The organism is Agrobacterium sp. MS2, from assembly GCF_003261015.1.
Classification (GTDB): Bacteria; Pseudomonadota; Alphaproteobacteria; order Rhizobiales; family Rhizobiaceae; genus Agrobacterium; species Agrobacterium pusense.
Genome location: NZ_QLNF01000014.1, coordinates 131,259 through 187,164 on the forward strand (window position 1 = coordinate 131,259; position 55,906 = coordinate 187,164).

At 59.2% G+C, this 55,906-nt stretch carries 57 protein-coding genes and 2 riboswitches (1 of these 59 running past the window's edge); of the genes, 25 read left to right on the top strand and 32 right to left on the bottom strand.

Annotated features, from left to right (window positions below; genetic code table 11):
• Together DOU54_RS08715 and DOU54_RS08720 are read left to right on the top strand one after the other, a co-directional pair.
• A partial coding sequence (locus DOU54_RS08715; protein ID WP_286079876.1) for a MarR family winged helix-turn-helix transcriptional regulator occupies positions 1-333 on the top strand: 333 nt, incomplete at its 5' end.
• A 5-nt stretch (positions 334-338) separates the two neighbouring features.
• Entirely contained in the window at positions 339-1,535 is a 1,197-nt protein-coding gene (locus tag DOU54_RS08720; RefSeq protein WP_022556953.1) for a multidrug effflux MFS transporter, read from the top strand.
• Positions 1,536-1,588: 53 nt separating this feature from the next.
• On the opposite strand, the gene DOU54_RS08725 is transcribed toward DOU54_RS08720, so the two are convergent.
• A complete protein-coding gene (locus DOU54_RS08725; protein WP_004443869.1) occupies positions 1,589-2,812 on the bottom strand; it encodes an argininosuccinate synthase in 1,224 nt (407 codons plus the stop codon).
• Between the two features lie 313 nt (positions 2,813-3,125).
• On the opposite strand from DOU54_RS08725, the gene DOU54_RS08730 reads away from it, so the two are divergent.
• Together DOU54_RS08730 and DOU54_RS08735 are read left to right on the top strand one after the other, a co-directional pair.
• Positions 3,126-3,980 carry an SDR family NAD(P)-dependent oxidoreductase gene (locus tag DOU54_RS08730; RefSeq protein ID WP_004443871.1) on the top strand — a complete coding sequence of 285 codons (855 nt, stop codon included), beginning with the start codon at positions 3,126-3,128 and terminating at the stop codon, positions 3,978-3,980.
• 143 nt (positions 3,981-4,123) lie between these two features.
• A complete protein-coding gene (locus DOU54_RS08735; protein WP_004443874.1) occupies positions 4,124-4,771 on the top strand; it encodes a LysE family translocator in 648 nt (215 codons plus the stop codon).
• Between the two features lie 38 nt (positions 4,772-4,809).
• On the opposite strand, the gene DOU54_RS08740 is transcribed toward DOU54_RS08735, so the two are convergent.
• The 7 genes from DOU54_RS08740 to DOU54_RS08770 form a co-directional block, all read right to left on the bottom strand.
• Positions 4,810-5,604 (bottom strand): ABC transporter ATP-binding protein, encoded by a 795-nt coding sequence (locus tag DOU54_RS08740; RefSeq protein ID WP_022556955.1) that lies wholly within the window; start codon positions 5,602-5,604, stop codon positions 4,810-4,812.
• Positions 5,601-6,482, bottom strand: a complete 882-nt coding sequence (locus DOU54_RS08745) for an ABC transporter permease (protein ID WP_004443879.1) — start codon at positions 6,480-6,482, stop codon at positions 5,601-5,603. The genes DOU54_RS08740 and DOU54_RS08745 overlap by 4 nt, the downstream gene beginning before the upstream one ends.
• A 107-nt stretch (positions 6,483-6,589) precedes the next feature.
• Positions 6,590-7,543, bottom strand: a complete 954-nt coding sequence (locus tag DOU54_RS08750) for an ABC transporter substrate-binding protein (protein WP_113382027.1) — start codon at positions 7,541-7,543, stop codon at positions 6,590-6,592.
• Between the two features lie 108 nt (positions 7,544-7,651).
• Complete coding sequence (gene rlmN, locus DOU54_RS08755) at positions 7,652-8,824, bottom strand: dual-specificity RNA methyltransferase RlmN (protein ID WP_113382089.1); 1,173 nt, start codon at positions 8,822-8,824, stop codon at positions 7,652-7,654.
• Between the two features lie 266 nt (positions 8,825-9,090).
• Complete coding sequence (locus DOU54_RS08760) at positions 9,091-9,594, bottom strand: invasion associated locus B family protein (protein WP_003523183.1); 504 nt, start codon at positions 9,592-9,594, stop codon at positions 9,091-9,093.
• Positions 9,595-9,890: 296 nt separating this feature from the next.
• Positions 9,891-10,271, bottom strand: a complete 381-nt coding sequence (locus DOU54_RS08765) for a YkvA family protein (protein ID WP_004443888.1) — start codon at positions 10,269-10,271, stop codon at positions 9,891-9,893.
• A gap of 51 nt (positions 10,272-10,322) precedes the next feature.
• Positions 10,323-10,628, bottom strand: coding sequence for a 4a-hydroxytetrahydrobiopterin dehydratase (locus DOU54_RS08770; RefSeq protein WP_004443891.1), 306 nt, complete (start codon positions 10,626-10,628; stop codon positions 10,323-10,325).
• A 58-nt stretch (positions 10,629-10,686) separates the two neighbouring features.
• Between DOU54_RS08770 and DOU54_RS08775 the strand changes: the two genes are divergently transcribed.
• Complete coding sequence (locus DOU54_RS08775) at positions 10,687-11,163, top strand: low molecular weight protein-tyrosine-phosphatase (RefSeq protein WP_113382026.1); 477 nt, start codon at positions 10,687-10,689, stop codon at positions 11,161-11,163.
• Here the strand turns inward: DOU54_RS08775 and thpR are convergent.
• Positions 11,097-11,690 (bottom strand): RNA 2',3'-cyclic phosphodiesterase, encoded by a 594-nt coding sequence (gene thpR / locus DOU54_RS08780; RefSeq protein WP_004443895.1) that lies wholly within the window; start codon positions 11,688-11,690, stop codon positions 11,097-11,099. The two genes, DOU54_RS08775 and thpR, sit on opposite strands and share 67 nt — an antisense overlap.
• Before the next feature lie 68 nt (positions 11,691-11,758).
• Positions 11,759-12,409: an arylesterase gene (locus DOU54_RS08785; protein WP_113382025.1), complete on the bottom strand. Its 651-nt coding sequence runs from the start codon at positions 12,407-12,409 to the stop codon at positions 11,759-11,761.
• A gap of 91 nt (positions 12,410-12,500) precedes the next feature.
• On the opposite strand from DOU54_RS08785, the gene DOU54_RS08790 reads away from it, so the two are divergent.
• The 3 genes from DOU54_RS08790 (at position 12,501) to DOU54_RS08800 (ending at position 16,725) form a co-directional block, all read left to right on the top strand.
• A complete protein-coding gene (locus DOU54_RS08790; RefSeq protein ID WP_037090183.1) occupies positions 12,501-13,211 on the top strand; it encodes an ABC transporter ATP-binding protein in 711 nt (236 codons plus the stop codon).
• Positions 13,208-15,769 carry an ABC transporter permease gene (locus DOU54_RS08795; RefSeq protein WP_113382024.1) on the top strand — a complete coding sequence of 854 codons (2,562 nt, stop codon included), beginning with the start codon at positions 13,208-13,210 and terminating at the stop codon, positions 15,767-15,769. Before DOU54_RS08790 ends, DOU54_RS08795 begins: the two co-directional genes overlap by 4 nt.
• A gap of 218 nt (positions 15,770-15,987) precedes the next feature.
• Positions 15,988-16,725, top strand: a complete 738-nt coding sequence (locus DOU54_RS08800) for a Bax inhibitor-1/YccA family protein (RefSeq protein ID WP_006698258.1) — start codon at positions 15,988-15,990, stop codon at positions 16,723-16,725.
• 114 nt (positions 16,726-16,839) lie between these two features.
• Here the strand turns inward: DOU54_RS08800 and DOU54_RS08805 are convergent, their stop codons facing one another.
• The 3 genes from DOU54_RS08805 to acnA all read right to left on the bottom strand — a co-directional run bounded on the left by DOU54_RS08805 (position 16,840) and on the right by acnA (position 21,245).
• Entirely contained in the window at positions 16,840-17,232 is a 393-nt protein-coding gene (locus tag DOU54_RS08805; RefSeq protein WP_004443903.1) for a DUF2794 domain-containing protein, read from the bottom strand.
• A gap of 389 nt (positions 17,233-17,621) precedes the next feature.
• Entirely contained in the window at positions 17,622-18,362 is a 741-nt protein-coding gene (locus DOU54_RS08810; RefSeq protein WP_072495153.1) for a DUF1223 domain-containing protein, read from the bottom strand.
• 189 nt (positions 18,363-18,551) lie between these two features.
• Entirely contained in the window at positions 18,552-21,245 is a 2,694-nt protein-coding gene (gene acnA, locus DOU54_RS08815; protein WP_072495154.1) for an aconitate hydratase AcnA, read from the bottom strand.
• Positions 21,246-21,513: 268 nt separating this feature from the next.
• On the opposite strand from acnA, the gene ccmA reads away from it, so the two are divergent.
• The 5 genes from ccmA to DOU54_RS08845 all read left to right on the top strand — a co-directional run bounded on the left by ccmA (position 21,514) and on the right by DOU54_RS08845 (position 24,632).
• A complete protein-coding gene (ccmA, locus tag DOU54_RS08820) occupies positions 21,514-22,155 on the top strand; it encodes a heme ABC exporter ATP-binding protein CcmA (RefSeq protein ID WP_006698261.1) in 642 nt (213 codons plus the stop codon).
• Between the two features lie 202 nt (positions 22,156-22,357).
• Positions 22,358-23,017 carry a heme exporter protein CcmB gene (ccmB, locus tag DOU54_RS08830; RefSeq protein WP_113382023.1) on the top strand — a complete coding sequence of 220 codons (660 nt, stop codon included), beginning with the start codon at positions 22,358-22,360 and terminating at the stop codon, positions 23,015-23,017.
• 74 nt (positions 23,018-23,091) lie between these two features.
• On the top strand, positions 23,092-23,853 hold the full coding sequence (locus DOU54_RS08835) for a heme ABC transporter permease (protein ID WP_006698262.1): 762 nt from the start codon (positions 23,092-23,094) through the stop codon (positions 23,851-23,853).
• A 3-nt stretch (positions 23,854-23,856) separates the two neighbouring features.
• On the top strand, positions 23,857-24,030 hold the full coding sequence (ccmD, locus tag DOU54_RS08840) for a heme exporter protein CcmD (RefSeq protein ID WP_113382022.1): 174 nt from the start codon (positions 23,857-23,859) through the stop codon (positions 24,028-24,030).
• Entirely contained in the window at positions 24,027-24,632 is a 606-nt protein-coding gene (locus tag DOU54_RS08845) for a DsbE family thiol:disulfide interchange protein (RefSeq protein ID WP_107340296.1), read from the top strand. Before ccmD ends, DOU54_RS08845 begins: the two co-directional genes overlap by 4 nt.
• Positions 24,633-24,646: 14 nt before the next feature.
• Here DOU54_RS08845 and DOU54_RS08850 read toward each other — a convergent pair whose 3' ends face one another.
• The 7 genes from DOU54_RS08850 to DOU54_RS08880 all read right to left on the bottom strand — a co-directional run bounded on the left by DOU54_RS08850 (position 24,647) and on the right by DOU54_RS08880 (position 32,017).
• Complete coding sequence (locus tag DOU54_RS08850; protein WP_034500065.1) at positions 24,647-25,828, bottom strand: GGDEF domain-containing protein; 1,182 nt, start codon at positions 25,826-25,828, stop codon at positions 24,647-24,649.
• Positions 25,829-25,950: 122 nt separating this feature from the next.
• The gene (locus tag DOU54_RS08855; protein ID WP_113382021.1) at positions 25,951-26,547 is read right to left on the bottom strand and encodes a DUF2585 domain-containing protein; all 597 of its coding nucleotides are present in this window, start codon (positions 26,545-26,547) and stop codon (positions 25,951-25,953) included.
• Positions 26,544-27,194, bottom strand: coding sequence for a septation protein A (locus DOU54_RS08860; RefSeq protein WP_045533382.1), 651 nt, complete (start codon positions 27,192-27,194; stop codon positions 26,544-26,546). The genes DOU54_RS08855 and DOU54_RS08860 overlap by 4 nt, the downstream gene beginning before the upstream one ends.
• Positions 27,195-27,196: 2 nt before the next feature.
• On the bottom strand, positions 27,197-28,633 hold the full coding sequence (ftsY, locus tag DOU54_RS08865; protein ID WP_113382020.1) for a signal recognition particle-docking protein FtsY: 1,437 nt from the start codon (positions 28,631-28,633) through the stop codon (positions 27,197-27,199).
• Positions 28,634-28,665: 32 nt separating this feature from the next.
• The gene (mtaB, locus tag DOU54_RS08870) at positions 28,666-29,940 is read right to left on the bottom strand and encodes a tRNA (N(6)-L-threonylcarbamoyladenosine(37)-C(2))-methylthiotransferase MtaB (protein ID WP_113382019.1); all 1,275 of its coding nucleotides are present in this window, start codon (positions 29,938-29,940) and stop codon (positions 28,666-28,668) included.
• Entirely contained in the window at positions 29,937-30,836 is a 900-nt protein-coding gene (dapF, locus tag DOU54_RS08875) for a diaminopimelate epimerase (RefSeq protein ID WP_113382018.1), read from the bottom strand. Before dapF ends, mtaB begins: the two co-directional genes overlap by 4 nt.
• A gap of 110 nt (positions 30,837-30,946) precedes the next feature.
• Positions 30,947-32,017 (bottom strand): MBL fold metallo-hydrolase, encoded by a 1,071-nt coding sequence (locus DOU54_RS08880; protein ID WP_113382017.1) that lies wholly within the window; start codon positions 32,015-32,017, stop codon positions 30,947-30,949.
• Positions 32,018-32,342: 325 nt separating this feature from the next.
• On the opposite strand from DOU54_RS08880, the gene ffh reads away from it, so the two are divergent.
• The 5 genes from ffh (at position 32,343) to trmD (ending at position 36,043) form a co-directional block, all read left to right on the top strand.
• Positions 32,343-33,914 (top strand): signal recognition particle protein, encoded by a 1,572-nt coding sequence (ffh, locus tag DOU54_RS08885; RefSeq protein ID WP_113382016.1) that lies wholly within the window; start codon positions 32,343-32,345, stop codon positions 33,912-33,914.
• 11 nt (positions 33,915-33,925) lie between these two features.
• Positions 33,926-34,243, top strand: coding sequence for a chorismate mutase (locus tag DOU54_RS08890; RefSeq protein ID WP_003505091.1), 318 nt, complete (start codon positions 33,926-33,928; stop codon positions 34,241-34,243).
• A 33-nt stretch (positions 34,244-34,276) separates the two neighbouring features.
• Entirely contained in the window at positions 34,277-34,654 is a 378-nt protein-coding gene (gene rpsP, locus DOU54_RS08895; protein ID WP_004443943.1) for a 30S ribosomal protein S16, read from the top strand.
• Between the two features lie 120 nt (positions 34,655-34,774).
• Entirely contained in the window at positions 34,775-35,341 is a 567-nt protein-coding gene (rimM, locus tag DOU54_RS08900; RefSeq protein WP_006698269.1) for a ribosome maturation factor RimM, read from the top strand.
• 3 nt (positions 35,342-35,344) lie between these two features.
• The gene (gene trmD / locus DOU54_RS08905) at positions 35,345-36,043 is read left to right on the top strand and encodes a tRNA (guanosine(37)-N1)-methyltransferase TrmD (protein WP_113382015.1); all 699 of its coding nucleotides are present in this window, start codon (positions 35,345-35,347) and stop codon (positions 36,041-36,043) included.
• Here trmD and DOU54_RS08910 read toward each other — a convergent pair.
• The gene (locus DOU54_RS08910; RefSeq protein ID WP_004443948.1) at positions 36,025-36,771 is read right to left on the bottom strand and encodes a sulfite exporter TauE/SafE family protein; all 747 of its coding nucleotides are present in this window, start codon (positions 36,769-36,771) and stop codon (positions 36,025-36,027) included. The two genes, trmD and DOU54_RS08910, sit on opposite strands and share 19 nt — an antisense overlap.
• Positions 36,772-37,036: 265 nt before the next feature.
• Between DOU54_RS08910 and rplS the strand changes: the two genes are divergently transcribed.
• From rplS to DOU54_RS08925, 3 genes are all read left to right on the top strand, one after another.
• Positions 37,037-37,576, top strand: a complete 540-nt coding sequence (gene rplS / locus DOU54_RS08915) for a 50S ribosomal protein L19 (RefSeq protein ID WP_003505101.1) — start codon at positions 37,037-37,039, stop codon at positions 37,574-37,576.
• Between the two features lie 123 nt (positions 37,577-37,699).
• Positions 37,700-38,497, top strand: coding sequence for a transporter substrate-binding domain-containing protein (locus tag DOU54_RS08920; protein ID WP_113382014.1), 798 nt, complete (start codon positions 37,700-37,702; stop codon positions 38,495-38,497).
• Positions 38,494-39,327 (top strand): amino acid ABC transporter permease, encoded by an 834-nt coding sequence (locus tag DOU54_RS08925; protein WP_107340290.1) that lies wholly within the window; start codon positions 38,494-38,496, stop codon positions 39,325-39,327. Before DOU54_RS08920 ends, DOU54_RS08925 begins: the two co-directional genes overlap by 4 nt.
• A 47-nt stretch (positions 39,328-39,374) precedes the next feature.
• Here the strand turns inward: DOU54_RS08925 and DOU54_RS08930 are convergent, their stop codons facing one another.
• Positions 39,375-40,652, bottom strand: a complete 1,278-nt coding sequence (locus DOU54_RS08930) for an MFS transporter (RefSeq protein WP_022556971.1) — start codon at positions 40,650-40,652, stop codon at positions 39,375-39,377.
• 413 nt (positions 40,653-41,065) lie between these two features.
• On the opposite strand from DOU54_RS08930, the gene leuC reads away from it, so the two are divergent.
• Positions 41,066-42,475 carry a 3-isopropylmalate dehydratase large subunit gene (gene leuC, locus DOU54_RS08940; RefSeq protein WP_113382013.1) on the top strand — a complete coding sequence of 470 codons (1,410 nt, stop codon included), beginning with the start codon at positions 41,066-41,068 and terminating at the stop codon, positions 42,473-42,475.
• Between the two features lie 52 nt (positions 42,476-42,527).
• On the opposite strand, the gene DOU54_RS08945 is transcribed toward leuC, so the two are convergent.
• From DOU54_RS08945 to DOU54_RS08980, 7 genes are all read right to left on the bottom strand, one after another.
• Complete coding sequence (locus tag DOU54_RS08945; protein WP_048902756.1) at positions 42,528-44,042, bottom strand: M48 family metalloprotease; 1,515 nt, start codon at positions 44,040-44,042, stop codon at positions 42,528-42,530.
• A 254-nt stretch (positions 44,043-44,296) separates the two neighbouring features.
• Entirely contained in the window at positions 44,297-45,013 is a 717-nt protein-coding gene (locus DOU54_RS08955; RefSeq protein WP_037090155.1) for a thiamine ABC transporter ATP-binding protein, read from the bottom strand.
• Positions 45,010-46,650: a thiamine/thiamine pyrophosphate ABC transporter permease ThiP gene (gene thiP / locus DOU54_RS08960; protein WP_113382012.1), complete on the bottom strand. Its 1,641-nt coding sequence runs from the start codon at positions 46,648-46,650 to the stop codon at positions 45,010-45,012. Before thiP ends, DOU54_RS08955 begins: the two co-directional genes overlap by 4 nt.
• 19 nt (positions 46,651-46,669) lie before the next feature.
• Complete coding sequence (thiB, locus tag DOU54_RS08965) at positions 46,670-47,683, bottom strand: thiamine ABC transporter substrate binding subunit (protein ID WP_113382011.1); 1,014 nt, start codon at positions 47,681-47,683, stop codon at positions 46,670-46,672.
• A gap of 37 nt (positions 47,684-47,720) precedes the next feature.
• A riboswitch (TPP riboswitch) is annotated at positions 47,721-47,831 on the bottom strand.
• Positions 47,832-47,876: 45 nt separating this feature from the next.
• A complete protein-coding gene (locus DOU54_RS08970; protein WP_006698278.1) occupies positions 47,877-48,269 on the bottom strand; it encodes a VOC family protein in 393 nt (130 codons plus the stop codon).
• Positions 48,270-48,357: 88 nt separating this feature from the next.
• Complete coding sequence (locus DOU54_RS08975) at positions 48,358-50,184, bottom strand: ABC-F family ATP-binding cassette domain-containing protein (RefSeq protein WP_004443966.1); 1,827 nt, start codon at positions 50,182-50,184, stop codon at positions 48,358-48,360.
• Between the two features lie 4 nt (positions 50,185-50,188).
• Positions 50,189-50,842, bottom strand: a complete 654-nt coding sequence (locus DOU54_RS08980) for a thiamine diphosphokinase (protein ID WP_006698280.1) — start codon at positions 50,840-50,842, stop codon at positions 50,189-50,191.
• A gap of 89 nt (positions 50,843-50,931) precedes the next feature.
• Positions 50,932-51,008: riboswitch (SAM riboswitch) on the top strand.
• Between the two features lie 84 nt (positions 51,009-51,092).
• Here DOU54_RS08980 and metA point away from each other — a divergent pair.
• Both metA and DOU54_RS08990 read left to right on the top strand, forming a co-directional pair.
• Positions 51,093-52,019, top strand: a complete 927-nt coding sequence (metA, locus tag DOU54_RS08985) for a homoserine O-acetyltransferase MetA (RefSeq protein ID WP_004443968.1) — start codon at positions 51,093-51,095, stop codon at positions 52,017-52,019.
• A gap of 76 nt (positions 52,020-52,095) precedes the next feature.
• Positions 52,096-53,115, top strand: coding sequence for an aldose epimerase family protein (locus DOU54_RS08990; protein ID WP_022556979.1), 1,020 nt, complete (start codon positions 52,096-52,098; stop codon positions 53,113-53,115).
• Between the two features lie 15 nt (positions 53,116-53,130).
• Here DOU54_RS08990 and mtgA read toward each other — a convergent pair whose 3' ends face one another.
• The gene (gene mtgA, locus DOU54_RS08995; RefSeq protein WP_034500053.1) at positions 53,131-53,841 is read right to left on the bottom strand and encodes a monofunctional biosynthetic peptidoglycan transglycosylase; all 711 of its coding nucleotides are present in this window, start codon (positions 53,839-53,841) and stop codon (positions 53,131-53,133) included.
• Positions 53,842-54,015: 174 nt separating this feature from the next.
• On the opposite strand from mtgA, the gene DOU54_RS09000 reads away from it, so the two are divergent.
• On the top strand, positions 54,016-54,930 hold the full coding sequence (locus tag DOU54_RS09000) for a polyprenyl synthetase family protein (protein WP_112765647.1): 915 nt from the start codon (positions 54,016-54,018) through the stop codon (positions 54,928-54,930).
• Between the two features lie 31 nt (positions 54,931-54,961).
• Here the strand turns inward: DOU54_RS09000 and DOU54_RS09005 are convergent, their stop codons facing one another.
• Together DOU54_RS09005 and ispG are read right to left on the bottom strand one after the other, a co-directional pair.
• Positions 54,962-55,624, bottom strand: a complete 663-nt coding sequence (locus DOU54_RS09005) for a YiaD family glycine zipper/OmpA-like lipoprotein (RefSeq protein WP_004443979.1) — start codon at positions 55,622-55,624, stop codon at positions 54,962-54,964.
• 66 nt (positions 55,625-55,690) lie between these two features.
• Positions 55,691-55,906 carry the final stretch of a flavodoxin-dependent (E)-4-hydroxy-3-methylbut-2-enyl-diphosphate synthase gene (gene ispG, locus DOU54_RS09010; RefSeq protein ID WP_006698284.1) on the bottom strand. Its footprint extends 1,035 nt past the window's final position, so only the last 216 of its 1,251 coding nucleotides appear in the window; the start codon falls outside the window, past its right edge — the gene reads right to left on this strand; the stop codon is at positions 55,691-55,693.

Sequence of the window (55,906 nt, forward strand, 5' to 3'; positions counted from 1 at the left end):
GCGCTGCTGACGGTCGCTGTCGTTGACGGCAGCAAACAGTCGGACATCGCCGCTCGCCTCGGAATAGAACCCATGACGATCTGCGCCTATCTTGATAAGTTGCAGTCCCTCGATCTCATCGAGCGGCAGCAGGACCCGCAGGACAGACGCTCCAAGCGTATTGTGCTGACCAAATCCTCAGCCGACATGCTGGAAGCCGTCCGGCAGGAAATAGATGAACTCGTCCGCCACGCTACCCAGGGCCTGAATGACGAGGAGGTGGCGCTGTTCCGCCACTTTCTGCAAACCCTTCGTGACAATCTGCAGCCGGAACAACCGGGGCAGAACGGCTGATCACCATGTCGCCAAAACCGATCATGTCCACGAAACGCACGGCGATGCTTGGTGCGTTTTTGACGGCGCTTGCGCCCATATCCATGGCGATTTACACACCCGCCATGCCGGAACTGACGCGGGTTTTTGCCACTGACCAGTCCGCCGTCAAGCTCAGCCTGTCCCTCTATTTTGCCGGGTTCGCGCTGGCGCAACTGCTCGCCGGGCCGGCATCGGATGCCTTCGGTCGGCGAAAGGCAAGCATCGTCTTCCTCCTGATCTTTCTGGGCGGCGGCCTGGTGGCCATTTCCGCGCCGACGATCGAAGTGCTGCTTTTCGCCCGGCTGGTTCAGGGCATCGGCGCTTCCGTCGGTATGACGGTGGCGCGTGCCGTGGTGCGCGACCAGTTTACCGGCGCCGAAGCCTCCAGCATCATGAATCTCATTGGTATCATGCTGGCGGTCGGTCCTGCCCTCGGACCGACGATCGGTGGACTTTCACTCGCGGCTTTCGGCTGGAAATCCGTGTTTTTTCTGATGGTCGGCCTCGGAGCCATCGCCATTTTATCCGTCGTGATTTTTTTGCGGGAAACAACGGTTCCGGACAGGAGCCTGATCCGGCCCAGGCGGCTCCTGTCGGCCTACGGCGCACTGCTCAGCGCGCCACGTTTCCTTCTGGCTGCATTGGTGCTTGGTGGTTCCATCGGCGCGCTTTATGCGCAGGCCACCATGCTGACTTTCATCCTTATCAACGAGGTCGGCATGACACCCACCGCCTTCGGCATCGGCATGCTGATGCAGACAGGCGCCTACTTCTTCGGCTCGATTGCCCTGCGTTACATCGCGCCCCGACTGGGTGACCGGCGCTCGGTCGTGATCGGCCTCTGTTTTTCCGGAACCGGCGGCCTCCTTATTTTATTGTCAGTTTTCCTGATGCCGCCATCGTTCCTTTCGATCATGGGGCCCGTTGCAGTCGCGACTGTCGGCATCGCCCTGCTGACCCCTTCGATGGTGACAGCAGCGCTTGCGCCCTTCCCGCATATCGCCGGTTCGGCATCGGCCATGATGGGATTTATCCAGATGGGATCGGGCTTCGCCGGCGGCGCTGCAGCCTCCCTCATCGGTTCACCTTTGACCGGCTTCGGCGTCATCATTCCCATGATGGAATTCACGGCCGTTGCCAGCTACATCGGCTTCCGCATCGTCTCCAGAAGAGCGACATGAAAAACCCGCCGGTGTCACCACCAGCGGGTTTCGTTATTTTTTCAAGAACAGAATTACTTGCTGAGATTGCGCTTTGCCAACGTGCGAAGACGCAGCGCATTGAGCTTGATGAAGCCTGCCGCATCCTTCTGGTCATAAGCGCCGTGGTCGTCCTCAAAGGTCACCAGCGCGTCGGAGTAGAGCGACTTGGCACTCTCGCGGCCGGTTACCATGACGTTGCCCTTATAGAGCTTCAGCGTGACTTCGCCTTCCACATGCTCCTGGCTCTTGTCGATCAGGGCCTGCAGCATTTCGCGCTCCGGCGAGAACCAGAAGCCGTAATAGATCAACTCGGCGTAGCGCGGCATCAGCTCGTCCTTCAGATGCGCAGCACCCCGGTCGAGCGTGATGGACTCGATGGCGCGATGCGCGGCAAGAAGGATGGTACCGCCGGGCGTTTCGTAAACGCCGCGCGACTTCATGCCGACGAAGCGATTCTCGACCAGATCGAGACGGCCGATGCCGTTTTCGCGGCCATAATTGTTGAGCGTGGCAAGAAGCGTTGCAGGCGACATCTCGACACCATTGATCGAGCAGGCATCACCCTTTCGGAAACCAACCTTGATGACGGTTGCCTTGTCGGGAGCGGCTTCCGGGGAGATCGTGCGCATATGCACATACTCAGGAGCTTCCACCGCCGGGTCTTCCAGAACCTTGCCCTCGGAAGAGGAGTGCAGCAGGTTGGCGTCGACGGAGAACGGCGCTTCGCCCTTCTTGTCCTTGGCAACCGGAATCTGGTGCTGTTCGGCAAAGTTCAGGAGGTCGGTACGGCTCTTGAACGTCCAGTCGCGCCACGGGGCGATGATCTTGATGTCAGGGTTCAGTGCATAGGCCGAAAGCTCGAAACGGACCTGGTCGTTGCCTTTGCCGGTCGCACCATGGGCGATGGCGTCGGCGCCGGTCTTCCTGGCGATTTCGATCAGGTGCTTGGAAATCAGCGGCCGGGCAATGGAGGTGCCGAGCAGATAGACGCCTTCGTAGACGGCGTTGGCGCGGAACATCGGAAACACGAAATCGCGCACGAACTCTTCACGGACGTCCTCGATGAAAATTTCCTTGATGCCCAGCATCTCGGCCTTCTTGCGTGCCGGCTCAAGCTCTTCGCCCTGGCCGAGATCGGCGGTGAAGGTAACGACCTCAGCGCCGAGTTCCGTCTGAAGCCATTTCAGAATGATCGAGGTGTCGAGGCCGCCGGAATAGGCGAGAACGACTTTCTTAACGTCTTTCGGGAGTGCCATAGTGATGTCCATCTGCATGATGACGGCATCGGGACACCGCCATTTCCTTGGGATTTCGGCACTTTTACAGTGCAACCCGAAATGTGTGAAGCGCTTTTCCGTGAGATAAGCGACAAAACAATTGATGGACACGCGTGATGCACGTGACGACAGCTACACCGAGGGGAACGAAGCCGTTGTCACATGCATTTAGAAAATTCGCGCTTTATGATGAAGCGGCGCGATCGACTTGAAAACCGTGAATGAAGCCACTCAGGTTCAGGCAACGTTGCAAACCGCTGGAAACAGCAGAAACGACGCGAAGGAGAAACCTATGACGACCATCCACCCCGCATTCAAGGAAGATAATGTCGCCGTCATAACAGGTGCGGCCTCTGGCATCGGACTCGCCGCCGCCCGCAAATTCGCCGGTTTCGGCATGAGTGTCGTGCTCGTCGATCTCGATGGCGAGAAACTTGCCGCCGCACATGCGGACGTTCTGGCACTTGCCCGGGACGGCGAGGCGCAAATCGTTGCGATCCCGACCGACGTCTCGAAACTCGATGAGCTGGAGGCGCTGGAACGCGCCGTAATTCAGCGTTTCGGGCGCGTTCACGTCCTCATGAACAATGCCGGCATCCAGCCTGGCAGCGCCATTTTCGGTCCCCAGGCCAACTGGGAAAAGATTATCAGCGTCAATCTGATGGGCGTTGTGAATGGCAGCCGTGTCTTCGGTCAGGGCATGATCGCACATGGTGAGCCGGCACTCATCATCAACACCGGCTCGAAACAGGGCATCACCACGCCTCCCGGCGATCCCGCCTACAATGTCTCGAAATCGGGCGTCAAAACCTTCACGGAAGCGCTTCAACACGAGTTGCGCAATGTTCCAAATGGTAGAGTTTCCGCGCATCTCCTCATCCCCGGCTTCGTCTTCACAGGCCTTACAGCCCACGGCAGAACGGAAAAACCGGAAGGCGCCTGGACCGGCGAACAGACCATCGAGTTCATGCTCGAAAGCATCGGCCGGGGCGATTTCTACATTCTCTGCCCGGATGGCGAGGTTGACCGCCCGACGGACGAGAAACGCATTCTCTGGGCGGCTTATGATATCGTCCAGAACCGCCCGCCGCTCTCGCGCTGGCACACGGAATATTCCGCCGCCTTCACCAGCTTCCTCAAGAACTGACGCCTAGGGGCCGCCGCGATCTGAAAATTGCGGTGCCCCGCCCTGCTTAATCCACCACTGCGCTAGGGCCGCCACTCAAAAACATTGGCAGAAATCCGCAATCACGTTAAACAACGGCCGTCTCCAGCTTTACGGGTGCCGCGATGGATTTCGTTCCAAGCCTGCCAACACTGATCGCCTTCACCATCGCCATCCTTCTCCTGGCGGTAACGCCGGGTCCGGACATGACGCTCTGGATCAGCCGCTCCCTGCGCGAAGGCCGGGCGGCGGGCTTCATGACCCTGGTAGGAACCAATATCGGCATCACCGTGCACACGATGCTGGTCGCCTTCGGTGTCGCCGCCCTCATCGTCGCCTCGCCGACGGCTTTCATGATCCTGAAGACCGGCGGAGCCGCTTATCTTGTCTGGCTCGCCATTCAGGCGATCCGCAAGGGCTCGGATTTCGTGATGGTCAAAGGCACCGGCGAAAAAGCGCAGGCATCCCTCAAATCCGCCCTGCTGAACGGCATCTGGGTCAACCTGCTGAACCCGAAGATCATCATCTTCTTCATGACCTTCCTGCCGCAATTCGTCAGCGCATCCGATCCGCATGTGACCGGCAAGCTGATTTTCCTCGGCATCTGGTCAATCATCGTCGCACTGCCGATCGGCATCGGCATCGTGATCGCCGCAGATGTTCTCTCCGCCTGGCTGCAACGCAACCGGAAGATTCTGCGCGGACTGGATTATACGATCGCCGGCGTCTTTTCGCTTTTCGCCGTGAAGATTTTCTTCACGCAGGCCCGCTGACGGCAAACAAAAGGCGCCTTACGGCGCCTTTTTTAGAATCAACCAATCAGCAACTCATCGTCATCGAGCTTCTGGCCGCGTATCTTGCGGAACATGTCGATCAGATCCTCCACCTCAAGATCCTTGCGGCTGTCACCGGAAACGTCGAGCACGATCTCACCGGCATGCAGCATGATCGTGCGCGTGCCATAGTCCAGCGCCTGACGCATGGAATGGGTGACCATCAGCGTCGTCAGCTTGCGCTCCGATACCACCTTGCGGGTCAATTCCATCACGAATTCCGCCATGCCGGGATCGAGCGCTGCCGTATGTTCGTCCAATAGAAGCACGTCCGAGCCTGACAGTGTCGCCATGACGAGAGAGACCGCCTGCCTCTGGCCACCCGACAGAAGGTCCATGCGGTCCTTCAGACGATTTTCCAGACCGAGATTGAGCGAAGCGATACGCTCCTTGAAAAAATCCCGCCGGCCACGTCCGAGCGCAGGCAAAAGACCGCGACGTTCACCACGTGATGCCGCCAGCGCGAGGTTTTCCTCGATGGTAAGCGCGCCGCAACTGCCCGCCAGCGGGTCCTGAAACACGCGTGCCACCCGCCCCGCCCGGCTGGCGGTCGGCTTGCGGGTAACATCGGCGCCACCGATCATCACCCTGCCTGCCGTAGGCAGCACATCGCCGGCCAGAACACCGAGAAGTGTCGATTTGCCCGCACCATTGGAACCGATGACCGTAACGAACGAACCATCCTCAATGGTGAGGTCTATCTTGGACAGCGCCTGCTTCTGCAGTGGCGTGCCGCGCCCGAAGACGACCTGGATGTCGGAAAGCGAAATCACGATGTTGCTCCCCCACGGCGCAGTCGGGGCAGGATCAATGCGATGGCCACCAGTACCGCCGTTACGAAATTGAGATCGGACGCCTTGAGACCCAACACATCACTCGACAGAGCAAGCTGGATGGCGAGACGATAGGCGATGGAGCCGAAGACACAGCCGATCAGCGCGATCAGGATGCCGCGCGCGCCAAACAGGGTTTCACCGATGATGACGGCCGCAAGCCCGACAACAATGGTGCCGACACCGGAAGTCACATCCGCAAAACCATTGGTCTGGGCAAACAGCGCACCACCAAGAGCCACAAGCGCATTTGAAAGCGCCATGCCAAGATAGATCTGGCTACCGGTCTTCACGCCCTGCGCCCGCGCCATCCGCGCATTGGCACCCGTCGCGCGCATGGCAAGACCCGCATCGCTTTCAAGGAAACGCCAGACGAGAATGACAGCAATCAGCACCAAAGCGCCGACGAAGAGCGGCCGCACCAGATATTCAGAAAGGCCGAGGCCGTAAAACGGCGATATCATCGTGTCCTGATTGAGCAGCGCGACATTCGGCTTTCCCATCACGCGCAGGTTGACCGAAAACAGTGCGATCATCGTCAGGATCGAGGCAAGCAGGTTCAGAATCTTGAAACGCACATTGAGTGTGGCGGTCACGATGCCGGCAGCCGCACCGGCCACCATCGCAATCGCCGTCGCGACCCAGGCATTCAGACCGGCGATGATCAGCACGGCTGCCACGGCAGCGCCAAGCGGAAACGAACCGTCCACGGTCAGGTCAGGAAAATCAAGCACCCGGAAAGCGAGGTAAACGCCGATCGCCACGAAAGCGAAGACCAGTCCCAGCTCCACGGCACCCCAGAAGGCGATTTGGCTCACGGTAATGTCCTTGTTATTGCCGCCATCGGGCGGATACGGGCACCGTCTCGTGCCACGTAAAACGGGCGGCGAGTTTGCCGCCGCCCGTTATTCAGTCAGGTTTCAGTTCAGTCGATGACCTTGGTAGCGCGCTTCGTAACGCTTTCGGGGAAGGTGACGCCTGCTTTTTCAGCGGCCTTCTTGTTGATCACGAGATCGGTGCCAACAGCAACGGTTGCCGGAATATCGCCCGGCTTTTCACCCTTGAGGATGCGGACAACGACGGCACCGGTCTGCTTGCCAACGTCGAAATAGTTGAAGCCGAGGGCAGCAACCGCACCGCGAGCAACGGAATCCGTATCGGCGGCATAAAGCGGGATATTGGCTTCAGACGCAACACCGGCAGCAGCCTCGAAAGCCGAAACGATGGTGTTGTCAGTCGGAACGTAGATCACGTCGGCCTTGCCGACCAGCGCACGGGTCGCACCCTGCACCTCAGCCGACTTGGTGGCGACGGATTCAACGACCTTGAGACCCGCCTTCTCGGCCTCGGTCTTCAAGAGGGCGAGTGTCGAAACGGAGTTTGCCTCGGCCGAATTGTAGATGAAGCCGATGGACTTGGCGTTCGGCGAGATTTCCTTGATGAGCGCCAGATGTTCGCCGACCGGCAACATGTCGGAAAGGCCGGTGACGTTACGGCCCGGCTTCTGCATATCCTTGACGAGCTGTGCGCCGACCGGATCGGAAACCGCCGTGAAGACAACCGGAATGTCGCGCGTGGCGGCAACGACGGCCTGGGCGGACGGCGTGGAAATCGGCACGATGACAGCAGGCGCCTCGCCAACGAACTGGCGCGCGATCTGTGCTGCGGTGCCGGGATTGCCCTGCGCGGATTCGTAAAGGAACTTGAGGTTCTCACCTTCCTTGTAGCCCGCTTCGGCAAGGGCAGCCTTCACGCCATCGCGGGCGGCATCGAGTGCCGGATGTTCGACGATGGCGGTCACGGCAACGGTGACGGTTTCAGCCTTCGCCGGCAGAACGATGGCGCTCGCAGCGGCGAGAGCCAGAATCAATGCGCGCATGGATATCCTCCTGTTGGTTCCCTGTTTTCGTCTTCTTAGGAACAAGACAGGCCGAAATCAATCGGAGAACCGCCGGAAACCCAGCTTTATGAGGCAAAACCGGCTTATTCAGTCGTCTGCGCCGTGGTTGGCGATCATCATCGCCTCGAAAGCCAGCCTTTCGGTCTTGCGCATGCGCTCGGATTCCGACTTCAGCTGGCCACAGGCCGCTAGGATATCGCGGCCGCGCGGCGTGCGGATCGGCGAGGCATAACCTGCCTGATTGATGAAATCGGCAAACTTCTCGATCTGCGCCCAGTCCGAGCACTGGTAATTCGTGCCCGGCCACGGGTTGAACGGAATGAGGTTGATCTTGGCCGGAACCCCCTTCAGAAGCTGCACCAGCATCTTGGCGTCTTCCAGGCTGTCATTGACGTCCTTGAGCATCACATATTCGAAGGTGATGCGCCGGGCGTTGGAGAGGCCCGGATATCTGCGGCAGGCTTCGATCAGTTCCTTCAGCGGATATTTCTTGTTGATGGGCACCAGCATGTCGCGCAACTCATCACGCACCGCATGCAGCGAAATCGCCAGCATGACGCCGATCTCATCGCCGGTGCGGAAGATTTCCGGCACCACACCCGAGGTGGAGAGTGTGACGCGGCGCTTGGAAAGCGACAGGCCATCGCCATCGGTGGCGATCAGAAGCGCGGTCTTAACATTCTCGAAATTGTAGAGCGGCTCGCCCATGCCCATCATCACGATGTTGGAAACCTTGCGGCCTTCGCTCGGCACATAAGCGCCAACCGGCGTCGAACCATCGGGAAAATCACCGAGCCGATCACGCGCCAGCAACAGCTGCGAGAGAATTTCCTCGGCCGTCAGGTTGCGCACCAGACGCTGCGTGCCGGTGTGACAGAAAGAACAGGTCAGCGAACAGCCCACCTGGCTCGAAATGCACAGCGTGCCGCGCCCTTCTTCCGGAATATAAACCGTTTCGATCTCGACGGGACGACCAGCGCCCCGCGGCGGAAAACGCATCAGCCATTTGCGGGTGCCGTCATTGGAGATCTGCTCCTCGACGATTTCAGGTCGAGCGATGGTGAAGGCCGCCTTCAGCTTCTCGCGAAGCTCCTTGGCGACATTGGTCATATTGTCGAAATCGGAAACGCCGCGCACATAAAGCCAGTTCCACAACTGGCTGACGCGCATCTTCACCTGCTTTTGCGGCACACCGATTTCCGCGAGCGCCTCACCCATCTCCTCACGGGTCATGCCGATCAGCGACGGCTTGCCGGACATGAGATCGCTATTGGCGATCAGCGGGGTTTTGACTGCCAGACCGGCAGGAGCTTGCATTACGGACATCACGTTATCCCATCGTTCCATGCGTCGCACGACCGGCCTGTCGGGGAGGCGGAAAATCGTCTGCATGTCGAGAAAATCAAAGGCGGAGCACTTTTCGCGCATCCGCCTGTCAATATTGCCGCGCCTTTAGCATCAAACTGGCAAAAACGCAAATGGCCGGTCGAGGACCGGCCATTGTCAAACGCGATGAAGGGTCAGCGTTACTTGCAGCTCTCGATCTGCTTGAGAGCAGCCGAAATACCCGACAGCGAATAGGAATAGGAGGTCGCGGTACCACGGCCAGAAACTGCCTTGACGGTCATGGACTTGCCGCCCTTCATGGCAGCCACGAGAGCCGGTTCTTCCGCAGCGTTTTCAACCCAGGCGGCCTTGTCCTTGGTGAACATGACGAAATTCTTGTTGTCGATCGTCACATTGACCTTCGAACCCTGCTTCAGCGGATAACCTACCATGGCCTGCGGCTCGTAGGAGATGTTCTGGCCCGGGCGCTGGGAGACGATGAAGAATATATCGCCGTGGTCGACGCTCGCCGGTTCCTTGGCGGTGGGAATGGAAAGAACGTAGCAGACGGTGCTGTTGCCCGATTTGTACGAATAGGCACCCCAAGCATTGAACTGCTGGATGCGCGTGGGCGACTGTGCAGATGCTACGCCGACGCTGGTCAGCAAAATGGCCGCTGCGGTTGCTACACTTCTTACAAACATAGAATTTCCTGCCGGGTTATTGTCTTCCATTGGCCCGAAGCATCGGCGAGCCCAGAGTCTGGATCGGCCACGTTCAGGTGCGGATCGTCTTTTCTCATTGTGGTCGGGAAGCGGTTACCAAACCGTCAACAACATGCATAAAATGCCGGAAACGTCTTGCAGTGTTACAGATTGGCGACTCCCGACGCCCTGAGGAGAAGGGCGTGCGACACCCTTCCTCCGTGTGTATGACACATAAATTCAGGCAAGAATTTGTCGCCCGTCGGGCGCGCCCGAACGGGCAGATCACAGAGGCGTTACCCGGCTTCCTGCTGCCGCTTCAACATGGCGTCCGCCGCGTCGTAATGTTCCATCTTGATATTGGCGCGGATCATCGCGAGCGCTGCGGTAATGACGGCTATGTCATCAGTAAAACCGACGACAGCCAGCATGTCCGGCACGGCATCGAAAGGCATGATGAAATAAGCCAGCGCAGCGAGGATGATACCCTTGGCGCGCAGCGGCGTGTCGCGATCGATCGCGCAGTAATAGGCAGCGGCCGCATCGCGGGCAAACGGCACTTTCGACATGACACGTTTCAGCTTCGGCCAGAACCTGGTCCGAACAACCTCTTCGCGCTCACGCTGCCTGTCGGTTTCACCCGGCAGAAGAATTTCACCGATTTTCACATCATCCATGATCGACGGTCCTCCGGTCACGGCTATTATATGGGATTTAAGGTGGAGCGTTCAATTGCCTCGGCCGGCAGCGGCCTTCTGCATGGCCTCGGCCAGAAGAAAATCGCGCTCCGTCACACCCTGCGAATCATGGGTCGTGAGGCATACCTTGACCCGCGAATAGACGTTGGACCATTCGGGATGATGATTGAGCCGCTCTGCGACGAGTGCGGATTCAGCCATGAAACCGAAGGCTTCCGCAAAGCTGGAAAACTTGAAGGAACGGACGATCGCCGCCCCGTCTTCGCGCAGGGACCAACCCTCCAGTTTCTGCAGGGCCTGCCGGATGGCATCGGGCTCGAGTCTGGGATATTTCATGAATTTGCCTCCGCTTTAAACCCATTAACGCTTCAACGACCGGATCGACGCATATTCCATGAAACATACAGCTATTCTCTTCGTCTGCATGGGCAATATCTGCCGCTCACCGTTGGCCGAAGGGATTTTGAGGAACCTTGCCGACAGCGCAGCGCTTCATCAGCTTACCGTCGATTCCGCCGGCACCGGCGGATGGCACAGAGGTGACGCGCCCGATCCGCGATCCATCGCCATGGCGCGCCGGCACGGTATCGATATTTCACTTCAACGGGCGAGACAGGTCACTGCGGCGGATTTCGAGACCTTCGATCTGGTATTCGCCATGGACGAAAACAATCTGGCGAACCTGCTGCGATTGAGCTCCGAAAGGCACCGCCACAAAATCCATCTTTTCATGGAATATGCCGCCGGGCATCGCGAGAACGTCCCCGATCCCTATTACGGGGCCGAGGACGGATTCCTCACAGTTTACAACATGCTTTTAGCGGGATGCAGATCGCTGCTCGAAAAGATCGAGCTGGACCGCGCCTCGTGAAGCGGAAACACCTCTTCGACGATATAGGGCCCGCCACCCACCGATTCCTTCGACGACATCAGCACAAAGCGCCCGACCGTAAAGGGTGAGGTGCGGAAGTTGCCGCGTCCGGAAAGATACTGCACCACATCGTCCACGCGGGAGGAGCGCAACCGCGCCAGCGTGACGTGGGGCATGAACTTGCGCGGATCGGGCGGGAGACCGATCCTTTGGCAGATTCTCTCGATTTCCGCCTGCAGCGCATGCATTTCGGGCGAGGGAGAAACGCCAGCCCAGATGGAATGCGGCTTCTTGGAGCCGAAGGAGCCCATTCCGGTGAGGTTGAGCTGGAATTCCGGCCGGTCTATCCGGTCCAGCCTGTCAACGACCTCATCGGCGGTACGACCGTCGATGTCACCGATAAAACGCAGGGTTATGTGATAATTCTCCACATCGATCCACCGGGCTCCCGGCAGACCACCGCGCAACAATGAGAGGCTCATCGCCGCATTGCGCGGAATTTCGAGGGCGGTAAACAGTCTCGGCATGGCGAGCTCCCCGAATCTCTTGGCAGAACAAGCATAGCGAATCACGCAATGCAGACGGGCGCAAGTGCTTATTTTTTTTGCGCACCGATTGTCTTGATGAAGCTTTCAACAGCCGGCAAAGATTTTTCGACCATCACTGCCACCCCCTTGGTATTGGGGTGCATCTTGTCGTCCAGCTTCAGCGCATCATCCGTCACCACGCCATCCAGAAAGAAGGGATAAAGCGGCAGGTTGTATTTTTCCGCAAGCTTCGGGAATATCGGATTGAAGCGCTTTGCATAATCATCGCCCATATTTGGCGGCGCCATAATACCGACCAGCAACACGGCTATGTTGCGCTTCTGAAAACCGAAAATGATGGTGTCGAGGTTCTTTTCGGTCTGTTCCGGCGGAATTCCCCGCAGGGCGTCGTTGGCGCCCAGTTCCAGAATGACGCCGTCAGTGCCATCGGGAACAGACCATTCCGCCCGCGCCAGACCGCCTGAGGAAGTGTCACCGGACACACCTGCGTTGGCGATGGCGACATTGATACCCCTGGCCTTTAATGCAGCTTCAAGCTGTGCGGTATAGCTGTCAGTCGGGGGAAGCTGATAACCGGCCATCAGGCTGTCGCCGAGGCCAACCAGCTGCAATGTCCGCTCCTGGGCGAAGCCAGCAGTGGCGGAAAGGGCGGTGGCGAAAATGACGATGAAGTGAAACAGGGCAGCTTTAAATCTCATCACGGCTTTCCTAACTTGGTTCCCATTGCCTGAAATACTGACCGCATCGACCGCCAGACCGTTTTCATCACCCTATATAGGAACGAGAATTGTGACGAAAAGCATCATAGAGCTGAAGAAAGCCGACCTCACGCTCGGCAATGCCGCCGCCTCCGTCCACGTTCTCAAGAACATCGATCTCTCAATCAGAGAGAGCGAGGCGGTTGGCATCGTCGGCCCCTCCGGATCGGGAAAGTCGACACTTCTGATGGTGCTTGCCGGGCTCGAGAGGCTCGACAGCGGCGAAATCATCATTGCGGATACGCCGCTGCACGAGCTCGGTGAGGACGCCCTCGCGGATTTCCGCGGCCGCAACATTGGCATCGTTTTTCAGTCCTTCCACCTCATCGCCAATATGACCGCACTGGAAAATGTCGCAGTGCCGCTGGAACTGGCAAACGTTCCGAACCCGTTCGAAATCGCCGAGCGTGAACTGGTCGCTGTCGGTCTCGGCGAGCGCCTCAATCATTATCCCGGCCAGCTCTCCGGCGGCGAGCAGCAGCGTGTGGCCATCGCCCGCGCACTCGCCCCGTCACCAGCCGTATTGATAGCCGATGAACCGACCGGCAACCTCGATACCGACACGGGCAAACAGATCGCCGATCTTCTGTTTGCCAAACAGGCCGAGCGCGGCATGACGATGATCCTCGTTACCCATGATCCCTCGCTGGCGGCCCGATGCTCACGGCAGATCAAGGTTCGCTCCGGCGAAATCGAGGGCGACAGCGCCCGCTCACAGATGGCTCGGGCGGTATCCGCATGACCGGAATCTTTCTTCCGTCTTTTGCAAATGTCAGAAACGCAGCAAGGCTCGCGCGGCGCGAAATTCGCGGCGGCCTGCGGGGCTTTTACATCTTCCTCGCCTGCATCGCGCTTGGAACCGGCGCCATCGCCGCCGTCAATTCCGTCTCGCGCGCGGTCACCAGCGCCATCGCCACGGAGGGGCAGTCCATACTGGCAGGCGACGTGCGTTTTGAGCTGCGCAACAGGGAAGTGACGGCAGAAGAGCGCGCTTACCTCGATAGTCTCGGCACCGTCGCGGTTTCCACCGGTCTACGCTCCATGGCGCGCCTCGCGAATGGCTCAGAACAGACCCTGACGGAAGTAAAGGCCATTGACGGCTCCTACCCGCTCTATGGAACGTTCGTGGCCGAGCCGAACCGGGCGCTGAGCGAGCTTCTGGCCGGAAATGGCGACACCTATGGCGCGATTGCCGCGCCGCTTTTACTGGAACGGCTCGGAATCAAGGTCGGCGATGAGATTCTGCTCGGTAATGTGACGTTGAAACTGAACGGCACCGTGATCGATGAGCCGGATGCCCTATCTGATGGTTTCGGTTTTGCTCCTCGACTGATGGTCAGCCGCGACGCCCTTTTCGCCTCTGGTCTCGTTCAGACGGGCAGTCTCGTCGAACACGCTTACAAGATCAAGCTGAACGATCCTGCAGCACGGGCGACAATGACCGATGCAGCCAACAAGGCGTTTCCCGATGCCGGCTGGTCGATCCGCACCAGCGACCGGGCTGCCCCGTCGCTCACCGAAAACGTCAACCGGTTCTCGCAGTTTCTGACGCTGGTTGGCCTCACTGCCCTGATCGTCGGCGGTGTCGGCGTCGCCAATGCCGTTCGCGCATTTCTGGATTCCAAGCGCACCACCATCGCCTCGCTGAAATGCCTGGGTGCGCCGGCCTCCGTGGTCACCATGACCTATCTCTTCCAGATCGCCTTCATAGCGGCCGTCGGCATTGTCATCGGGCTTATGGTCGGTGCCGTTGCGCCACTCATCGCCATGCGGTTTCTGGAGGGCGTGCTGCCAGTGCCGGAAGAACTTGCCTTTTATCCAGGCGCGCTCGGTCTCGCCGCCCTGTTCGGCCTCCTGACGACACTCGCCTTCGCCATCGTACCACTCGGTCAGGCACGCGAGGTGCCGGCTACGGCGCTCTTCCGCGAACAGGGTTTCGAGGAGGGAAGCTGGCCGTCCTGGCCTTATCTGACCGCGACCGGTGTGCTTCTGGCGGCGCTTGCGGCCCTTGCTGTCTTCTCGGCGGAAGACCGTTTCATAGCCTCGGTCTTCCTCGCGGCCATTGCCTTTGCCTTTGTAGTGCTGCGGCTGGTCGCCTCCGGGGTAAAGGCCATCGCCAAGCGCACTCCGCGCGTTCATTCGGCTGCGCTGAGACTGGCGATCGGCAATATTCACCGACCGGGCGCACTCACCCCCTCGGTGGTTCTTTCTCTCGGCCTCGGCCTGACCCTCCTCGTGACGCTGACGCTGATCGACGGCAACCTGCGCCGCGAACTAACGGACAGCCTGCCGGAGAAGGCGCCGAATTTCTTCTTCGTCGACATTCAGGGCAGCGAAGTGCAAGGCTTCCGCGATCTTCTCAAACAGGAGGCGCCGCAGGGCACCCTAACGGAAGTGCCGATGCTGCGCGGCCGCATCCTCGCCCTCAACGGAGAAGACGTGACGAAAATGGACGTACCCTCGTCCGGGCGATGGGTGCTGCGTGGTGACCGCGGCATCACCTATTCCGAAAACATTCCCGAAAATGCCAAGCTGACGGAGGGCGCCTGGTGGGCACCGGATTATAGCGGCGAACCACTGGTCTCCTTCGCAGCGAAAGAGGCGGGTGATCTGGGCCTGAAGATTGGCGACAGCGTTACCGTCAACGTGCTTGGCCGCAGCATCACGGCGAAGATCGCCAATCTGCGCAATGTCGAATGGGAATCCCTGTCGATCAACTTCGTCATGGTGTTTTCGCCCAATACTTTCCGCGGCGCGCCCCATGCCTGGCTGGCAACACTTGCCGATCCTTCCGCAACTGCGGCCGACGAAGGCCGCATATTGCGCGCTGTCACCAATACTTATCCCACGATCACCAGCGTCCGCGTGAAGGATGCGCTCGACGTCGTCAACCGGCTTGTCGGCCAGCTCGCGACCGCGATCCGCGCCGCCGCAGCCGTTGCGCTCATTGCGTCCGTCCTGGTTCTCGCCGGCGCGCTTGCGGCCGGCAATCGCGCCCGTACGCATGACGCCGTCATCTTGAAAACGCTGGGCGGCACGCGAAGCCTGCTCATACGCGCCTTCTCCTATGAATACATGATCCTCGGTCTCGCCACCGCCGTCTTCGCGCTTTTCGCCGGCGGTGTCTCCGCATGGTTCGTGATCGCCCGCATCATGAAGCTACCCTCCAGCTTCCTGCCGGATGTGGCAATCGGAACCCTTGTCGTCGCCCTTGTGATGACTGTGGGCATCGGCCTCATCGGCACCTGGCGGATTCTCGGGCAGAAGGCAGCGCCCGTTCTCAGACAGGCTGGTGAATGATCATCGGTTGTGCGCCGCTTAACTTTAACGATTAATTCTTTGTAATGATCGCCAAAACGTGAGCGCTTTTCGCGCATACGGTGTCTTTTCGGCGGGAAAAGGCCTTGTATCGAACGCGTTCTGCCATCATATTCTTGAGCAGGCTTGCTGAAGCTCCGCAGCGGCGCCCGGGAGGTATCCCGACACCGTAGCAATTACGGAGCTCAAAAGAGGAAACAATGGCTGACTTTAATAACTACCAGAACCGCATGGCGCAGACGCGTGCACAGTCTGGTGCGCTGATCGACGAAGGTCTTCGCGCCTATATGCTCAAGGTTTACAACCTTATGGCGCTGGCTCTGGTCATCACCGGCGTTGCCGCGTTCGGCACTTATACGCTCGCCGCTTCCAATCCGGCTGTCCAGCAGCTGCTTTTCGCGTCGCCGCTTCGTTGGGTCGTGATGCTCGCTCCGCTGGCACTGGTCTTCTTCCTTAGCTTCCGCATCCAGAACATGAGCGTTTCCGCTGCGCAGACGACCTTCTGGGTTTACGCCGCGCTGATGGGTGTTTCGCTCTCCTCGATCTTCCTGGTCTATACCGGCCAGAGTATCGTGCAGACCTTCTTCGTGACCGCGGCCTCGTTCGGTGCGCTCTCGCTTTACGGTTACACGACCAAGAAAGACCTGTCTGGCATGGGTTCGTTCTTGATCATGGGCCTGTTCGGTCTGATCATCGCTTCGATCGTCAACATCTTCCTTGCATCCTCCGCGCTGCAGTTCGCGATTTCCGCGATTGGCGTGCTGATCTTCGCAGGCCTGACCGCCTACGACACCCAGAAGATCAAGGAAATGTATTTCGATGCTGACGATGTTGCCGTCGCCGGCCGCAAGGCCATCATGGGTGCGCTGACGCTCTATCTCGACTTCATCAACCTCTTCACCTTCCTCCTGCAGTTCCTCGGGAACCGCGACGACTAAGGGATTGGATCCTACGGAAAAAGAAAGGCGACCTCAGGGTCGCCTTTTTTATTACCTTATTACGCTCAATGCGCCTGATCGTCCGTCAAGGCAGGAGACTGACGTTACTGGAGCTCATTCGATAAGTTTCAAAACCTTGTCGAAAACCTTGAGGACTTGCGGCAGCTCGTGGCCGCGCTTCAGAATGCGGCCATCCACATTCACGACGCTGTAAGCTCCCTGCTTCGCCGCCAGCCTGGGGTTCTTTTCGATCCTATAGAGCGGCATTTCTCCCGACCGTTTAAAGACGGAAAACACCGCTTTTTCCTTCAGATGATCGATGGCGTAATCCCGCCACTCCCCTTCTCCCACCATGCGGCCATAAATGCGCAAAATCGCATCCAGCTCGCGGCGGTGAAAGGTCACCGGCAATGGATCCTTGTTCTTCTTGTATTCACGGAGATCGATAACGGTGGAGCTGTCGCGTGAAGCGGTTTGAGCCTGCTGCACATCCGGTTGATCGGTCATCCAGTACCTCCGATTCCACCCAAATCATCAGATCAATGTGAGCTTGGCGGCTCGAAATTGCAAGTGTTGTCGACTTACGGCGCTCACAGGATCCAGATGGGGTTTCTCGGCTTCGAAAGCTCTGCAGGCAGAAAAACAATGCGACAACGAGCATCTGCCCCAACATCACCGACAAACCGTCCCGCGCAAGAGCAGGGTAAAAACGGTAACCATTTAGGCACCCATTTTACGGGCGCCTGCCGTATTTCGGTCAAACCATGGCCTGAATTGGGTGGAATAGTCGCATTGTCAATTGATGCCTAGGCACCAAGATGACCCGGTCCGGTGCATTGACCCTTTACCCCCAGCCCCCAGTGCCCGGACCGGATCTTCAATCGCCAGATCGGCGATTATGGCGTTTCGTTCCCCAATAAAATACTTGCACCGACAATCGCCGCGGGATCACCGCTTGCATTCGCCGTCTGCAACAGCACGGCGCAGCCGCCCTTTTTTACCTTGGCGACCACGCTCGCCGGCAGCTTTACCGTCATCGGCGAACCGTCCCACATGCCGACCGTCTGCACGTCATAAACGCTGTGCCAGTAGGACATTTTTTTTCCCTGGTTTTCACCCTTCTGCACATCCACGGTCTGCTCCCGGGTGAAATATGCGACGACGACATCGGCCTTGCCGCTGCCGGCACCGATATCGATCTCCACCTCATCACCCGCAAATTTTGACGAGACGGGCACGTTCAATCCCTTGCCCTCACGCTTGAACGAGTCGAGCCTGTCATAGATCCCGCGCACATCCGCGCCCTTGACGTGGTCACGGCCGTTCAGAATGGCCTGCGGCGTGTAGACCCCGTTGCGGCCGAGTGCACGCATGTAACCGTATTGCCGTTCGGTATTTTCCTTGGATGCGAGCGAATCCGTCCAGCCGAGATAGTTCCAATAATCGACATGATAGGAGAGACCGACGACGTCGCCCTTCTGGATCATCTTGCGCAGGGCCTCATCCGCCGGGGGGCAGGATGCACATCCCTGCGATGTGAACAATTCGACGACGCCCTTCACCGCCTCCTGCGCCTGCGCGGAGGTGACGAGCAACGTGCCGAGAAGACATATCGACAGGGGGAATTTCAGCGGCATTACAAAAACCTTTGTCCGGAAGAGATCCAGACGAATTGATGCGATCAATCCCGCCGGGATGCAAACCGGAAAATAACGTCTAACGCCCTTCAATAGAAAGTCACGAAGGGGTGAGCGACAATCACAAAACAAGCGACTTGAAACGGAAAGACGCCGGGATTCCTCCCGGCGCCTTCGATTGTCGAAGCTTTACGCAGCCAGATCGCGCAGAACGGTCTGCAGAATACCGCCATTGTTCATGTAGATCACTTCATCAAGCGTATCGATACGGCAAAGAAGCGGAACTTCCTTCACCGTGCCGTCGCTGTAAGTGATCTTGGCGATCTTCTTTTCACGCGGCTTGATCTCGCCTTCGAGACCGTCGATCTCAACGATTTCATCGCCTTTGAGGTCGAGGCTCGCCCAGGACGTTCCCTCTTCAAAGACGAAGGGGACGACGCCCATGCCGACCAGGTTCGAACGGTGAATACGCTCAAAGGACTGCGCGATGACCGCCTTGACGCCGAGCAGGTTGGTACCCTTGGCCGCCCAGTCACGGGATGAGCCGTTGCCATATTCGACACCTGCAAAGATGACGAGCGGAACGCCCTCAGCCTTGTACTTCATTGCCGCGTCATAGATCGACATCTCTTCCTTGGACGGATAGTGAATGGTGTAGCCACCTTCCTTGCCGTTCGGGCCGAGCATGTGGTTGCGGATGCGGATGTTGGCGAAGGTGCCGCGCATCATCACTTCGTGGTTGCCACGACGTGTGCCGTACTGGTTGAAGTCGGCAACGCCGACACCATGCTCGGTGAGATAAGCACCGGCAGGCGATGCCGCCTTGATCGAACCGGCCGGAGAAATATGGTCGGTGGTGATCTTGTCGCCGAAGAGACCGAGAACGCGCGCGCCCTTGATGTTCTTGAGACCCGAGCCTGTCTTGCCCATGCCCACGAAGTAGGGTGGGTTCTGGACATAGGTCGAGTTGTCGTCCCAGGCATAGGTCTGACCCGGCGGCACCTGAACGGCCTGCCAGTTGGCATCACCCTTGAAGACGTCGGCGTACTTCGTCTCGTAAAGCTCGCGCGTGACGTATTTCAGGATGAACTCCTGAATTTCCTTCGAGGTCGGCCAGATATCCTTGAGATAGACCGGGTTGCCGTCCTTATCATTGCCGATCGGCTCCTTGGTCAGGTCCTTCTGGACCGTGCCGGCAAGAGCGTAAGCGACGACGAGGGGCGGAGAGGCCAGATAGTTCGCCTGCACGTCAGGCGAGATACGGCCTTCGAAGTTGCGGTTACCGGAGAGAACGCCGGCCGCAATCAGGCCCTTGTCGTTGATCGTCTTGGAGATCGGCGCCGGCAGCGGGCCGGAGTTGCCGATGCAGGTCGTGCAGCCGAAGCCAACGAGGTTGAAACCGATCGCATCGAGATCCTTTTGAAGGCCCGACTTGTCGAGATATTCGGCAACCACCTGTGATCCAGGTGCAAGCGACGTCTTCACCCATGGCTTGGAGGTCAGCCCCTTGGCGACAGCGTTACGGGCGAGAAGGCCGGCAGCGATGAGGACGGAGGGGTTGGACGTGTTGGTGCAGGAGGTGATGGCGGCAATTGCCACATCGCCGTGACCAAGATCGAAGTCCTCGCCTTCAACCGCGTAGCGGCTCGAAAGCTGGCCGGGCTTCTTGTAGTCATTTTCGAGAGCAGTCGCGAAATTGGGCGCGATGGTTTCGAGCGGCAGGCGGCCTTCCGGACGCTTCGGGCCGGCCATGGACGGTACAACGTCGCCGAGGTCGAGTTCGAGCGTGTCGGTAAAGACAAGATCGGAACCGTCGCCGGTGCGCCACATGTCCTGGGCCTTGGAGTAGGCTTCCACGAGGGCAATACGATCCTTTGTACGGCCGGACATCGTCAGGTAATTGATGGTTTCGCTGTCAACCGGGAAGAAGCCGCAGGTCGCGCCATATTCCGGGCCCATATTGCCGATGGTCGCTCGGTCGGCCAAAGACATTGAATCAAGGCCGGGGCCGAAGAATTCAACGAACTTGGAAACGACGCCCTTCTTGCGCAGCATCTGCACGACGGTCAGAACGAGGTCGGTCGCGGTGACGCCCTCCTTCACCTTGCCAGTCAGCTTGAAGCCGATGACCTCAGGCAGAAGCATGGAAACCGGCTGGCCAAGCATGGCCGCTTCAGCCTCGATACCGCCGACGCCCCAGCCGAGAACGCCGAGGCCGTTGATCATGGTCGTGTGGCTATCCGTGCCGACGCAGGTATCCGGATAAGCGATGGTCTCGCCGTCCTCTTCCTTGGTCCAGACGGTCTGGCCGAGATATTCCAGGTTGACCTGGTGACAGATGCCCGTGCCGGGGGGAACAACGCGGAAGTTCTTGAATGCCTGCTGGCCCCACTTGAGGAAGCGGTAACGCTCGCCATTGCGCTCATATTCAAGTTCGACGTTGCGGGCAAAAGCGTTCGGCGTACCGAATTCGTCAACGATAACGGAGTGGTCGATGACGAGATCGACAGGAACCAGCGGATTGATCTTTTCGGGATCTCCACCGAGAGCCTTGATACCATCACGCATCGCGGCAAGATCGACCACGGCAGGAACGCCGGTAAAGTCCTGCATGAGAACGCGGGCGGGGCGGTAGGCGATTTCGTTTTCGGTGAGGCCCTTGTTGTTGAGCCATTCGGAAACCGCCAGAATGTGTTCCTTGGTAACGGACTGGCCGTCCTCGAAACGCAGGAGGTTTTCGAGCAGGACCTTCATGGAATAGGGCAGCTTGGAAACGCCCTTCAGGCCATTGGCTTCAGCCTTGGGCAGGCTGAAATAGACATAGTCCTTACCATCGACGGTAAGAACGGAACGACATTTGAAACTGTCGAGTGATTTGGGCATGGATAAAAACCCCGCTTACACTGATAGCCAACACGTTCGTGCGGACACCTATGCACTCATGCACATCAGGATGCGGGTACGACCATTTCCGCTGTCCGCACGTGAAAATTGCTCCTCGCAATCGTCAAGTCCGGCGCAAGATGATGTTCACGCCGGCCGCTGGCGTGTTGACACCCATATAGATAATTTCAGACAAACGTGCCAGACCATTCCACGACGCTAATCGATTTTTTTATGATCGAACGGCAAATTTTAATCGGAACGCAGCATGCATCTGACGGCGGAAAATCTTGGCGTGCGACGCGGCGAAGATTTCATATTCATGAACATTTCCTTCAAGTTAAGCGACGGTGAGGCGCTGGTGCTGACCGGGCGTAACGGCTCGGGAAAATCGACGCTGCTGCGCACGGTGGCCGGTCTGTTGCGACCCGAGCGGGGGCAAGTGAAGATAGCCGGCGAAGGAATAGAAGCCGAGATGCGACCTTCGGAAGCGTGCCATTATCTCGGCCATCGCAATGCGATGAAGACGGAACTGACAGTTTCCGAGAACCTGCGCTTCTGGAAGGATTTCCTTGGAGACTTTCATGGCGCGGCGGGCGTAGCGATTGACGAAGCGGCCGAGAGTGTCGGCCTTGCCGGCATTACCCACCTGCCTTTCGGTTACCTGTCCGCCGGCCAGCAGCGCCGCTTCGCGATGGCAAAGCTCCTTGTCGCATGGCGGCCGGTATGGATTCTCGATGAACCGACTGCGGCGCTCGACAGGGCGGCAGACGACATGTTTACCGATCTCGTGAAAGGCCATCTTGCAAAAGGCGGTATCGTGCTGGCGGCAACCCATCAGCCTTTGGGGCTGGAGAAGGCGCAGGAGTTGCAAATGACCGGGTTCGCGGGCGTGGAGGCTTGGGCGTGATGGCGATGTGCACGCGGCTTACCCCCCTCTGTCCTGCCGGACATCTCCCCCTCAAGGGGGGAGATCGGCAAGAGGCGCTACAGCCACTCCATTCTCGAGCATTGAGATGGACGAGACCTAACCACGAGTCGATCTCCCCCCCTGAGGGGGAGATGTCCGGCAGGACAGAGGGGGGTAAACTTCACCCACCGAGGCCACGCCAATGACCGCTCTCTTCCTCCGCGATCTCAAACTCTCCATCCGCGCCGGCGGCGGCGCGCTCATCGGCGTCCTGTTCTTCATGACAGTGGTTGCCGTCATCCCTTTCGGCGTTGGACCCGATCTCAACCTGCTTGCTCGTATCGGCCCGGCCATTGTCTGGATCGGCGCACTTCTGTCCGCCCTTCTCGGCCTCGACCGGTTGTTCCAGGCCGAACGCGACGACGGCTCCCTCGATCTCATCCTGATGCAGGAAACGCCGCTGGTGCTGACCGTCTTCGTCAAATGCCTGGCGCACTGGGTATCGACGGGCCTGCCGCTGGTGCTGGCATCGCCCCTTCTCGGCCTGTTCATGAACATGGACGAGGTGGCAATCGGCGCGGTGATGCTCACCCTCCTCGTCGGCTCACCCGCCATCACCTTCATCGGCGCGGTGGGGGCGGCGGTTGCCGTTGCCCTGCCACGCGGCGGCCTTCTGGTCTCCATCCTCGTCCTGCCGCTCGCCATTCCGGTGCTGATCTTCGGTGTCAGCGCTTCCTACGCGGCAGTGCAGGACCCGGCCCCCTTCCTGCCGCCCCTCCTCATCCTCTGCGCGATCACGTTATTTTCAGCCGTGACCGGCCCTTTCTTTGCCGCTTTGGCACTGCGCAATGTTATGGATTGAGGAAACCGCAACGCACGATACCCTGTTGACAGGGATCAATTGCGGGGCGGCCATTCTCGGGTTACACAAACGGCATGAACGAGCAGACTTTCTCCATCACCAAGTTCAGCGATCTCGCCAATCCCACGCGGTTTCTGGCGCTGGCGGCACGCATCCTGCCATGGCTCGCCGGTTTGACCGCGCTGGTGCTGGCGGCCGGCCTCTACATGTCCTTCACCTCGGAAGGAGATTACCAGCAGGGTTACACGGTGCGCATCATGTATGTGCACGTGCCCTCCGCCTGGCTGGCCATGATGTGTTATTCGGTCATGGCAATATCCGCCATCGGCACCCTCGTCTGGCGCCATCCGCTGGCCGATGTCAGCCATAAGGCCGCAGCCCCCATTGGCGCGGCCTTCACGCTCATCGCACTTATCACCGGCTCACTCTGGGGCAAGCCCATGTGGGGAACCTGGTGGGTGTGGGATGCGCGGCTGACCTCCGTTTTCGTGCTTTTCCTGATGTATCTCGGGCTCATCGCACTCAACCGCGCCATGGACGATCCATCCAGAGCCGCCCGCGTCAGCGCGGTGCTGATCCTCGTCGGGTTCGTGAATATTCCGATCATCAAGTTTTCGGTCGAGTGGTGGAATACGCTGCATCAGCCGGCAAGCGTCATCCGGATGGGCGGCTCCGCCATCGACGCGGAGTTTCTCTGGCCGCTTCTGACCATGGCGATCGGTTTCACGTTGCTGTTCTTCACCCTGCATATCGCCGCCATGCGCAATGAAATCTGGCGCCGACGCGTGGCCGCGCAACGCCGGCTTGCCGCTCGCATGGCGAACCGGGAGGGTTGAGGGATGACACACGCCTTTTATATCGGCATGTCCTATGCGGCGACCGGCCTTGTCGTTCTCTGTCTCATCGCCTGGGTCGTCGTCGACGGCCAGGCACGCAAGCGGGAACTGAAGGAACTCGAAGCATCCGGCATGCGCCGCAGGACAAGAGCCGGTTCCGCTGGTGACGGCAAATGACGCAGACTAACCAGAATGACACATCAAAATCCAGGTCGTCTGGCCGCGCACGTTACGCGCTGGCGCTTCTTCCCTTGCTGCTGTTCGGCGGCTTTGCCCTCGTTGCCGGCAAGATGCTATATGATCAGGATGTCAACGGACTGGATGTCAGCGCCATACCGTCAGCGCTGATCGGCACCAGGGCGCCGACCCTGTCGCTGCCGCCGCTGGAAGGTTCGAACCTGCCGGCACTGACGGATGCGGCCATCAAGGGCAAGCTGACGCTGGTCAATGTCTTCGCTTCCTGGTGCATTCCCTGCCGGCAGGAACATCCGCTGTTGCAGGAACTGGCGAAAGACGACCGCATCACTGTCGTCGGCATCAATTACAAGGACAAGCCGGACAATGCCCTGCGCTTCCTCGGCGAGCTCGGCAACCCCTTTGCCGCGATAGGGGTCGATCCCAGCGGCAAGGCGGCGATTGACTGGGGTGTGTATGGCATTCCCGAAAGTTACCTGGTCGGCGCGGACGGCACGATCCTTTACAAAAAGGTCGGCCCCTTTGATGCCCGCAGCGTCGAGCGCGACCTGCGACCGGCCATTGCGGCCGCAGCCGGAAAATAACCGCTCGTAAGGCATCACGCCTTGTTAACGACCCTCAGAGGCGGGCCTTCCGCCGGCAGACGCATGCCTTCCAGCACCACCTGATCGCGACCGCCGCGTTTTGCGGCATAAAGACTGTCATCAGCACGCTTGATGGCGTCGTGAATGGAATGATCGCCCCTCGCGACCGCCGAAACACCGAAGCTCGCCGTGATCTGACTGGTCACACCCCGGTTCCGCCAATCCAGTGACGACAGGCCTGTCCGCATGCCATTGGCAAGCTGGCTGGCCGCAGCAGCCGTCTGACCGGGCAGGAACACCACGAATTCCTCGCCGCCGAAACGCGCTACCAGCGCATCCTCGGGCGCATTTTTTGTGAGAAGATCGGAAAGGCCGATGAGGACGATATCTCCCGCCGCATGGCCGTAGACATCATTGATGCGCTTGAAATGGTCTATGTCGCAGGCAATCACCGCGCCATCAGGCGTATCATTACGAAAGTCGGGCACACGCCGGTCGAAGCCACGTCGGTTCAGCACGTCCGTCAGGGGGTCATGCTCCGCCGCGTGCTGATGCCGGTCCACGGTGACGGAAATCTGGCTCGCGAGCACCGAAAGCGCGAGCAGGAAGCCAAAAATACTCGCAGCAAGCTGCATGTAGAAAGCATAATCCGACTCGAAGAACTCGCTGAGTTCGATCATCGAGCCTCCCGGCGTCATCACCAGCAGCAAGCCGATGCGCACCAGCGTCTCCACCACCACAAGACAGGCGATTCCCACCATCAGCCTGTCGGCAAGCGCAGCCGGGCGCTTTCGCACGAGCCAGACCGGGATTGCGAGCAAAAGGGCGCAAACGAGATCGCCGATGACGAGTTCGCGTTTCAGATCGGGGGTGATGAAAACATGGAAAGAGACCAGCAACACCGCAACGACGACGATCGACAGCCGCGCCTTGGTATAGAGCGGCCGCCCGAAATGGGTGAGCAACGCGTGGCCATAGAGGAAGAAGGCGGAAAAGAACAACAGATTCGAAAGGATCGCCTGAACTTCAAAAGGCAGCCCGCCAAGCACCAGCGGTGTTGCAAAAGCAAAGGCCGCCGAAAGATATCCGATACCCCAGTAGCGGGCGGAAGCCTGCCCGGTCCTCTGCAGGAACAGAAACACCACGCCGAATGTCAGCATGATAAAGGGAAGAAGATAGGCGAAATTGTCTTGCAATGGGTTCTGCCGGAGGGAGAGACGAGCCTTTGAACCCGGATGTTACCGCAATGCCCTTAAGAAAGCCTGCATATATCGCGCGATTCCAAGGCCGTTCGGACTGCAATGTCAACGAACGCCGTTCACATTTGCGGGAGCGCGTTCTGCCATTCCTTTATGGCTTCAACAGGCCAGACAAGCATGACGACGTTGAGCGTCAGGTTGTCGCGGATCAGCCAGCCGGTGAATATCTCGAAGAAGATGGCGACCACCACCGTTAGCCACACCGGCGCACGGGCGGCGAAGAAGAAACCCAGCGCCATGAAAACCGTGTCCATCGCCGAGTTCAGGATACTGTCCCCCGTATACCCCAGCGCCATCGTCGCTGTTCGGTAGCGATCGATGATGATGGGCGAGTTTTCAAGAATTTCCCACGCGGTCTCTACCAGCACCGCAAGGGAAAGCCGCATGGAAAGCGGCTTGTTGCGGAACAGCAGCCACGCAAACCAGTAGAACAGGAAGCCGTGGATGATATGTGACGGGGTGTACCAGTCAGCGATGTGCTGGGAGTTGCCCGGTGTATTCACGCCCGGTTCGAACAGCTTCACATAACCGCATTCACAAATCGGAATGCGGCCCATGGCGTAGAGAATGATGATCTGCAGGAGAAGCAGCCCGGCGGCCACGCCGAACCATTTAAACGAACGCGAACGGGAAGCCGGCATCTCCGCAACTGTCATTTTTCGTCCTTGCCAAGCGGCTCGACAGAATGGCGCATCACAAGCGGCATCTGCGCCATGGTGAAGATGATGGTGATCGGCATGGTGCCCCAGACCTTGAAGGCCACCCAGGCGTCTGTGGAGAACATGCGCCAGACAACCTCGTTCAGCACCGCCAGAAAGAGGAAAAAGATACCCCAGCGCAGCGTCAGCTTGCGCCAGCCCTCATCCGTAAGCTTGAAGGCGGAATTGAAGACGTAACCGAGCAGCGACTGCCCGAAGAACAGGCCGCCCAGCAGAATGACGCCGAACAGCGTGTTGACGATGGTCGGCTTCATCTTGATGAAAGTGTCGTTCTGCAACCACAACGTCAGAGCGCCGAACACGAAGACCACGATGCCTGAAATCAGCGGCATGATCGGCAGCTTGCGCGTCAGCACCCAGGAAACGGAGAGCGCAATCGCCGTCGCGATCATGAACAGGCCGGTGGCGATGAAGATCGGGCCACCGAACTCTGTCAGAACCGGAAAAGTGGTGGCAAGCCATTCGCCGCGGGAATTCGCGAAAAAGAAGACGACAAGCGGGCCAAGCTCAAGCACGAATTTCAGGAGCGGGCTGATTTCCGCCACCATCTTTTCGCTTTCCTTGGAATTGCTTTCAATATCCATACTCAAACTCCCGCAATGGCCTTGGCGAAATCTTCCGCCTCGAAGGGCTCCAGATCGTCAACACCTTCACCCACGCCAATGAAATAGACCGGCAGCTTGTGTTTTGCAGCGATGGCGACGAGGATACCGCCCCGCGCCGTGCCATCCAATTTTGTCATAATCAGGCCCGAAACGCCCGCAACATTGCGGAATATTTCCACCTGGTTCATGGCGTTCTGGCCCGTCGTTGCGTCCAGAGTCTGTAACACGGTGTGCGGCGCATCCGGATCGAGCTTGCCGAGCACGCGCACGATCTTTTCCAGTTCCGCCATCAGTTCCGTCTTGTTCTGCAAACGGCCCGCCGTATCGATGATGAGCACATCGCTTTTCTGCGCCCGAGCCTGCTCATAGGCGTCGTAAGCGAGACCCGAGGCATCTGCCCCAAGCTTGGTGCCGATGAAGTCCGAGCCGGTGCGGTCGGCCCATATCTTCAACTGCTCAATCGCTGCCGCGCGGAAAGTATCGCCGGCCGCCAGCATCACCTTGAGGCCCGAGCCAGAAAGCTTGGCGGCGAGCTTGCCGATGGTCGTCGTCTTGCCCGTACCGTTGACGCCGACCACGAGAATGACATGCGGCTTGTGCGAGAGATCGAGTTCCAAAGGTTTGGCAACAGGCTTCAGCACCTTGGTGATCTCGCCCGCCATGATGCGCGCCACATCTTCGCCGCTCACATCCTTGCCGTAACGCTCCGAAGACAGGGCGCCGGTGATGCGCATGGCGGTCTCGACACCAAGATCGGACTGGATGAGAAGATCTTCCAGCTCGTCGAGCGTATCTTCATCCAGCTTGCGTTTGGTGAAAAGCGCTGAAATCTGTGTGGTTAGCTGCGAAGACGTGCGGGCAAGCCCGGCCCGCAGGCGCTGAAACCATGTCAGTTTCACCTCAGGTGCGGCAGGCGCAGGCTCCTGCCGTTCACTGGCGGACGAAAAACCCTTTGGCAGGGCTGGTGGAACCGCAACGGGTTCAGGCGCAGTCGCGGCCTCCGCCTCGTCAAGCAGCGCATCCATCGCATCGGCATCCAGCACGACGTCGGCAGCCTCCGGAGTCGGCTCGACCTGCTCCTCGGCAGCGGCTTCCGCCTGCAGCAACGACAATGGCACCACGCCCATATCGCCGGAAAGCTCGGCACCGGGGAGAAGCGGCGCGTCCTCGTCTTCATTCTCGCCGGAGGAGGCTAGATCTTCCGCCTCGTCGGGGGCCGGGCCGCCGGCCGTCTCCATCTCCAGTTCGGAAACAGGATCCCTGTCGACAGCATCATGCGCTTCGGCGTCGTTCAGCGCCGCTTCGAAAGAGGCGTTTTCATTGCCGCGCTCAAGCGCAGCATTCTCTTGTGGCCGCTCTTCCGTTTCGGCCTTGTCCTTGCCGAACGAAAAGACTTTTTTGATGAAGCCGAGGGCCATGGTTGTTCCCGTGTCTCTTTTCTTGCGCTGCCTCAGGCCGCATCTGCCGCCAGAAGCCTCATATTCAGATGTTTGCCGTTGTGGCCGGTAATCGCAACCCGCGCAAGAGTGCGCGGGGCAAGATCAGGTGCCGCCACCAGCGTGAAATTGTCCGTATGGGCAAAACCGTTGTTTTCGACGAGGATCGTCTGCGCCGAACTGACCATACCTTGCAGATGCGCCATCCTGAGCACTTCACCCCGCACGCGAAGCCTCGCTGCCCGCTCCTTCACAAGCGCGCGGTCGAGCTGCGGCATGCGTGCGGCGGGCGTACCGGCACGCGGGCTGTAGGGAAACACATGCAGGCTGGAAATGCCGCATTCTTCCGCAAGCGTCGCGGCATTCTCGAACATCTCCTCCGTCTCGGTCGGAAAACCGGCGATCATATCCGCGCCGAAGGCCACATCAGGCCTGAGCGCCCGCACCTCCTGACAGAACCGGATAGCATCGGCACGTGAATGACGGCGTTTCATGCGTTTCAGGATCATGTCGTCGCCATGCTGGAGGGACAGGTGCAGATGCGGCATGAAACGCGGCTCACCGGCAATCAGATCCATCAGATGGTGGTCGGCCTCGATACTGTCGATGGAAGAAAGGCGCAGGCGCAGAATGTCCGGTACCTGCTTCAGCAATGTCTTGGCGAGGTAACCGAGGGAAGGCTCACCCGGCAGGTCGGCGCCGTAACTGGTCGCATCCACGCCGGTCAGCACGATCTCGCAGTAGCCGCTCTCCGTCAGCCGGCGGGCCTGATCCACCACCGCACCCATCGGCACGGAGCGCGAATTGCCGCGCCCGTAGGGAATGATGCAGAAGGTGCAGCGATGATCACAGCCGTTCTGCACCTGAATGAAGGCGCGCACATGCCCGTCTATGTGCTTGACCATCTGAGGTGCGGTCGCCTTGATGCTCATGATATCGTTGACGCGCAGTTTTTCTTCCGCCGAAACGCCGAAATCCGGCAGCGCGCGATAAGAGGCGCTTTTCAGCTTTTCCTCATTGCCCAATACCGCGTCTACCTCGGGCATCTCGGCAAAGGTCTGCTTCTCGGTCTGGGCGGCACAGCCCGTCACGATGATGCGCGCATGTGGGTTGTCGCGCCGGGCGCGGCGGATCGCCTGGCGAGCCTGTCGCACCGCCTCCCCGGTCACCGCGCAGGTATTGACCAGCACGGCATTGTTAAGCCCGGCCTTTTCGGCCTCCGCCCGCATCACTTCCGATTCATAGGTGTTGAGACGACAGCCGAAGGTTATGACCTCGACCCCGCTCATACAGCCCCCCGCTCGACAGCATCCCGCGCCCACAAGCCGGTAATGGGATCGATGGAGCCCGACCATTCCCATTCGGCCGGGCCGGTCATGATGACGTGGTTATCTTCACGCCAGTCGATGGTCAGCGGCACGCGGATCGGGCTTGAGGCGACATCGATGCTGACCTTGCGGCCGGTGCGGCCGGTGCGGGCAGCGGAAACAGCTGAAGCACAGGCGGCCGAACCGCAGGCAAGCGTTAGCCCGGCGCCGCGCTCCCAGGTGCGGGTGCGAAGCGCGCTGTCTGAAATCACCTGCGCCAGCGTGATATTGGCCTTTTCCGGAAACACCGGATGGTTTTCGAGCAACGGGCCGAAGCGTTCGAGATCGAACTCCATCGGATCACGATCAACCCAGAATACGGCGTGCGGGTTGCCCATCGACATCACAGCGGGCGAATGCAGGATCGGCGCGTCGATCGGCCCGATCTGCAACTCGATGCGGCTGGTATCGTGGAACTCTTCCGAAAGCGGAATGTCGCTCCAGCGGAAACGCGGGAGCCCCATATCGACCGATATCATGCCGTCTTCATGCTCGACGGCATTCAGGATACCGGCGACCGTCTGGAAGGTGAAGCTGGTCTTGCCGGTTTCGGACGACAGCGCCTGCACCACGCAGCGCGTGCCGTTGCCGCAGGCCTGCGCCTTGGTGCCATCGCAGTTGAGGATGTCAATATAGGCATCCGTTCCCTCGATACGCGGATCGTGGATGGCCATGATCTGGTCGAACTGGGTGGCAGGATCGGCATTGAGGGCAATTGCTGCCTCTGGCGTGACCATATCCTTTCGGCCGCGCATATCGACAACCAGGATCTTGTTGCCAAGCCCGTTCATCTTCGCAAATTCGACCGTGTTCGCCATCGCTTTAAACCTGAAAACCGCTTTTCATACGGGATTTTCCCGTGCTTTCGCCCTATATGGCGGAAACACCGGCAAATTACCAGACTGTTGCGTCGCAAACGGGGCGGCTGTCAGGCGGAAGGCACGTCGAAAACCTCTCCGGGGCGCATCGGCCGGAAACGGCTCTCCTCCACCCCGTGTTCGCTCAACGCAACCTTGAGGGCTGCGAGCGGCGCATCGACCGCCTCATCGGTCAGCTGTACCGTACCCCAATGGTGGCCGCAGACATGCGCCGCACCGCAAAGCTTCATGCCTTCCACGGCTTCCGCCGGGTTCTGGTGTTGGCCCTTCATGAACCAGCGCGGTTCATAGGCGCCGAAGGGTAGGTTGGCGAGGCGGAACTCACCATGCTTCTTGCGCGCGGCGTGATAGTTGAGGCCCTCGTGAAAGCCGGTATCGCCAATATGGTAGATTTTCCCACCCGGCGTTTCGATGACGAACGCCGCCCAGAGTGCCATGCGCCGGTCGTTCAGACCACGCGCCGACCAATGATGGCACGGCTCGAAGTGAATTTTCACCCCACCGGCATCAATCACATCACCCCAGTCGCCCACCTCGATGCGCGCCGCCTGAACGCCGGTACGGATGATGGCATCATTGCCGAGCGGCGTGATGAAAAGCGGCTTGTGCGCCACATGCAGGCGCTTCAGCGTCTCCATATCCAGATGATCGTAGTGATTATGCGTTACCAGCACGAGATCGATGGGCGGCAGATCCTCGAAACGGATACCGGGCGGGTTGACGCGCTTGGGCCCGGCGAAGCTGAACGGGCTCGTGCGCTCAGACCACACGGGATCGACGAGAATATTCAGGCCCGCTGTTTGGATAAGAAAGGAAGCATGGCCGATGAAGGTGACACGCATGTCTTTACCCTCGACCCGGCTGTCCGGTTTCGCAAACGGAAACGGGCTCGCATAGCTTTCCGGCCACTTGGCGCGTTCACCGTTGAAGCGCCATTTCAGCAGACCCATGAAGTTGCTGGGCGGCGTACCACCGGGATTGAAAAAGCGTATCCCGTCGAAATGATCGGAGATAGGGCCGCTATAATAAGCGCTGGCGCTTGAACGACGGGCATAAAGGCCGCCGCCCGCCAGAGCGAGCAGGCCAACAGCGGAAAAACGGAAAAATTTTCGACGGTTCATGACAAATGTATAGGGAGCAGAATGGCGCCGTTCAAGCACCGCCTCTGGCGGCCGACGACCGATCACGCAAAGATGAAATGCAGGCTTTGTCGGGCGGAAACCAACGCTGCCTTGACTTTTCCGGCACTTTCCTGTTTATCCCGCCCATCAGCTGGCAGTTTCACGACTCCAAGCCGCCGACCGGGACCCGAAAAGGTATAAAGAGATCCCGGAGGTCAACACCCGACAGCGCGATGCGCCCTCGGGTGCTTTTTGGCTTTGCGTCTTGTTTTTGCCAGCGAAAGCACCGACGTTTCGGAAACCCGGAACGAAGAAGGAAGAAACGATGTTTGAAAACCTCCAGGACCGCCTTGGTTCCATTCTGAATGGACTGACCGGCCGTGGCGCGCTGACGGAAGCCGATGTTGCCGCCGCCCTGCGCGAGGTTCGCCGTGCGCTGCTGGAAGCGGATGTGGCCTTGGAAGTCGTACGTTCCTTCACCGACAGAGTGCGTGAAAAGGCCGTCGGCGCGGCCGTTCTGAAATCCATCAAGCCCGGCCAGATGGTCGTCAAGATCGTCCATGACGAGCTTGTCGAAATGCTCGGCACCGAAGGCGTCTCGATCGACCTTCATGCGGTCGCCCCCGTCGTCATCATGATGGTAGGTCTGCAGGGCTCGGGTAAAACCACAACCACCGGCAAGATCGCCAAGCGCCTGACCGACCGCGACAAGAAGAAGGTGCTGATGGCATCTCTCGACACGCGTCGTCCGGCCGCACAGGAGCAGCTTCGCCAGCTCGGCGTCCAGACCGGCGTCGACACGCTGCCGATCATTGCCGGCCAGTCGCCGACGGATATTGCCGCACGTGCCGTGCAGGCCGCAAAGCTCGGCGGCCACGACGTCGTCATTCTCGATACCGCCGGCCGCACACACATCGACGAACCCTTGATGCTGGAAATGGCAGACATCAAGAAGAAGTCCAATCCGCATGAAATCCTGCTGGTCGCGGATTCGCTGACCGGTCAGGACGCCGTCAATCTGGCTCGCAATTTCGATGAACGTGTCGGCATCACCGGCCTCGTTCTCACCCGTATGGACGGCGACGGCCGCGGCGGTGCAGCCCTCTCCATGCGCGCCGTCACCGGCAAGCCGATCAAGCTGATCGGTATCGGCGAGCGCATGAACGAACTCGACGAGTTCCACCCGCGCCGTATCGCCGACCGTATTCTCGGCATGGGCGACATCGTCTCGCTGGTCGAAAAGGCCGCCGAAAACATCGATGCGGAAAAAGCCCGCGCCATGGCCGAGAAGATGGCCAAGGGCAAGTTCGACCTCAACGATCTGGCCGGCCAGCTTGCCCAGATGAAAAAGATGGGCGGCATGGGCGGCATCATGGGGCTGATGCCCGGCATGGCCGGCATGAAGGACAAGATGGCTTCAGCCGGCATGAACGACAAGATGTTCGATCGCCAGATTGCCATCATCTCCTCCATGACCAAGGCGGAGCGCGCCAATCCGGATATTCTGAAACACAGCCGCAAGAAGCGCATCGCCGCCGGTTCCGGCACCGATGCCGCCGAAATCAACAAGCTTCTGAAGATGCATCGCGGCATGGCCGACATGATGAAAGCCATGGGCGGCAAGGGCAAAGGCGGCATCATGAAGCAGATGATGGGCGGCCTTGCCGGCAAGATGGGTCTCGGTGGCATGATGGGCGGCGGCATGCCTGATTTGTCCAACATCGATCCGAAGCAGCTTGAAGCGCTCCAGAAGCAGGCGGAAGCCGCCGGCCTCGGCAAGCCGGGTGGAATGCCCGGCCTTGGCGGTCTGCCGGGCGGATTGCCGGGCCTCGGAGGCACAAAGCTGCCGGGTCTTGGCGGCATGCCGGGCCTTCCCGGCTTTCCGAAAAAGAAGTGAGGGGGACGCCAATGAACAATACAGAGGTGAAAGCCCAGCTTTCCGAATACCGCCAGTCGATCGACAACATCGATGCCGCACTGGTTCACATTCTTGCCGAACGTTTCCGCTGTACCAAGGCGGTGGGCGTGCTGAAGGCAAAATACAATTTGCCGCCGGCCGACCCGGCGCGCGAGGAATACCAGATCGAACGCCTTCGCCACCTGGCAAAGGACGCCAATCTGGACCCGGATTTCGCCGAGAAGTTCCTGAACTTCATCATCAAGGAAGTCATCCGGCATCATGAAGCAATCGCCGCCGAACATGGCGGCACAGAAAAGACCGCCTGAACGGCGGACAAGCCATCCTAAGGAGTAAATGACATGGCACTCAAAATTCGTCTCGCACGCGGTGGTTCCAAGAAGCGCCCGTATTACCAGATCGTTGTTGCTGACGCCCGTTCGCCCCGCGACGGCCGCTTCCTCGAGAAGGTCGGTTCCTGGAACCCGATGCTTGCCAAGGACAACCCGCAGCGCGTTGAGCTGAAGGCTGACCTCATCAAGGAATGGATCGCCAAGGGCGCACAGCCGACCGACCGCGTTCTGCGCTTCCTCGCAGAAGCCGGCCTTGCCGAGCGCGCCGCTCGCAGCAACCCGGAAAAGGCAAAGCCGGGCAAGCGCGCTCTGGAACGCGTTGCTGAAAAGAAGCAGAAGGCTGAAGATGCAGCCGCTGCCGCTGCGGAAGCCTCTGCTGCAGAATAATCTGCACGGAAACTTTTGAGGAACGGGTGGCGTGGATTTCCACGCCGCCCGTTTTTTGTTTATTTTGGCGTCAACAGACCTTAAAGCTGACGCAACCAATACCAGAAGACGGACGGCCCGATGGCAAAGCTGGAAAACCCGATACTCATGGCAAAAATTGGTGGCGCGCAGGGTCTGCGTGGCGAAGTCCGTGTCAGCACATATACCGATGACCCGCTGGCGCTCGGCGATTACGGCAATCTGGTCAGCGCCGATGGCCGCATTTTTGAAATTCTGGAAATTCGCGAGGGTAAGAACGTTGTCATTGTGCGCTTCAGGGGCGTCAACGACCGCAATGCAGCCGAAAGCCTGAATGGGCTCGAACTCTTCATCGAACGCGACAATCTGCCCGACGACGAGCTTGATGACGACGAATTCTATTATGCCGATCTCGAAGGGCTGGAGGCGGTTGATGCCGAAGGCAAGAGTTATGGCGCCGTCAGTGCGGTCTATGATTTCGGCGCGGGAGATCTGCTGGAGCTGAAGGGTGCGGGCCGTCGCCCGGCCCTCATTCCCTTTTCAGAGGCGGCGGTGCTGGAGATCGACCTCGAAGCCGGACGCATTCTTATCGATCCGATGGCCGCCGGCCTGATCGATAATCCCGACGACAAGGACGAAACCGGCGTACCGCCGTTCGGCAAGAAGTAACCGATGACCTTCAAGGCTACCGTGCTGACGCTTTACCCGGAAATGTTTCCGGGACATCTCGGATATTCGCTGGCCGGCAAGGCGCTGGAGCGGGGACAATGGTTGCTGGACGCCGTGCAGATCCGCGAATTCGCCACCGACAGGCACAGAAGCGTCGATGACACGCCCGCAGGCGGCGGCGCTGGCATGGTGCTGAAACCCGATGTCCTGGCCGCGGCCATCGACCACGTTTCCAATGGTGACACGCGCCCGCGCCTGCTGATGAGCCCGCGCGGCAAGCCTTTGTCCCAGAACCGTGTGCGCGAACTTGCGGCGGGTGACGGCGCAATCATCGTCTGCGGCCGTTTTGAAGGCGTCGACCAGCGGGTGATCGAGGCGCGCGGGCTGGAGGAGGTGTCGATCGGCGATTACATTCTCTCCGGCGGCGAGCCGGCGGCGCTGACGCTGCTTGATGCCGTCGTTCGCATCCTGCCTGGTGTCATGGGCAACGATCTCTCCGGCGTGCATGAGAGCTTCGAGGGCGGGCTGCTGGAGCATCCGCATTACACCCGCCCGCAACTCTGGGAAGGCCGTGATATCCCCGCCGTTCTCACCTCCGGCAATCACGCCGTCATCGACAAATGGCGTCATGAACAGGCGCTGAAGCTGACGAAGGAAAGGCGGCCCGACCTTCTTGAGAAGCCTCAGGTCGAGACGAAATAATAAGCCGTCAGCACCAGCCCGACCGCAATCACCAGCCAGCGAATGACCCACTGCGGCACCCGCCGCGCCGTGTGCACGCCCGCATAACCGCCAAGCGCTGCCGCGGGAAACATGATGAGCGCCGCCCACCAGGAGACAACACCGCCGCTGACGAAGATCGTAATCGCGATGACCGCGATCACCACCGACAGCAGGTTCTTCAAGGCGTTCAGATGATGATAGCTTCCGCCCGAGGTTATTCCGAGGATGGCAAGCATCATGATGCCCATTCCAGCGCCGAAAAAGCCCCCATAGATGGAGGCAAGCCCCTGGAAGACGAGGCTCGGCAGATTGCCGGGAGAGCGCTCGGTGCTTGTCTTCGGCCTGAGCCACGGGCCGGCGGCAAAAACGGCGGTGGCGGCGAGAAGCAGCCATGGAACCAGCTGACGAAAGGAGGGGTTGTCGAGCGACAGAAGCAGGAGCGATCCACCCAGCCCACCGACGACGGAAACAGCCGACAGAAGGATCGCCTCGCGCCAATGGGCGCGTATCTCCGGCCCATAGGCGATGACGGACGTGACGTAGCCCGGAAACTGCACGATCGCCGACGTGGCGTTTGCGACAATCGGCGGCAGGCCGGCCAGCGTCATCGCACCGAAGGTCAGGAATGTGCCGCCGCCGGCAATCGCATTGACGACACCTGACAGAAAGCCGGTTGCAAACAGCATGAGAACGATGAATATGGACATGGCCCCTCCCAAGGTTTTCATGCCATATCCGGCCCAAAGCCGCTTCGCAACTGTCAGAGCGCGGCGAAGAATTGATAAAAATTGTCATGAAGGGATGACAAACGGTGCATCCTCGTGTATGTGCCCGCGTGGAATTGGGGTTTACCCCTTTAACCGCAAGCAAAGAATGGCGAACCCGCTCCTGCCGCAAGGCATGGCCTGAAGGCATCGACCGACAGGCAACCGTTGAGCGCTCTGGCTGTTTCAGAAGAAATCAGAGGTTAACATGACCAATATCATTCAGCAGCTGGAAGCCGAACAGGCTGCCAAGATCGAAGCAAAGCGCACCCTGCCTGAGTTTTCTCCGGGCGACACGCTGCGCGTGAACGTCCGCGTTACCGAAGGTAACCGTACCCGCGTTCAGGCTTATGAAGGCGTTTGCATCGCCCGTTCCGGCGGCGGCCTTTCCGAAAGCTTCACCGTTCGCAAGATCTCCTACGGCGAAGGCGTAGAGCGCGTATTCCCGATCTACTCGCCGCTGGTCGAAGGCGTTGAAATCGTTCGCCGCGGTAAGGTTCGTCGTGCGAAGCTCTACTATCTGCGCGACCGTCGCGGCAAGGCTGCCCGTATCGTTGAAAACACCGGTACGCGCGCCCGTAAGCTGAACGAGTCCGAGCGCCAGGCAGCTGCCGAAGAAAAGGCACGTCTGGAAGCTGAAAAGGTAGCAGCAGCACAGGCTCTCGCCGCCGAAAAGGCAGCAGCCGAAGCTGCTGAAGCCAAGGCAGCAGAAGAAGCAGCAAAGGCTGCAGAAACCGCAGCAGAATAAGATTTCCAGTTTACTGGATTTACGGAAAAGGCGGTCTTGGGACCGCCTTTTTTGTTGCGCTCACATGTCTTGCTCTCGCTCCGGCAAGCGTGCAATTTGAGAAAAATCGCTCCGGAGCCTTTCATGATCGCCAGACGCCCGTTTCTCGCCGCCCTCGCCGTATTGGCCATGACGCCTGCACTCGCCGGCGCCGTCGATCTGCCGGATCTTGAGGGACGCACCGTCGTCGTGGTCACGGAAAATGCCTATCCGCCGCTGCAATTCGTCGACCCGAAAAGCGGAAAAGCCATCGGATGGGAATATGATGCGATGGAAGAGATCGCCAGACGGCTGAATTTCAAGGTCGAATATCAGAACATTTCCTGGGACGCGATGATCCAGTCAGTTTCTGCGGGGCAATACGACATCGGCATGACCGGAATCAGCATCAAGGACGACCGCAGGGAAAAAGTGGATTTCTCCGTCCCTTATATGCGTTCGGAAATGTTCATGCTGGTGCGGGCAGATGAAAACCGTTTTACCGACGCAAAAAGTTTCGCCGCCTTCGATAAAGGTCTCGTTGGCACACAGGCCGGCACCACGCCCTTCTACACGGCCGTTTACGATGTTCTGGATGGCAACGAGCAGAATCCGCGCCTTCGCCTGATGGAAACCTTCGGCGCCAGCGTTCAGGCGTTGAAAACAGGCGATGTCGACCTCGTGCTCACCGATGGCGTTGCCGGCAAGGGTTATGTCGATGCGTCAAACGGCACGCTCAAACTGATCAGTGGTCCGCTTGGCGGCGATGACTTCGGTTTCATCTTCAAAAAAGGTTCCGATCTCGTTGCCCCTGTCAATGCCGCGATCGCGGCACTGAAGGCGGACGGCACCTTCGCCGCACTCGATAAGAAGTGGTTCCTCGACTACAAGCTTGGCGAATGACGCTGCACGACGCCACAACAAAGCGGAACACGCAGAACAGCACGAGCGAGGATTTTCCCTGGTGGCTGCTCGCGATCCTCGTGATCGGCATTGCCCTTGCCGCGATGATCGCTGTCAATGGCATTTACACGCAGGTGTTCAGCACCGTGGCAAAAGGTGTCGGCATCACGGTTTCCGTCACGCTCACGGCCTTTATGCTGGCAACATTGCTCGGCCTTTGCATCGCCCTCGTCGGAATGGCTGATAATATCGTGGCACGGCAGGTGGCACGGTTTTACATCGAAGTGGTTCGCGGCATACCGATCATCGTTCTGCTTTTCTACATCGCTTTTGTGGGAACGCCAGGCCTGGTGGCGCTCTATAACGGGCTGACTGCTCCGCTTGTCTCACAGGGATGGGTGGAGCCTTTGCTTGTGCGGGACGTATCATTGATCTGGCGGGCGATCATCGCACTGACCATCGGTTATGCGGCTTTCATTGCAGAGATATTCCGCGCCGGCATACAGGCCGTTCCGGAGGGGCAGATCGAGGCAGCAAAGGCCCTCGGTTTCAGCCGCTATCAGCGCTTCAGGCTGATCACTCTGCCACAGGCGACCCGGACGATCTTTCCGCCGCTTTCGAACGATTTCGTGTCGATGGTGAAGGACAGCTCACTTGTTTCGGTGCTCGGCGTCACCGACATCACCCAAATGGGAAAAGTCTATGCCGCCGGTTCTTTCCGGTTTTTCGAGACCTATTCGATCGTCGCCTATATCTACCTGATCTTGACCATAGGGCTATCACTGATATTGCGGCGGATTGAAAAGGCGATGCGCTCGAAACAAGGATGAGGGAAAGGGGACAGCCGGAAGCAATCCGGCTATCCCTCTCTTTTGGTTCAGGCGGTTTGAGCCTGATTGCCCATCTTGCGGGTGGCGATGATGACTAGCACACCGGCAAGCGCGAGGCAGAAGGCAAGGAAGAACATCGGCGCAATGGTGCTGCCGGTCTGATCCTTGATCCAGGGCACGACGTTTTGCGCCACGAAGCCACCGAGATTGCCGACCGAATTGATGGCGGCGATACCCGCAGCAGCGCCCGCTCCCTTGAGGAAGCGGCCGGGCAGGCTCCAGAACACCGGCTGGCCTGCAAAGATACCTGCAGCGGCGATGCAGAGGAAAGCGAACTGCAACACCGGGTCGCTCAGCAATGCCGACATCAGCAGGCAAAACGCGCCGATAAAGGCAGGACCAACGATATAGGGCGTCTTGTTCTTTGCCTTATCGGCCGCCAGAGGCACGACGAACAAGGCAACGGCAACGATCACCCAGGGGATGATGTTGATGAAACCGTTCGCGGTGTTGGAAACGCCAAAGCTCTTCACGATGGTTGGAAGCCAGTAGCTGAGACCATAGGCGGCCAGCGGAAATCCAACATAGCAGAGCGACATGAACAGAACCCGCGGATTGATCAGGGCTTTGAAGCCATCTTCCGCATGCTCTTCCATGCCCTTGTTCTCTTCGGCAAGCCGGTTCTTCAGCCAGTCCTTCTCGTCCTGCGACAGAAATTTGGCCTTTTCGGGCGTATCATCCAGATAGAAGAAGGTGGCTATGCCAGCGATCACAGCCGGAATACCAGTGGCAAGGAATACCCATTCCCACCCGGCATAACCGAGGAAACCGTCGAGATCGAGCAACATGCCGCCGAGCGGCGCGCCGATGGCATTGGCGAGCGCGCTGAAGATCATGAACAGGCCGATCATGCGACCGCGATAATCGCGCGGGAACCAGAGCGTCATCAGGAACAGCACACCCGGGAAGAAGCCCGCCTCGCAAAGCCCGAGCAGGAAGCGCAGGATGTAAAACATCGTGGCGTTCTGCGTATAGGCAAGCGCAATGGTGACGGCCCCCCAGGAAACCAGAATGCGGGCAAACCATTTGCTGGCGCCGAAGCGGTTGAGGAACAGGTTGCTCGGCACTTCGAAGATGAAGTAGCCGATGAAGAACAGCGACGCGCCAAGACCATAGGCGTATTCGCTGAGGCTCAACGCATCGACCATCTGCAGCTTGGCATAGCTGACATTCTGTCGGTCGATATAGGCGATGAGATAGAGAAGGCCAAGAAACGGCATGAGCCGCCAGGTGATCTTCGAGATAAGGGCCTTTTCGGATACCATATGCTTTCCTCCCTTCGATTTCTCGTCGAATGCAAATGATAAGGGAACCCATCTATATGTGCGCTGCAAAATAGGCAAGTTGCGTTGCATCATAACAACCGCAAAGCGTTGCTGGGCAGGCCGTCTCGCCGTGATGCAGTGCATAGTGTTGGCACGATCCTGTCCTTCAGCCTGTCTCCTGCGCATTCATGTTGCCGTAAAACCATCGATCTGCTATGAAAGTTGCCATGGGATCTAAATTCGGATGTCTCGCTCAGAATGTGTATGTGCTGCAGGACCACAAGCGTCTGCCGGCACGCTTCTTTGCGCGCGTTTCCGGGGCGCTCACCAGCCGACTTAGGCTCGCCTGACAGCACCGCTGTCCACCGCCTTACTGAACCCTATTATCCTTTTCCATGACAAGGCACAGAGCCATGAGCGCACCCCGCACTTTGTATGACAAGATCTGGGACGACCACGTCGTCAATCGCGACCCGGATGGAACCTGTCTTCTCTATATCGACCGTCACCTCGTTCATGAGGTGACGAGCCCCCAGGCCTTCGAAGGTCTGCGCATCGCCGGCCGTCCGGTGCATTCGCCGGCCCGCACGCTCGCTGTGGTCGATCATAACGTGCCGACCACCGCCGACCGGCTGGAAGGCATCAAGAACGAAGAAAGCCGCATTCAGGTGGAAGCGCTGGCGCAGAACGCCAGGGACTTCGGCGTTGAATATTATTCCGAACGCGACAAGCGCCAGGGCATCGTTCACATCGTCGGTCCCGAACAGGGTTTCACCCTGCCGGGTATGACGATCGTCTGCGGCGACAGCCACACCTCCACCCACGGCGCATTTGGCGCACTGGCGCATGGCATCGGCACCTCCGAAGTAGAGCATGTTCTGGCCACACAGACGCTGATCCAGAAGAAAGCCAAGAACATGCTGGTGCGTGTCGATGGCAAAATCCCCGAGGGCGTTACCGCCAAGGACATCATCCTTGCCATTATCGGCGAGATCGGCACCGCCGGCGGCACCGGCCATGTCATCGAATTTGCTGGTGAGGCGATCCGTTCGCTCTCCATGGAAGGTCGCATGACGGTCTGCAACATGACCATCGAGGGCGGCGCCCGCGCCGGCCTGATTGCGCCTGACGAAACGACCTTCGAATACATCAAGGACAAGCCGCGTGCGCCGAAGGGCGAAACGCTGGAACAGGCGATCGCCTACTGGAAGACTCTGAAATCCGACGAGGGCGCCCATTACGACAAGGTCGTCATCCTCGATGCGGCCAATCTTCCGCCTATCGTCTCCTGGGGCTCTTCTCCGGAAGATGTAACCTCTGTTCAAGGCATTGTTCCCAATCCCGATGATATCGATGAAGAAAACAAGCGCGCCTCCAAGTGGCGTGCGCTTGACTACATGGGCCTCAAGCCCGGCACGCGCATTACCGATATCGCCATTGACCGCGTCTTCATCGGCTCCTGCACCAATGGCCGCATCGAGGATTTGCGCGCGGCGGCGAAGATCGTTGACGGCCGTAAAGTCGCTCCCACCGTTTCGGCCATGATCGTGCCCGGCTCCGGTCTCGTGAAGGAACAGGCGGAAAAGGAAGGTCTGGACAAGATTTTCCTCGAAGCCGGTTTCGAATGGCGCGAGCCAGGCTGCTCCATGTGCCTTGCCATGAATGACGACCGCCTGAAACCCGGCGAACGCTGCGCGTCCACCTCGAACCGCAATTTCGAAGGCCGTCAGGGCTATAAGAGCCGTACCCACCTCGTCTCCCCCGCCATGGCGGCGGCGGCAGCCATTGCGGGTCATTTTGTTGACGTTCGTGAGTGGCAGTGATTGCCGGGTGAAGGTCTGAACATAAAACCCCGGGGTGATCCGGGGTTTTTGTTTATTCAGAGATGATCTTTACCCTTTGCCCGGGCTGAATCGTGGCCGTGGCGCCCATCGCGTTGATCATGCGGAACATGTCAAGCTTCCGCTCCGTTCCCATCATCCTCGCCGCCATCGTGGCCACGGTTTCACCCGGCTTCACCGTCACCACCCGCACTCTTAGCGGCTTCAGGGATGCGATCTCCTGCGGCGTCATCTTGCGGAAGCTGGTGCGCAAGGTATTGGCGATGGAATCGAGTTGCGTATTGCCCTTCGGCACCGCGGTCAGGAACCGGAATATCTGCTGGCCGACGCGGATGACCGTGACGTCGAAATCCCATTTATCCGCGCTTGCCCGGGCTGTCGCGGCCTCCAGTCCGTTGATCTGCGTTTCCTTTACCGTTTCAGGCAGCAGGCCGGCGACCCAGCCGCTCGTCAGGTAATTGGCAAGGCTCGTCTGTTTCGGATCGGCGACGCCGTCGAAACGGATTGCGACCTCGCCCGGCCCTGTCGCCAGCACAGCCTCAACCTTGTTGTCGATCACGAAACCTTCCGGCACGTCGAAACGAATGCCGAGCGTTCCATGCAGGAATGTCTGGCCGCGGACATAACCTTCCTGCGGGCTATCGCCGTAAAGCAGCCCGTCTATACCATCCAGAAACCAGTCTCGGCCACGATCTCCGACCTGGCCTTCCTGGCCGAAGGCACGGGCATGCCGGCGCGCAAGCTCGATTCGCTGTGGTGTATTGGGGTGACTCGAAAGGAAGTCGAGGCTCTGGTCGTTTTCCGGATCGGCCGAAGAGAACCGCGCATAGGCCGCCATGGAATCAAGAAAGCGCGGCGATGCGTAAGGATCGTAACCCGCCTCGCCAAGCATGCGTACCCCGATCACATCCGCCTGCAACTCCTGCTGGCGCGAAAAAGCTGCAAGCCGCAGCTTGCCACGGGCCAGCGCCTGCTTGCCGGCGAGATCGCTGGACAGGACCTCTGCAACCACGCGGCTCGCAATCACTTCCGCTTCTTCGCGGCGCTGACGTTCGATCCCGTGGTTGGCGGTGACGTGGCCCATTTCGTGCGACAGCACGGCCGCCACTTCCGAGGCGTCATTGGCGAGCGCCAGAAGCCCGCGCGTCACGTAAAGATACCCGCCGGGCAAAGCGAAAGCGTTGATGGCGGGCGAATTGAGAATGGTGATGCGGTAGGATTGCTGCGGATTTTCGGAGACGGCCGTCAGCGCTCCGGCAATCCGGGCGACAAGCCGCTCCGTCTTGGCATCACGATATTCGCCGCCATAGCTTGCCACGATGCGTGGATGTTCGCGTGCGCCCATCTGCGCGCGCGGATCGTTCTTCTGAACCTCTTCCACCGTCTGCGGATTGTCCGAGGGACGCAATGTGGACTGGTAGGCCGGGCTGAAAAGAGATTGGCACGATGACAGCAACACGGCAGAAGCGGTCAGCGCGGACCACGCCGCAGCGAGCCGGCCGGAACGGCGAAGGCCTGAACCGGAGGAGAGCCTCCGCTGTGCAGTCATGCTATTTTTCATTCTCTATGCCTGCCCCTTAACGTTCCTGATCATCCGTTAATTGCAGACCAGAATAACAGATTCGCCCCAACGGGCGATGAATGCCGAGACGGTAAAATCGATCCATCAAATCCGGAATATTCCTGAAGAGCGCAATAATTCTCATCTTTTCTCGGGCAACAACTTGAAACTGGCAAGTGCAAATTAGCGCCATTGAAGTCATCTAAAGCGATTGCCAGCGGCGCGCGTCGAAAATAAGGCGGTCACCCGTTCAGGAAACTGTCCACGGCCTTCACATTTTGTGTGGCAAAGAAATCCGCTGTCGCTCCGGCAAAAACGACACGGCCACGATCAAGAAAAACCACCCGCCGCGCTAATCTTTTTATGTCTTCCGGGTGATGGCTCACAATAATCACCGCATTATTTGTTTCTTGATGCAAGTCAAGCAACAGAGAACTCATGCCCGCCCGTAGCCCTGGATCAAGTGCGGCGAAAGGTTCATCGAGCAGCATGACGGGCTTCTTCCTGACCAATGCGCGCGCAAGCGCCGCCCTCTGCCTTTCTCCTCCGGAGAGCGTGCCCGGCAAACGCTTGCCGAAACCCGAAAGACCAACGCGCGCAAGCGCAATATTTATCCTTTGCCGGTCTTCCGCGTGTAATCTGAGCGTGGGGCTTATACCAAGCGCGACATTGGTAAAAACGTCGAGATGGGCAAAAAGATTATTGTCCTGAAAGATCGAAGAGACAGGCCTTTCGGAAGGGTCGAGCGTCGTCACGTCCCGTCCGCCGATCATCACGCGGCCGGAATCCGGCAACTCGAAACCGGCAACGAGGTTAAGCAGTGTCGATTTTCCCGAACCGGATGCACCGACGACAGCGGTGACCTGCCCCTGCGGAAACGCACAGTCGAGGTCGAAATCCTGCGTTCCAAGCCGCAGCCTGACCCTGTCAAGCTGCACTGCGAAATCGTCGCCCTTCATGTCATCGCCTCTGCCGCTTTTGCCTGCTCCGGTTGTGAATGTCGCGATACGCCGGTTGCAGCAAGCAACAGGCAGACCACACCGAGAAGAAAGGCGTAACCGGCAGCATCGTTGGTCCGGTAACTGCCCATATTGCTATAGACGAGCCACGGCAAGGTGACGAAATTCTCTGAACCGAACAGGGCAACCGCGCCGAGATCGCCAAGCGACAGGGACATCGCGAAGGAAAATGCCATGGCCAGCGGCCGCCACAAGACGGGCAGATCGGCGAACCGCAGCCGCGGCAGACCCTGAAGCCCGAGGCTGGCGGAAAGTCGGCCGGTGCGGAGAAAATGACTGGTGACGGCCGGCTCCAGCACCCGCATGGCAAGCGGCAGGGCCATCAGCATGTTGATGAGCGCCACGAGAACCGGGGCATAAACAGCGACGTCACCGAAAGGCCGCAAGAGAAGGAACCATCCGCTTCCGAGCACCACGGGCGGAACCAGCAGAACCAGAGACGATCCCGCGCCGAGAACGCTGGACAAGAGGTGAAGAGGCCGCGCGGCCCGCCGTTTCGCGCTGACCGCCTGACGTGCGCGGATGATCGCCATGCTGACGATGATCACGAAAATTGCCGAGAACGCGGCAATCCCAAGACTTGTCGCCGCCGCGCGCAGGAAGACCGGTGCTGTGATGAGGCGCGGCAGGTCTGCCTGGACGCCCGAGAAGACAATGGCGACCAGCGGCAGTCCGATCAACAGCACCGCGGAAACGATGATTAGACCGTCCCACAGGCGGGCCGCCGCCCGGCCCGCATCGAAACGGCGCACGGGCCGGCCAAGTGAAGCGATTTCCGCTTCCGGCGACGGCAGGCAGGCCAGAAGGCCGAGCAGGGCCGCGGTGAGGACGATCTGCAGAACCGAGAGCGCGATCGCCCGCTGCGGATCGAAATCGAACCGCAGCGCCTGGTATATAGCGACCTCCAGGGTGGTCGCCGCCGGCCCACCGCCCAAAAGGAGCACGAGCGTGAAACTGGTGGCGCAAAGCATGAAGATGAGGCCGGCGATACCCGGAACAAGCCGGGACACGGCCGGCCATTCGACAAAACGGAAAACCGAGATCGGCCCCATGCCGAGGCTCGCCGCCATGCGCCAATATTCGCCCGGAATACGCTCCAGCCCGGCCAGCAACAACCGGACGGAAAGCGGCAGATTGAAAAACACATGAGCAATGAGGATGCCGGAAAGACCGTAAATGCTGAAAGGTTCTTCCGCGCCGGCGAAAACAAGAAGCGTATTCAAGACACCCTTCCTCCCCCAGATGGTAATGATACCGAAGGCGCCGACGATAACCGGCAGCCCCATCGGCACTGCCATCAACCGGATGATCCAGATCCTTCCCGGAAACTCCCGCTGCCGGGAGAGTGCCAAGGCCACGGGAAGACCAAGAATGATGGAAAGAAGGGTGGAGAGCGTCGCCTGATAAACCGTGAAGCGCAGAATACGCAATGTATAAGGGTCCAAAATGCCGGAAGCGGATGCACCCGCATCAAAGGACAGAAGCGCAAACACGGCGAGCGCCATGAACAGGAAAACGGCGGCAAAAGCCGCCGTCCCGAAAATGATTGACCGCCGGTAATCGCGACGCAGCATCATGCGTGGACGCGCCTCTTCTTCAATTCATGCTCATGGCCGTCAGCCATTCGTCTATCCATGCCTTGCGGTTTTTCGCGACCTCTTCCGGCTGCATCAGGAAAGTCTTCTGCGGCACGACGAGCCTGGAAAAGGCCTCCGGCAGGGGGGCGGAGGTTGCTGCAACCGGCATCATCCAGTTGTTTTCGGGAATGGTATCCTGAAAACCGGAGGTGAGGGTGAATGCGAGAAACTGCTTTGCAAGATCCTTGTGCGGCGCGTTTTTGAGAAGGCCTGACACTTCGATCTGGATGTAATGTCCTTCGGAGAAAGCTGCGGCCTGATAACGATCGGACTTTTCGGCGACCATATGATAGGCGGGCGAAGTCGTGTAGGACAGCACCATCGGCACCTCCCCCTTGGTGAAGAGCCCGTAGGACTCCGACCAGCCCGGCGTAACGGTAAGGATCCGCTTCCTGAGCTTTGCCCAGGCTTCCGGCGCCTGGTCGCCATAAACCGATTTCACCCACAGAAGCAGCCCCAGTCCCGGCGTCGAGGTGCGCGGGTCCTGAATGGCTATCTTCTGGGCAGGGTCGCCTTCCACGAGTTCTTTGAGGCTCGTTGGTGGGCTTTTCAGCGTCTGGGTGTCATAGACGATAGCAAAATGGCCGTAATCATAGGGAACGAACACATCGTCCTCATAGCCGCCGGGTACCTTGGCCGCTGATGCATCAACGCCGCTGACATCGAAAAGGCCGGTCTGTTTCGCCTCCGCGACCAGATTTGTATCAAGTCCCACGACGACATCCGCCTTGGAGCCCACACCTTCTAATTTCAGCCGGTTGAGAAGCGCCACGCCGTCCGCCACGCCGACAAAATTGACGGTGCAAGCGCACACCTTCTCGAAAGCTTCCTTTATTTTGGGACCGGGACCCCATTCAGAAACGAAGCTCTCATAGGTATAGACCGTCAGTTCCGGTTTTTCCTGCGCAACTGCGAAGCCGGGCAGAAGCATGGAAACGGCAATGATGGAATTTACAAAAACACGACGGCGCACGAATATCTCCTCAAAACGAGGAGGGAAATAGCCGCCTGCATGAAAGCCGTCTAATCCCTCCGCCGGTATGAACCGGATCAGGTTCTTCGGGTTGGCAAGCCTCTCAGCCTTTTGCGCCCAAGCGCGAAAGACACCCCGTTAGATCAAGATAATGGTGTAGTCCCGCAGACCCATCTTGGCAAGATGGCTGCCATCAACCCTGCTGCGCCATGTGCACCAGTTCCCAGACGTGGCCGTCGGGATCCTGAAAACTGCCTGCATACATGAATCCGTGATCCTGAACGGGTTTCCAGTGGCTGCCGCCTGACGCGAGCGCGGCCTCGATCATACGGTCGATTTCCTCCCGGCTTCCGGCGGAAAGACAGGTCAGTACCTCGGTACTCCGCTTGGCGTCGGCGATGTCGCCGTTGATGAAATCACGAAAACGCTCTTCCTGAAGGAGCATGACGAAGATGTTCTCCTCGACAATCATGCAGAGCGTGCGGTCATCGGAATATTCCGGATTGAAGGTGAAACCCAGTGTCGTGAAGAAGGCTCTCGATGTCTCGATATTCTTGACGGGCAGGTTGACGAAGATCATGCGCATGGTGTTGAACTCCTCCGAACCGGGACAGCAAACGGCATTTCCGCCGTCCTGTCAAAGGCGGATGGCGGAGCGGCCGGAAAGATCGTCCTCAGCCTTCCAGTTCCTCGCGCAGCATCTCCAGCTCCAGCCACTCCTCTTCCATGGCCTCAAGCTTTTCGCGCAGCTTTTCCATTTCCTGCGCCAGCTTGTTGAAGGCCGCCTGATCCTTGGCGAAGAGTTCCGGGTCGGCCATGCGCTGCTCGCGTTTTGCAATCTCTTCCTGCGCCTTCTCCATCTCCTTGGGGAGATTTTCGAGGGCGAATTTCTGTTTGAACGAAAGCTTGGCCTTGGCCTTTCCAGGCTCCTGCGAAGACGGGGCTGAAGGTGCGGCTTTCGCCTTTTCCTGTCTCTCAGCTTTTCGTTTCTCTTCCGCAGCTCCCTTGCGCTGCGCCATCATATCCGAATAGCCACCGGCATATTCGATCCAGCGTCCGTCCGGTTGATCGGGATTGGCCGGCGCGATGGTGGAGGTGACCGTACGGTCAAGAAAATCACGGTCGTGGCTGACAAGGATGACCGTGCCGGAAAACCCGGCAACGATCTCCTGCAACAGATCCAGCGTTTCGATATCGAGATCGTTTGTCGGTTCGTCGAGAATCAGAAGATTGGTCGGCCGGGCGAGAATACGCGCCAGAATGAGCCTTGCACGCTCGCCGCCGGAAAGGTTGCGGATGGGTGTGCGGGCCTGTTCCGGCTGGAACAGAAAGTCCTTCATATAACCCGTGACATGCTTCACCTCGCCATTGACGAGAAGATTGTCGCCCCGGCCGTCGGTCAAATAATGTGCGAGCGTATCGTTGGGATTGAGCTCCTCGCGCTTCTGGTCAAGCGTTGCGATCTCGAGATTGGTGCCGAGCTTGACCCAGCCGCTGTCTGGTTCAAGCTGGCCGGTGAGCATCTTCAGCAACGTTGTCTTGCCCGCGCCATTCGGTCCGACGAGACCGATGCAATCGCCGCGATGCACCCGCAGTGAGAACGGCGCGACAATCATGCGCTCACCGTAAGCCTTGGTGATAGCCTCCGCCTCGATGACCAGCTTGCCGGACTCCCGGCCTTCCGTGACGGTCGCCTGCACCGTCCCCTGCGGCCCCTTGTGCCCACGATATTCCGCCCGCATGGCCTGAAGCTCACCGACACGGCGCATGTTGCGCTTGCGCCTTGCAGTCACGCCATACCGCATCCAGTGTTCTTCGCGCTCGATGGCCTTGCCGAGCTTGTGTTGTTCAAGCTCTTCCTCTTCAAGCACCTTGTCGCGCCATTCCTCGAAATGGGCAAAACCACGATTGAGACGGCGGGACTGGCCGCGATCGAGCCAGACGGTCGAGGTCGAAACCCGTTCAAGAAAACGACGGTCGTGCGAAATCAGCACCAGCGCGCTGCGCGTCTGCTGGAGTTCGCTTTCAAGCCATTCGATTGTCGGCAGATCCAGATGGTTGGTGGGTTCGTCCAGCATCAGAATATCGGGCTCCGGCGCCATGACACGGGCAAGCGCCGCGCGGCGCGCTTCACCACCGGAAAGGTTTGCCGGATTTTCCTGACCCGTAAGCCCGAGATGCTCGAGAAGATAAGTAACCCGATAGGCATCGTCGCCAGGCCCGAGCCCCGCCTCGGCATAGGCCTGAACGGTATCGTAACCGGCAAAATCCGGAGCCTGTTCCAGATAACGGATGGTTGCAGCGGGATGACGGAAAACCTCGCCCGACTGGGCCTCGACAAGGCCCGCTGCGATCTTCATCAGCGTGGACTTGCCGGAACCGTTGCGTCCGACAAGGCAGATGCGGTCGCCCGGCTCCACCTGGAGATTGGCGCCGTCCAGCAGCGGGGTGACGCCGAAGGTCAGCTTGATGTCATCGAGTTTCAAAATAGGGGGTGCCAAGGCGTCAGGCTCCGGTCAGATCATAAGGGCGGGCGAGCACGATGGCTTTTCCGCTTTTAAGCGAAAAATGCACAGGGCCGCCATTCGCGACATTGGAAATAGTGCGGGAGGAACCGAAAGCAAGCGCGAAATCCTCCAGCGGGTAACGCACATTGCCGATATCCAGCCCCTCCAGGGCTGTGAAGCCGGCCACCGAGAAAAGCGAGCCTGCGGGTAGAGAGACATCAAGCGAGCCCGGGAGCAGCGGCCGGGCCTCTTCCTCGCCGGAGGTGAGCGAAACATCGAGACCACGTTCGGCAAGCGCGACGGCGTAAAGGAGGTGCTGGAGGGCATGGTCGCTTCGTGCACCCCCGAGCGCGCCGACAAGCACCAGCGTACCGGCGCCGCGGGCGAGCGCCTCCGAGACCGCTATCTCACCATCGGTCACCGCCTTTGCTGCCGGGTAAGGCTGCCGCGTCACACCGGGCCAGGCATCCAGCAACTCTTTGCTGGCGGAATCGAAATCCCCGACCCACAACTCCGGTGTGAGGCCAAGCGGCCGGGCGTGGCGCATGCCGCCATCAGCCGCGATCACGCGGCTACCCGCGACCGCGTCCCTGAGACGATCAGTAACCGAAACATCGCCGCCGAGCAGAATGGTGAAGTGCGCTTTATCCATGCCCTGCCTTATCGCACCTCGGCCGAAAATGGAAAGCCGAAAGCCTCCGAAAACCGTCCATATTGATTTTCGTCGGCTTCGGGATTATGAAACGCCTTAGTGGTGATTTGCCGACCGGCTTGCAGCCACTTTAAAGAAGTCGCTAAAGGGTCGAGGAAAAAGGCAATTTCCTGGGACCGGTCGCGATTTCCGCTGCCGGTTTTTTTGTTTTCGCAACGTTCTTTACGTGATCCGGAAAAGAGAGTTCGACATGCCGATCAAGATTCCCGATACGCTTCCCGCCTTTGAGACCCTCGTTCACGAGGGCGTGCGGGTCATGACCGAAACGGCGGCCATCCGACAGGATATCCGCCCGCTCCAGATCGGGCTTCTCAACCTCATGCCGAACAAGATCAAGACGGAAATCCAGATGGCGCGCCTCGTTGGCGCCTCGCCGCTTCAGGTTGAGTTGTCGCTCGTGCGCATCGGCGGTCATCGCGCCAAGAACACACCGGAAGAACATCTCCTCTCCTTCTACGAGACGTGGGAAGAGGTGCGTCACCGCAAGTTCGACGGTTTCATCATCACCGGTGCTCCCATTGAGCTGCTGGACTATGAGGACGTCACCTACTGGAATGAAATGCAAAAGATTTTCGAGTGGACGCGGACCAATGTCCATTCGACCCTCAACGTCTGCTGGGGCGCGATGGCCGCCATCTATCACTTCCACGGCGTGCCTAAATACGAGCTGAAGGAAAAGGCTTTCGGTGTTTACCGCCACCGCAATCTTTGCCCTTCGTCGATCTACCTCAATGGTTTTTCGGACGATTTCCAGGTTCCCGTGTCACGCTGGACGGAAGTGCGCCGCGCCGACATCGAAAAACATCCGGAACTCGAAATCCTCATGGAGTCGGAGGAAATGGGTGTATGTCTGGTACATGAGAAGGCAGGCAACCGTCTCTATATGTTCAATCATGTCGAATATGATTCGACATCGCTTTCGGACGAGTATTTCCGCGATGTTCACGCCGGCGTGCCGATCAAGCTGCCGCATGATTATTTTCCGCATAACGACCCCGAACTCGCGCCCCTTAACCGCTGGCGCAGTCATGCCCATCTGTTTTTCGGAAACTGGATCAACGAGATATACCAGACGACACCATATGAACTCGAGGCCATCGGCCAGCTGGCGGCCTGAATTTGCGGGATTGCGAATTGCCGGGAAATGACGCAACGTCCGCCCGGCAATTCATGGCAACCGGGAGAATGATGTTATGAGCGACGGGGCAGCACGGGAGAATTTTGGTTTCACGGCAACGGGCGAAAAGGTCGAGCGTGTCACCATTTCGAAAGGTGGGCTTACAGCGAAGGTCATTACCTGGGGTGCCGTCATCCAGGATTTGCGCCTTGAGGGTCACCAGCCGCCGCTCGTTCTCGGCTTCGACAAATTCGAGGATTATAAATATTCCTCCTACTTCGGCGCCACACCCGGCCGTAACGCCAACCGCATCGGCAATGGCAGATTTTCGATCGACGGTCACGAATACCAGCTGGAGCTGAATGAAAAAGGCGTAACCCACCTGCACGGCGGCAGCGACGGCATGGGCAAACGCAACTGGATGCTGATGGAACACGGCGAAAGCCACGCGGTTCTGCAGATCATCGACCCCGATGGCCGTGCCGGTTATCCCGGCAACTGCACGGTCACAGCCACCTACACGATCCGTGACGGCGGCGTACTTTCGGTGGTCTATGAAACGGTGACCGACAAGCCGACCATCGCCAATGTGTGCCAGCATTCCTATTTCAATCTCGATGGCGCCGACACCGCACTTGGGCATGAGATCAGTATCGCGGCTGACTTTTACCTGCCCACCAACGACAAGCAGATACCGACCGGCGAAATCCGCTCCGTCGAAGGCACCGTCTTCGACCTTCGCCACCCGACGCCGATGCGGCGCAGCGAAAATGGTGAGCAGGTTCTCTACGACCATAATTTCTGCCTTTCGCCCGAGCGCCGCGCCAAGCGCAAGGTCGCCCGCGCTTATTCGCCAGCCTCTGATATAGCTCTAGAGGTTCACACCACCGAACCCGGTGTGCAGTTTTATTCGGCTTTCAAGCTGGACGTTCCCGTTCCGGGCCTCGATGGCCGTCACTACGGTCCCTTTGCCGGTTTCTGCCTGGAAACACAGATCTGGCCGGATGCCGTCAACCACCCTGATTTTCCGCATGCCATCCTACGGCCGGGCGAGACGCTGCGCCAGGAAACCGACTATATTTTCAAGAAGGGCTGAAGCGGCGCGCTGGTATCAATCCAGCACGCAGCCGACATAGCTGCCCGAGGCGCGGGCGCGGCGCTCGATAAGGCCGGCGAGCCTCTGCAACCCGCGCCCCGGCTTGCTGGCCACACGATCAATGGGATTGGGAAGCGAAACGGCCAGAAGTGCGGCCTGTCGGGAACTGAGCTTGGCGGCCGGCACCTTGAAGTGGTGCTGGGCGGCAGCCTCGATGCCGTAAATACCCGGTCCCCATTCGGCGACGTTGAGATAAATCTCCATCATCCGCTTTTTTGACCATACGAAATCGGCGGCAATCGCCAGCGGCAATTCCAATCCCTTGCGCAGAAACGAACGACCGTTCCATAAAAACAGGTTTTTGGCCGTCTGCATCGGGATGGTGCTGGCGCCGCGCGTCGCGGCCCCGTCGAGCGCATTGCTGACCACGGACTGCATCTGGTTCCAGTCAACCCCGCCGTGAAAACAGAATTGCCCATCCTCGGACATCATCACCGATTGCACGAGGCGCGGCGAAATATCCTCTAGTGGCACCCAGCGCCTGTCATAGCCTTGCAGCGTCACCAGATCGGCAAGCATCAGCGTCGACACGGGCCGGATGAAGGGCAACGCATAAACCGGAATCAGCAGATAAGGCAGGATGAGCAATGCCAGCAAGGTCATGATGATGCGCTTGGCCAACGTGCGAAAATCCACCTTCGGACTGCTCCGGTCTTCCGCCAGCATGGCGTAATCTGCGTCGCTTTCAGGCGTACTGCTCACTATCCGTCCCCGCACCCCACGCCAATTGAAGCCTTTCATAGTCCATTGCCGTCTTCAAGGCGAGTCCGGCGCGACAGTTGAGTTGGGGAATCACGAAAAGGTTTGCCTGCATTCGCTCGGCGTGCCAAAGAGCGCGGCATGGACGCTCAGATGACGAATTTCGAAACACGGCTGCGTGAGAACGCCGCCAGGACCGAAGCCCTGCTTGGCCGCCTGCTTTCCGGCGAGACACGCGCGGACGAGATCGCGCGCCCGCAGAACCTGCTTGAGGCCATGCGCCACGGCGTGCTGAACGGCGGTAAACGCCTGCGCCCCTTCCTCGTCATCGAAAGCGCCGCGCTCCTCGGCGGAGATGGAGAAGCTGCGCTTTTTGCCGGTGCCGCGCTGGAATGCCTCCATTGCTATTCGCTGGTTCACGACGATCTGCCGGCTATGGATGACGACGACCTGCGTCGTGGCCAGCCAACGGTGCATCGCAAATTCGACGAGGCGACCGCCATCCTCGCTGGCGACAGCCTACTGACGCTGGCCTTTGATATCATTGCATCGGAAGAAAATCCGCTCGCGGCCGGGCGCAAGGCCGCGCTCGTGCTTTCGCTTGCCCGCGCAGCGGGCATCGGCGGCATGGCCGGCGGGCAGGCGCTTGATCTCGCCGCGGAAAAGAACGCACCGGACGAAACCGGCATTATTACATTGCAGGCTATGAAAACCGGCGCACTGCTGCGCTTCGCCTGCGAGGCGGGCGCAATCATAGCCGGTAGCGATGATTGCGAAAGGCAGAGGCTACGCCTATTTGGAGAAAAAATCGGCCTCGCCTTCCAGCTGGCAGACGATCTCCTTGATTTGACGGCCGACGCCGCCACCATGGGCAAGGCGACCGGCAAGGATGCCGCACGCGGCAAGGGAACGCTGGTGGCGCTGCGCGGCCAAGACTGGGCGCGTCGCAAACTTCAGGAACAGGTGGCAGAGGCCAGCGAACTCCTGGCTCCCTATGGCGAAAAGGCCGCGATTCTCATCTCGGCCGCCAGATTTATCGCAGAACGAAAAAGCTGAGTGGGTTTTCCCGCTCAGCCTCTCCAGTCGATCAGCCCTTGAGCGGCGAAATCAACACTTCCACACGGCGGTTTTGGGCGCGACCATCAGACGTTGCGTTCGAGGCGATGGGCTGCGAAGGCCCAAAGCCAAGTGTTGAAATGCGTCGTTGATCGACACCGCGTGCGCCGAGATAGTTGGCAACCGACGCGGCGCGGCGTTCCGAAAGCCCCTGATTGTGGGCGAGGCTACCGGTCGAGTCGGTATGGCCGTTGATGTCGATCAGCGTGCGGTTGAACTTGTTCAGCACGATCGCAACGGAATCGAGCGTCTGATAGAAGGGCGGAATGACCTGATCCTGATCCGTGGCAAAGGTGATATTCGACGGCATGTTGAGAACAATGCTGTCGCCACGGCGGGTCACCGAAACGCCGGTCCCCTGAAGCTGCGCGCGGAGTTCCGCTTCCTGGCCATCCATGTAATTGCCGATGGCGCCGCCAGCGAGCGCGCCGATGCCGGCACCGATCAGGGCAGCGTTACGGCGTCCGACCGGCGAACCGCCCACAGCCAGACCGCCGAGCGCACCGACAACAGCGCCGATACCCGCGCCGCCGGCCGTGTTCGACATTTTCTGCTCGCCCGTATAGGGATCGGTGGTGGTGCAGGCGGAAAGATAGGTGCCGCAAAGGGCGACGATCGCGATTTTTTTGATCATGTGTTTTGATGCTCCGAAAGGGTCAGGAGGTATGACAGTGGAATTGCGGCCTTTTCACGCTACTCGTTACTCCGCTGCGTCTTTCCGGCCAAAACGCTTTTCGATGTAATCGGTCACAAGCGCTTCGAAATCAGCGGCTATGTTGGGGCCACGCAGAGTGAGAGCTTTCTCTCCGTCGATGAAGACCGGCGCCGCCGGGCTTTCGCCCGTTCCGGGCAGCGAAATGCCGATATCCGCGTGCTTGCTTTCACCGGGACCATTTACGATGCAACCCATGACGGC

Bases quoted from the DNA above. Each gene is read 5' to 3' on its own strand.
- DOU54_RS08720 (WP_022556953.1), top strand. From the start codon at position 339: ATGTCGCCAAAACCGATCATGTCCACGAAACGCACGGCGATGCTTGGT.
- DOU54_RS08725 (WP_004443869.1), bottom strand. From the start codon at position 2,812: ATGGCACTCCCGAAAGACGTTAAGAAAGTCGTTCTCGCCTATTCCGGC.
- DOU54_RS08730 (WP_004443871.1), top strand. From the start codon at position 3,126: ATGACGACCATCCACCCCGCATTCAAGGAAGATAATGTCGCCGTCATA.
- DOU54_RS08735 (WP_004443874.1), top strand. From the start codon at position 4,124: ATGGATTTCGTTCCAAGCCTGCCAACACTGATCGCCTTCACCATCGCC.
- DOU54_RS08750 (WP_113382027.1), bottom strand. From the start codon at position 7,543: ATGCGCGCATTGATTCTGGCTCTCGCCGCTGCGAGCGCCATCGTTCTG.
- rlmN (WP_113382089.1), bottom strand. From the start codon at position 8,824: ATGTCCGGCAAGCCGTCGCTGATCGGCATGACCCGTGAGGAGATGGGT.
- DOU54_RS08760 (WP_003523183.1), bottom strand. From the start codon at position 9,594: ATGTTTGTAAGAAGTGTAGCAACCGCAGCGGCCATTTTGCTGACCAGC.
- DOU54_RS08765 (WP_004443888.1), bottom strand. From the start codon at position 10,271: ATGGATGATGTGAAAATCGGTGAAATTCTTCTGCCGGGTGAAACCGAC.
- DOU54_RS08770 (WP_004443891.1), bottom strand. From the start codon at position 10,628: ATGAAATATCCCAGACTCGAGCCCGATGCCATCCGGCAGGCCCTGCAG.
- DOU54_RS08775 (WP_113382026.1), top strand. From the start codon at position 10,687: ATGAAACATACAGCTATTCTCTTCGTCTGCATGGGCAATATCTGCCGC.
- thpR (WP_004443895.1), bottom strand. From the start codon at position 11,690: ATGCCGAGACTGTTTACCGCCCTCGAAATTCCGCGCAATGCGGCGATG.
- DOU54_RS08785 (WP_113382025.1), bottom strand. From the start codon at position 12,409: ATGAGATTTAAAGCTGCCCTGTTTCACTTCATCGTCATTTTCGCCACC.
- DOU54_RS08795 (WP_113382024.1), top strand. From the start codon at position 13,208: ATGACCGGAATCTTTCTTCCGTCTTTTGCAAATGTCAGAAACGCAGCA.
- DOU54_RS08800 (WP_006698258.1), top strand. From the start codon at position 15,988: ATGGCTGACTTTAATAACTACCAGAACCGCATGGCGCAGACGCGTGCA.
- DOU54_RS08805 (WP_004443903.1), bottom strand. From the start codon at position 17,232: ATGACCGATCAACCGGATGTGCAGCAGGCTCAAACCGCTTCACGCGAC.
- DOU54_RS08810 (WP_072495153.1), bottom strand. From the start codon at position 18,362: ATGCCGCTGAAATTCCCCCTGTCGATATGTCTTCTCGGCACGTTGCTC.
- acnA (WP_072495154.1), bottom strand. From the start codon at position 21,245: ATGCCCAAATCACTCGACAGTTTCAAATGTCGTTCCGTTCTTACCGTC.
- ccmA (WP_006698261.1), top strand. From the start codon at position 21,514: ATGCATCTGACGGCGGAAAATCTTGGCGTGCGACGCGGCGAAGATTTC.
- ccmB (WP_113382023.1), top strand. From the start codon at position 22,358: ATGACCGCTCTCTTCCTCCGCGATCTCAAACTCTCCATCCGCGCCGGC.
- DOU54_RS08835 (WP_006698262.1), top strand. From the start codon at position 23,092: ATGAACGAGCAGACTTTCTCCATCACCAAGTTCAGCGATCTCGCCAAT.
- ccmD (WP_113382022.1), top strand. From the start codon at position 23,857: ATGACACACGCCTTTTATATCGGCATGTCCTATGCGGCGACCGGCCTT.
- DOU54_RS08845 (WP_107340296.1), top strand. From the start codon at position 24,027: ATGACGCAGACTAACCAGAATGACACATCAAAATCCAGGTCGTCTGGC.
- DOU54_RS08855 (WP_113382021.1), bottom strand. From the start codon at position 26,547: ATGACAGTTGCGGAGATGCCGGCTTCCCGTTCGCGTTCGTTTAAATGG.
- DOU54_RS08860 (WP_045533382.1), bottom strand. From the start codon at position 27,194: ATGGATATTGAAAGCAATTCCAAGGAAAGCGAAAAGATGGTGGCGGAA.
- ftsY (WP_113382020.1), bottom strand. From the start codon at position 28,633: ATGGCCCTCGGCTTCATCAAAAAAGTCTTTTCGTTCGGCAAGGACAAG.
- mtaB (WP_113382019.1), bottom strand. From the start codon at position 29,940: ATGAGCGGGGTCGAGGTCATAACCTTCGGCTGTCGTCTCAACACCTAT.
- dapF (WP_113382018.1), bottom strand. From the start codon at position 30,836: ATGGCGAACACGGTCGAATTTGCGAAGATGAACGGGCTTGGCAACAAG.
- DOU54_RS08880 (WP_113382017.1), bottom strand. From the start codon at position 32,017: ATGAACCGTCGAAAATTTTTCCGTTTTTCCGCTGTTGGCCTGCTCGCT.
- ffh (WP_113382016.1), top strand. From the start codon at position 32,343: ATGTTTGAAAACCTCCAGGACCGCCTTGGTTCCATTCTGAATGGACTG.
- DOU54_RS08890 (WP_003505091.1), top strand. From the start codon at position 33,926: ATGAACAATACAGAGGTGAAAGCCCAGCTTTCCGAATACCGCCAGTCG.
- rpsP (WP_004443943.1), top strand. From the start codon at position 34,277: ATGGCACTCAAAATTCGTCTCGCACGCGGTGGTTCCAAGAAGCGCCCG.
- rimM (WP_006698269.1), top strand. From the start codon at position 34,775: ATGGCAAAGCTGGAAAACCCGATACTCATGGCAAAAATTGGTGGCGCG.
- trmD (WP_113382015.1), top strand. From the start codon at position 35,345: ATGACCTTCAAGGCTACCGTGCTGACGCTTTACCCGGAAATGTTTCCG.
- DOU54_RS08910 (WP_004443948.1), bottom strand. From the start codon at position 36,771: ATGTCCATATTCATCGTTCTCATGCTGTTTGCAACCGGCTTTCTGTCA.
- rplS (WP_003505101.1), top strand. From the start codon at position 37,037: ATGACCAATATCATTCAGCAGCTGGAAGCCGAACAGGCTGCCAAGATC.
- DOU54_RS08920 (WP_113382014.1), top strand. From the start codon at position 37,700: ATGATCGCCAGACGCCCGTTTCTCGCCGCCCTCGCCGTATTGGCCATG.
- DOU54_RS08925 (WP_107340290.1), top strand. From the start codon at position 38,494: ATGACGCTGCACGACGCCACAACAAAGCGGAACACGCAGAACAGCACG.
- DOU54_RS08930 (WP_022556971.1), bottom strand. From the start codon at position 40,652: ATGGTATCCGAAAAGGCCCTTATCTCGAAGATCACCTGGCGGCTCATG.
- leuC (WP_113382013.1), top strand. From the start codon at position 41,066: ATGAGCGCACCCCGCACTTTGTATGACAAGATCTGGGACGACCACGTC.
- DOU54_RS08945 (WP_048902756.1), bottom strand. From the start codon at position 44,042: ATGACTGCACAGCGGAGGCTCTCCTCCGGTTCAGGCCTTCGCCGTTCC.
- DOU54_RS08955 (WP_037090155.1), bottom strand. From the start codon at position 45,013: ATGAAGGGCGACGATTTCGCAGTGCAGCTTGACAGGGTCAGGCTGCGG.
- thiP (WP_113382012.1), bottom strand. From the start codon at position 46,650: ATGATGCTGCGTCGCGATTACCGGCGGTCAATCATTTTCGGGACGGCG.
- DOU54_RS08970 (WP_006698278.1), bottom strand. From the start codon at position 48,269: ATGCGCATGATCTTCGTCAACCTGCCCGTCAAGAATATCGAGACATCG.
- DOU54_RS08980 (WP_006698280.1), bottom strand. From the start codon at position 50,842: ATGGATAAAGCGCACTTCACCATTCTGCTCGGCGGCGATGTTTCGGTT.
- metA (WP_004443968.1), top strand. From the start codon at position 51,093: ATGCCGATCAAGATTCCCGATACGCTTCCCGCCTTTGAGACCCTCGTT.
- DOU54_RS08990 (WP_022556979.1), top strand. From the start codon at position 52,096: ATGAGCGACGGGGCAGCACGGGAGAATTTTGGTTTCACGGCAACGGGC.
- mtgA (WP_034500053.1), bottom strand. From the start codon at position 53,841: ATGCTGGCGGAAGACCGGAGCAGTCCGAAGGTGGATTTTCGCACGTTG.
- DOU54_RS09000 (WP_112765647.1), top strand. From the start codon at position 54,016: ATGGACGCTCAGATGACGAATTTCGAAACACGGCTGCGTGAGAACGCC.
- DOU54_RS09005 (WP_004443979.1), bottom strand. From the start codon at position 55,624: ATGATCAAAAAAATCGCGATCGTCGCCCTTTGCGGCACCTATCTTTCC.